Source organism: Streptomyces sp. NPDC014864, from assembly GCF_043081525.1.
In the GTDB taxonomy this organism is placed as follows: Bacteria; Actinomycetota; Actinomycetes; order Streptomycetales; family Streptomycetaceae; genus Streptomyces.
Genome location: NZ_JBIBWT010000023.1, coordinates 1 through 57,671 on the forward strand (window position 1 = coordinate 1; position 57,671 = coordinate 57,671).

Consider the following 57,671-nt stretch of genomic DNA (forward strand, 5'->3'; position numbering starts at 1 on the left):
ATGGTACTGCAGGGGGGACCCTGTGGGAGAGTAGGACACCGCCGAACAAATTTTGAAGAAAACCCCGCACCTCACGGTGCGGGGTTTTCTGCGTTTCGGCCCAGATAACGGGAAACGGGAACCGGGCCGACGGCCGGAATTGCCCGGTCGTCGGCCGACCAACGGGGATCTCACAGCCGGCCCGCCGCTTTCAGCGCGAGGTAGGCGTCCGCGAGAGCCGGCGCCAGGTCGTCCGGTGTCGCGTCGACGACCGTGACGCCGTGGCGGCGGAGCTGCTCGGCGGTGCGATGGCGCTCGGTCTGGGCCTGGGCCGCCGCGGCGGCTTCGTACACGGCCTCGGCCTTGCCCCGGCCCGTGGCCATCCGGCCCACATGGGGATCCGCCACCGAAGCCACCAGCACCGTATGGCGCTGGGTGAGCTGCGGGAGGACCGGCAGCAGGCCCTCCTCGACCGGGGCGGCGTCCAGGCTGGTCAGCAGCACGATCAGCGAGCGGCGCGGAGCCGTGCGCAGTGTTGTGGCCGTGAGCCCCCGGGCGTCCGTCTCGACGAGCGCCGGCTCCAGTGTGGCCATGACGTTCACCAGGGACGGCAGGAGGTCGCCCGCCGCACGGCCCTGGACGAGGGCGCGCACCCGGCGGTCATAGGCGAGCAGGTCGACCCGGTCACCGGCGCGGGAGGCCAGCGCCGCGAGCAGCAGAGCGGCGTCCAGCGAGGCGTCCAGCCGTGGGGCGTCGCCCACCCGGCCCGCGGAGGTGCGGCCGGTGTCGAGGACGAGGAGGATGTGGCGGTCGCGTTCCGGACGCCAGGTGCGGACGGCCACCGAGGACTGGCGGGCCGTGGCGCGCCAGTCGATCGACCGGGTGTCGTCGCCGGGGACGTACTCGCGCAGGCTGTCGAACTCCGTGCCCTCGCCGCGGGTGAGCAGGCTGGTGCGGCCGTCGAGCTCCCGGAGTCGGGCGAGCTTGGCCGGCAGGTGCTTTCTGCTGGTGAACGGGGGCAGCACGCGGACGGTCCAGGGGACCTTGTGGGTGCCCTGGCGGGAGAACAGGCGGAGAGGACCGTAGGAGCGGATGGTGACGCGGTCGGCCTGGCGGTCGCCGCGCCGGGTGGGGCGCAGGTGGGTGGTGACGCGGCGGCGTTCGCCGGGCGGCACCGTGAGGCGGTGCCGGGACGCCTCGGTATCCGTGCCGGGCGGCCAGCTGCTGGGCGGCCAGGCGTCGCGCAGCTCGGCTCGAAGAGGTCGCCGGGACGGGTTGTCCACGGTGAGCGTGACGTCGGCTGACTCGCCCAGGCGCACAAAGGTGTCGCCGGAGCGGGTCAGGCCGAGGCGGCGTACCGGCGCGGCGAGGGCGTAGTCGCAGGCGCAGGCGACGGCCAGCGGCATGTTGACGGCGAGGATGCCCGCCCAGCCGGGACCCCAGACGCCGACCGGGAGCGAGCCGAGGGCCGCGAGGAGTGCGGCGCGTCCGGTGAGGGCCATCAGCGCGGAACCGGCACGTGGGCGAGGATCGCGTTGATGACGGAGTCGGCGGTCACGCCCTCCATCTCCGCCTCCGGGCGCAGCTGCACCCGGTGGCGGAGGGTGGGCAGGGCGAGGGCCTTCACGTCGTCGGGGGTGACGTAGTCGCGGCCGGTGAGCCAGGCCCACGCGCGGGACGTCGACAGCAGGGCCGTGGCCCCGCGCGGGGAGACGCCGAGGGTGAGGGACGGCGATTCGCGGGTGGCCCGGCAGATGTCGACCACGTAGGCGGTGAGCTCGGGGGAGACGGTGGTCTTGGCGATCGCGGCGCGGGCGGCGTCGAGGTCGGCGGGCCCGGCGACGGGGCGTACGCCGGCGGCGCGCAGGTCGCGCGGGTTGAAGCCTCCGGCATGCCGGGCGACGACGTCGATCTCGTCCTGGCGGGACGGCAGAGGGATCGTCAGTTTGACGAGGAAGCGGTCCAGTTGGGCCTCGGGCAGCGGGTAGGTGCCCTCGTACTCGACCGGGTTCTGGGTGGCGATGACCAGGAACGGCTCGGGGAGCGGGCGCGGGGTTCCGTCGACGGTGACCTGGCGCTCCTCCATGGCCTCCAGCAGCGACGACTGGGTCTTCGGCGGGGTGCGGTTGATCTCGTCCGCGAGGAGGAGGTTGGTGAAGACCGGGCCGGGCTGGAAGGAGAACTCGGCGGTGCGCGCGTCGTAGACGAGCGAGCCGGTCACGTCGCTCGGCATGAGGTCGGGGGTGAACTGGACGCGCTTGGTGTCGAGTTCGAGCGCGGCGGCGAGGGTGCGGACGAGCAGAGTCTTGGCGACTCCGGGGACGCCTTCGAGGAGGACGTGTCCGCGGCAGAGCAGGGCGACGACGAGGCCGGTCACGGCGGGATCCTGGCCGACCACGGCCTTGGCGATCTCGGCGCGCAGGGCCTCCAGGGAGGACCGCGCGGGGCCGGCGTCCCCGGGGTGCCCGGCGTTGTCAGTGGTCGGGTCCATCATGGACGGCGTACCTCTCTTTCGAGGGCGTCGAGTTGGTCGGCGAGGGAGACGAGGGCCGCGTCGTCGCCGGGCGGCGGGCCGAAGAGGAGGGAGTGCAGGGACTGTCCGTCGCCGTGGAGTTGGGCGGACAGCGCGGGGAGCAGGGCCTCGGACGCGTGCGCCTGGGCCACGGGCACGCCGACGAGGGGGGCCAGGCGGGTGCGGGTGGTGGAGCGCAGAGCGTCGGCCGCGCGGTCGCGGGCGTTCGCCTTGCGGTAGAGGCGGGCGCGGCCTTCGACGGCTTCGGAGGCCCGGATCGCCACGGGGAGTCTTTCGGGCACGAGGGGGCCGAGCCGGCGTGCCCGCCACAGGGCGGCCAGGGCAGCGGCGACGAAGAGCTGGAGTGTGCCCCACAGCCAGCCGGAGGGGAGCAGGTCGAAGAAGCTGCGGGCGCCCGTGTCGGGGGCCGGTTCGTCGGCGAGCGAGGGGAGGTACCAGACCAGATGGGGGCGGGAGCCGAGGAGTTGGAGGGCGAGCGAGGCGTTGCCCTGCTTGTCGAGGCGGGTGTTGTAGAGGATGTCGGGCGCGCCGAGGACGACGGTGTCGCCGCCCTTGGCGGACCGCGGCAGGAGCAGCAGGGTGGGCAGGCGGTCGCTCGGGTAGCAGGAACCGGCGCCGGGGACGGTGGTCGAGTAGCGAAGGCCGCCGCCGGTATCGGCGCTGCCCGCGCGCCGGGCGGCGGGCAGCGAGCAGCCGGGGGAGAGGGTGGTGTCGAAGCTGGGGGCACCGTCGGCGACGACACCGGGGGCCAGTCTGCCGACGGACGGGGTGTCGGGGGCGACCAGGACGGTGCGTCCGCCGGAGGCGGCGGTGGCGGTGTGGAGCCGGGTCTGCTGATTCTTGGTCAGCAGGTCGGGGACGGCGACCAGAAGAGTGGTGTCGGGGCCGGCCGCGGCGCGCGCCTGGCCGAGGGTGGTGACCGTGCGCGTGGACACGCCGTGGTCGGCGAGCAGCGCGGTGACGGCGTGACTGCCGTAGGGGTCGGCGGAGCGCGGGTCGAGACGGCCGTGCTCGGTGCCCGAGTGGAGCAGGGCGAGGGCGACGGCGCCCGCCAGCAGGAGCACGAGCGCGAGCAGGATGCCCCGCGTGCGGGTCCACATCTGGCGGGTGGTGGGCGAGGCCGAGGTGGACGGGAGCGTGGCCTCGGTGGTCATCCGGCGGCTCCCTGGCGGGCGTTGTGGGCGGTGCTCGGGTCGCTGCTCGCGGCCTGCGGCCTGGTGCGCTCCAGGTCGCGGTCGAGTTCGGCGACGCGGTGGTACGACTGCTCGCTCGCCCTGCGCCCGCCGTATGTGACGTCGTCGAAGTGCCGGGCGGCCGCGCGCAGTCGGTCCGTGTGGGCGGGCAGGGAGCGGCCGGCCTCGGCGGCCGCCTCGTCGGCGGTGCGGCCGGGGCGGACGTCGAGGAGGGCGCGTTCCTCCAGGGAGCGGACGATGGCGCGCATCCGTTCCTGGACGGCCTGGCTCCAGTGGCCCTGGGCGGCGTGCGCCTCGGCGGCCGCGCGGTGCTCGGCGGCGCTGCGGGGCCGGTCGCCGAACAGTGCGGCGGCGGAGGCGGCCTCGCGGCGCGGTGTGCCGAGCCGCCACCACAGGGCGGCCACCACCAGCAGTACGGCCACGAGGAGGACGACGAGGCCGAGGGTGCCCCCGGGTGCCGCGGCCGAGGCGGTGTCGAAGAGCTTGGCGACCCAGTCCCAGAAGGCGTTGAGGGCCCGTTGCAGCAGGCCGGGGTCGTTCTCGTGGTACATGCGCTTGGACAGCTCGCGCCGGGCCGCCTCCCGCGCGGGATCACGCGGGAGGGTCACCGGCGGCTCGTCGCCGCCGACGCGCGCCAGTGCCAGGACGGCTGTGCCGCGAGCGCGCTCCAGCGCTCGTACGGCCGTGTCGGCCGCCCCGGTCTGCGTCGGCAGCGCCGTGAGCACTCCCCCCGTCAGGCTCACGCCATCAGCTCCCCGAGGCGGTGCTGTCGCCGCCGTAGCCCTGGACACCGGCGGCGCGGGCCAGTTCGAGGTCGAGGGCCTCACGGCGGATGCGCTGGTCGATGTAGAGGAGCACGGTGACGCCGGCCGAGATGGGAAGCGTGATCGTCGATCCGATCACTGCTCCGACCCCGCTGATCAGGAGGTACGTCCAGCCGAACTCGACGGTGCCGTTGAGGAGGCCGCCGACGCCGTCGCCGCCGAACGCGGAGGCGATGAGGGTGAAGGGGATGACGACGATCGCCGAGATGATGCTCGCGATGAGCACGGCCAGCGACTGGATGCCGCAGACCCGCCACCAGGAGCCGCGGACCAGCTTGGCGGAGCGGCTCATGGCCTTCACGATGCCCTGCTTCTCCAGCATGAGCGCCGGGGAGGCGAGGGCGAAGCGGACGGCCAGCCACAGCGCGACGACCGCGGCGCCGAGTGTGCCCAGGACGGCGAGCGCCAAACCGCCGGCGGGCGAGCCCGCGACGGCCACCAGGATGCCGGGCAGCGCGCCGACACCGATCACGGTGGCGCCGATGAGCAGCAGCAGGAGGATCAGGCCGAACAGCCGGGGCACCTGCGGCCGGGCGTCCCGCCAGGCCTCGCCCGCGGTGACCGGCTTGCCGAGCACCGCGCGGCTGGTGACGGTCGTGAGCAGCGCGGTGGCGAGGACGGTGCCGATCATGGAGACGACGAAGAGCAGGCCGGAGCCGAGCATGGTGTCGCGCATGGCGCCGAGCAGTTCGTGGGGGGTGGCGTTCGGGTCGTTGAGGACCTGGGTGCCGGCGCTCTGGTCGAGGGCGAAGCGCTGCAGCAGGATGACGAGGATCTCGGTGACGACCGCGACGACCAGGGAGATGCCCAGGACCGTGCGCCAGTAGGTGCGCATGGTGGACACCGCGCCGTCGAGGATCTCGCCGACGCCGAGCGGGCGCAGCGGGATCACGCCGGGCTTGGCCGCGGGCGGCGGACCGCCCCAGCCGCCTCCCCAGGCGGCGTATCCGCCGGGACCGCCGTAGCCGCCCGGTGCCGGGCCGCCGTGGCCGTACCCGCCCGGGCCGCCGTGGCCGCCCTGGCCGCCGCCCGCCGGGGGCGTGCCGCCCCAGCCGGGGCCGGGGGGCGGGGGCGGTGGGGCCGCGCCGGGGGCCGGGGCTCCGGTGGGGGCGGACCACTGGCCGGGGGGCGGCTGCTCCTTCGACCACTTCGTGCCGGGGCCCTGCGGCTGCGCGCCCGGCTGCGTGCCCTGCTGGTCCGCGGGCTGTGCGGGGCCGGGACGGCCGGCGGCGTCGGCAGGACCGGACGCACCGGGTTCCTGCCCGTCGGACGGGGCGGATCCGGGCGAGGCCCAGCCCGGAGTGTCGTTCATCGTCGCTCCTTCACGGTGCCCGTCCGCGGTCGCGGCGGCAGGTTGGCAGCCATCGTGCCATGGGGTGGTCTTCGGCGGATCGGCCGCGGTGGGGGCCGCACACCTTCAATTGTCCGCCCGGTACGGGGCAGACTGACGGCATGGCTGATCAGTACGCGCAGACCCGCGAGGACAACCGGCCGGCCGGGACACCGGCGATCCGCTGGGAGGAGCCGCCCGAGGGCCCGGTCGTGGTCCTCCTCGATCAGACGAGGCTGCCGACCGAGGAGGTCGAGCTGGTGTGCACGGACGCGCCCGCGCTGGTGGAGGCGATCCGGTCGCTCACCGTGCGGGGGGCGCCGCTGCTCGGCGTCGCGGGGGCGTACGGCGTCGCGCTCGCCGCCGCGCGCGGCTTCGACGTGGACGATGCCTCGGCCGCGCTGGCGGCCGCCCGGCCCACGGCGGTGAACCTGTCCGTCGGCGTGCGCCGGGCGCAGTCCGCGCACCGGGCCGCGCTCGCCAGGACGGGTGATCCGCGGCCGGCCGCCGCGGCGGCGCTGGCCGCGGCGCGCCAGCTGCACCAGGAGGACGCGCGGGCCAGTGCGCGGATGGCCGAGCACGGGCTGACGCTGCTGGACGAGCTGGTGCCCGGCGGCGGGCACCGCCTGCTCACCCACTGCAACTCCGGGGCGCTGGTGTCGGGCGGGGAGGGCACGGCGTTCGCGGTGGCGCTCGCCGCGCACCGCGCGGGCCGGCTGCGGCGGCTGTGGGTGGACGAGACCCGGCCGCTGCTGCAGGGCGCCCGGCTCACGGCGTACGAGGCGGCGCGCAACGACATGGCGTACACGCTGCTCACCGACAGCGCGGCGGGTTCGCTGTTCGCGGCCGGCGAGGTGGACGCCGTGCTGGTCGGCGCGGACCGCATCGCGGCCGACGGCTCGGTGGCCAACAAGGTCGGCAGCTACCCGCTCGCGGTGCTGGCGCGCTATCACCACGTGCCGTTCATCGTGGTCGCGCCGGTGACGACGGTCGACCTGGAAACGCCGGACGGGGCGTCCATCGAGGTCGAGCAGCGCCCCGGGTACGAGGTCACGGAGATCATCGCGCCCCAGGTCCCGGTGATGGGCACCGGCGGCGGCATCCCGGTCGCGCCGCTCGGCACGCAGGCGTACAACCCGGCGTTCGACGTGACCCCGCCGGAGCTGGTGACCGCGATCGTCACGGAGGAGGGCGCCGTGTCGCCGGTGACCGCCAAGGCTCTCGCCGAGCTCTGTGACCGCTCGCGGCACGCGACGGCCGGCTAGCACGGACGTCGTACGGATCGCGCGCACGGCCCTGCCACCGGGGGCGTCCCACCCCCGGTGGGCGCCTCCCGCGCCCCGCCGGCATCCCCGGCCCCGGACCGAGGGCAGACAGTAGCGGCTCCATACGACTATCGTCACGGGCCAGTGACGTGCCTCACCAGTAGCTTCGCCACTGTTACGAGAATGGGATGATGTCGTTTATGAAGGGACGAGTCCTTGTCGTCGACGACGACACCGCACTGGCCGAGATGCTCGGCATTGTGCTGCGTGGTGAAGGTTTCGAGCCGTCTTTCGTAGCCGACGGCGACAAGGCGCTGGCCGCTTTCCGGGAGACCAAGCCCGATCTGGTGCTGCTGGACCTGATGCTGCCCGGCCGGGACGGCATCGAGGTGTGCCGCCTGATCAGGGCGGAGTCCGGAGTGCCGATCGTGATGCTGACGGCCAAGAGCGACACGGTCGACGTGGTCGTCGGCCTGGAGTCCGGCGCCGACGACTACATCGTGAAGCCGTTCAAGCCCAAGGAGCTGGTCGCCCGCATCCGGGCGCGGCTGCGCCGGTCGGAGGAGCCCGCCCCCGAGCAGCTCGCCATCGGTGACCTCGTCATCGACGTGGCCGGGCACTCGGTGAAGCGGGACGGGCAGTCGATCGCGCTGACGCCTCTGGAGTTCGACCTGCTGGTCGCCCTGGCCCGCAAGCCGTGGCAGGTGTTCACCCGTGAGGTGCTCCTCGAGCAGGTCTGGGGCTACCGCCACGCGGCCGACACCCGTCTGGTCAACGTGCATGTCCAGCGGCTGCGTTCCAAGGTCGAGAAGGACCCGGAGAAGCCGGAGATCGTGGTGACCGTCCGCGGTGTCGGTTACAAGGCCGGGCCGAGCTGACGTGTCCGGGGACAGTGCCGCTTCGCCGCCCGGGCGGACCGGGGCCGGCGCGCGGCGGCCTGTCGGCCGGACCGGCGGCTCCCGCTGGGCGCGCCTGCTGGAGGGCGGACTGCTGAACGGCGGCGTACAGGGCAGTCCGGTCCTGCGGCTGTTCATGCGCTGGGTGCGCCGTCCGCTGCTGCCGGTGATGCGGCTGTGGCGGCGCAACATCCAGCTCAAGGTCGTCGCCACCACGCTGCTGATGTCGCTGGGCGTCGTGCTGCTGCTGGGCTTCGTCGTCATCGGCCAGGTGCGCAACGGCCTGCTGGACGCCAAGGTGAAGGCGTCGCAGAGCCAGGCCACCGGCGGATTCGCGGTGGCCAAGCAGAGGGCCGACGAGGCGGCGAGCGGCACCGGCGACAGCGGCTCGGCCGCCGACGGCCACGCCTCGCAGAACGTCATCCAGTGGATGAGCGACCTGGTGTCGTCCCTCTCCAGCGGCGGCCAGGGCGCGTTCGACGTGGTCACGCTCCCCGCGGGCGACGACAGCGGCGGCGGGCGCGGCCCGCGCTCCTCCGGCGACGTGGACCCCACCGCGAGCGTGCCCGAGGACCTGCGCGCGCGGATCAACAGCAGCACGGTGGCCGCCCAGAGCTACACCCGGATCCTCTACAAGGACGGCGACAAGGACTCCCAGCCCGCGCTCGTCATCGGCAAGCAGGTCAACGACCCCAACGGCGACCCGTACCAGCTCTACTACCTCTTCCCGCTCACGCAGGAGGAGAAGTCGCTGAGCCTGGTCAAGGGAACCCTCGCGACGGCCGGCCTCTTCGTCGTCGTCCTCCTCGGGGCCATCGCGTGGCTGGTGGTGCGGCAGGTCGTCACACCGGTGCGGATGGCCGCCGGGATCGCGGAGCGGCTGTCCGCGGGGCGGCTGCAGGAACGGATGAAGGTCACCGGCGAGGACGACATCGCGCGGCTCGGCGAGGCCTTCAACAAGATGGCGCAGAATCTGCAGCTGAAGATCCAGCAGCTGGAGGATCTGTCGCGGATGCAGCGCCGGTTCGTCTCCGACGTCTCCCACGAACTGCGCACGCCCCTGACGACCGTGCGGATGGCGGCCGACGTCATCCATGAGGCACGCGTGGACTTCGATCCCGTGACCGCGAGGTCGGCGGAACTGCTCGCCGACCAGCTCGACCGGTTCGAGTCGCTGCTCGCGGACCTGCTGGAGATCAGCCGCTTCGACGCGGGCGCGGCGGCGCTGGAGGCCGAGCCGATCGACCTGAGGGAGGTCGTGCGCCGCGTCGTCAGCGGGGCCGAGCCGCTCGCCGAGCGCAAGGGCACGCGGATACGCGTGGCCGGCGACCAGCAGCCCGTGGTCGCCGAGGCCGACGCGCGGCGCGTGGAGCGCGTCCTGCGCAACCTCGTCGTCAACGCCGTGGAGCACGGCGAGGGCCGGGACGTCGTCGTGAAGCTCGCTGCGGCCGGCGGCGCGGTCGCGGTCGCGGTGCGCGACTACGGCGTCGGGCTCAAGCCGGGCGAGGCGACCCGCGTCTTCAGCCGTTTCTGGCGGGCCGACCCGGCACGCGCGCGGACCACCGGTGGCACCGGCCTCGGGCTGTCGATCGCCCTGGAGGACGCCCGGCTGCACGGCGGCTGGCTGCAGGCCTGGGGCGAGCCGGGCGGCGGCTCGCAGTTCCGGCTGACGCTGCCGCGGACCGCGGACGAGCCGCTGCGGGGCTCGCCGATCCCGCTGGAACCCAAGGACTCGCGGCGCAACCGCGGCCTCGACGACGCCGGTCTGCCGCGCGGCGGCGACAAGCGCGCCACGGTGCCGGCGCAGGCGTCGGGCGAGCAGAGGGCGCTGCCGGCACGGGACCCGCTCGCGTCCCGGTCGGCCGCGGTGGCCCCCACGGCCGACCCGACGGCGCTGCCCGGCAACGGCGCGCGCGTGGTGCCCCGTCCCGCTTCGGGCGTACGACGACCGGAGGCCCTGCCCGCCGCGGACAGGGCGGCCAACGACAGCACGAGCCCCACGGAACCGGAGGGAGCCGGGCCGCGGGGCGCACAGAAGCAAGGGGAGGCATTTCGTGGGCGCTGACCGCGAGGGGGGCGCGCGGCGGCGGCCGATACGCGCGGTGGCGTACGCCGTTTGCGGAGTCGTACTGCTGGCGGGATGCGCCTCGATGCCCGACAACGGTGATCTGCGGGACGTCGAGTCCACCCCGCGCCAGGACGCCCAGGTGCGGGTGTTCGCCATGCCGCCCCGGGAGGACGCCCCGCCCGTGGAGATCGTCCAGGGCTTCCTTGAGGCACTGACCAGCGACGATCCGCAGTACGCGACGGCCCGGCAGTATCTGACGCCGACGGCCGCGCAGCAGTGGAGGCCGGAGCGGGCCACGACCGTGCTGGCGGGTGGGCCGGACATCCAGGTCGACCACAGCATCGGGCGGGACGACACGGACGACTACGCGTTCACGCTGACCGGCAGCAAGGTCGCGCGGGTCGACGCGCAGCAGGCGTACACCCCGCTCGGCGGCGACTACGGCGAGCCCGTGCACCTCAGGCGGGACCGCAAGACCAGGCAGTGGCGCATCGACGGGCTGCCCCAGGGCGTCGTCATGGGGCAGTCGGACTTCCAGCGCAACTACATGTCCGTCAACAAGTACTACTTCGCCTCGAACACCTCGAGTGCCGCCGGCGCTTCGGGTGCGGCGGACGCCCCGGCCGCGTCCGGGGAGCACGCGACGGCGGTCGCCGACCCGGTGTACGTGCGCCGGCGGGTGGACGCGATGACGCAGATGGTGCGCTCCCTCCTCAGCGGGCCGACACGCTGGCTGGGCCCCGCGGTCAGGTCGAGCTTCCCCACCGGTACGGCGTTGCGCAAGGGCGTGACCTCGCTGACCCCCGACGACCAGAACAAGCTGACCGTGCCGCTGAACGAGGAGGCCTCCCGGGTCGGGCACGAGAAGTGCGTGGAGATGGCGACGCAGTTGCTGTTCACGCTGCAGAACGTCACCCCGACCGTGGACACGGTGGCGCTGCAGCGCGCCGACGGGACGTCGCTGTGCACGATCGGCGAGGGCCGTGCCGAGACCGTCGCCACCCGCGGGTCGGTGAAGCGGCCCGACTTCCTGTACTTCGTCGACGACAAGGACCGGCTAGTCCGGATCGCCGGCGGCAGCGCCGGCACGGCCGCCGATCCGGTGCCGGGCGCGCTCGGCGAGGGCACGCGGAAGCTGCGGTCGGCGGCCGTGTCGTGGGACGAGCAGAGCGCGGCCGGGGTCGGCCTCGACGGCAGGTCGCTGTACGTCGGCTCGCTGGTGTCCGGCGGTTCGCTCGGAGAGCCCGTGCTGCAGAGCGGTGGCAGGACCGAGGACGACCGGCTGACGACGCCCAGCTGGGACGCGCGCGGTGACCTGTGGGTGGCCGACCGCGATCCGGCCCGGCCGCGGCTGCTCGTGCTGGAGCAGGGCGCGGGACAGCCGCTGGAGGTGCGGGTCCCCGGGCTGAGGGGGCGGGTCAACGCGGTGCGGGTGGCCGCCGACGGCGTGCGGATCGCGCTGGTCGTGGACAAGGGCGACAAGCGGTCCCTGCTGGTCGGGCGCATCGAGCGGCACCTGAGGAGCGGGGAGCGGCCCGCGGTGGCGGTCCTGGGGCTGCGTCCCGCCGCACCGGAGCTGGAGGACGTGACCGCCGTGTCCTGGGCCGGCGACAGCCGGCTCGTGGTGGCCGGGCGCGAGCAGGGGAGCGTCCAGACGATCCGGTACGTCCAGGTCGACGGCTCCGCTCCCGAGGGGCCCACGCCCGCCGCGCTGACCGGGGTGAAGTCGGTCGCCGCCTCCGAGGACGACCGGCTGCCGCTGGTGGCGTACTCGGAGGACGGCATCGTGCGGCTCCCGTCCGGTGCGCAGTGGCAGCAGGTGGTCAAGAACGGGTCGGCGCCGGTCTATCCGGGGTGACCGGAGCGGCGCTCACCCGGGCCCGCTCGTGCGGGTGAATCCCGGTCGGCGCGGTGGCGGTTGTCCACAGGGGTTTTCCACAGGGGTGGCCGCGAGGGGGTGGCCTTGGCACAGTGGAGGACATGCGCGGGTGGTGGCGGGACCTCACCGACCTGGTACTGCCGACCGAGTGCGGAGGCTGCGGCAGGCCGCGCACGGTGCTCTGCCGGGAGTGCCGGGCCGCGCTGAGCGGGACGGCGCCGTGCCGGGTGCGGCCGCTGCCGGAGCCGCCCGGCCTGCCCGCCGTGCACGCGGCGGCTCCGTACACGGACGAGGTGCGAGCCACGCTCCTGGCCCACAAGGAGCGCGGCGTGCTGGCCCTGTCCGGCCCGCTGGGAGCCGCCCTGGCCGGTGCGGTGCGGGCGGGGCTCCGGGCCGGGCTGACGGCGGACTGCGGGGTGCGGGTGGGGCCCGGGACACGGGCGGATCGCGGGGCGGGCGCGCCGGTGCTGCTCGTGCCCGTGCCGTCCGCGCGGAGTGCGGTGCGGGCCCGGGGGCACGATCCGGCGCGGCGGATCGCGCTCGCCGCGGCGGGGGAGCTCAGGCGGTCCGGGACGCCGGCCCGGGTCCTCGCGGTGCTGCGGCAGCGCCGCGCCGTGGCCGACCAGTCGGGGCTGAACTCCCGGCAGCGAATGAACAATCTCGCGGGTGCGCTGGAGGTGGCCGCCGGGAGTGCCCGGCTGCTGCTCGGCGGTCCGGTCGTGCTCGTCGACGACCTGATGACGACGGGGGCCTCGTTGAGGGAGGCGGCGCGTGCCCTGAACGCGGCCGTGTACGGCGCGGAGACCCGGGAAGAGATGGGGGAACGGAAGATCGGAACGGGGTGGAAGGGGGCGAACTCGGTGTATCGCGCACCGGAAGTGGCGAGTGTGCGCCACGCCCGTGAGGTGATCTGCGCGGCCGTCGTCGCGGCCCCGCCGGATTCTTTCGCAATAAACCGGAACTGGCAGTGAAGTTGCGTCGTTGCAGGCAATGAGGGGCCAATTCACTTGATCGGAGGTACGTCGCAGTAGAGGGTGACGTCATCCGTCCGGGCGAGATATGTTCGGTTGGTAGGGAAAGGCGCAGGCCATCCCCGTCATATCCGATTGCCGCGCCGCGGGTTTTCGCAATCACTCGCGCCGACGGGGTGGAGATCTCGCCCACGGGGGAGGAGGAGGTGGACGTCACCGAGTCCGAGGTTCCGGGCCTGACCGGAACCGGGTGCAAAAGGGAGATGCTCCGCCAGTGGAGCGGAGTGATCCGGGAACGGAGTTCTGCGTGGACATCGTCGTCAAGGGCCGCAAGACCGAGGTGCCCGAGCGGTTCCGCAAGCACGTGGCCGAGAAGCTGAAGCTGGAGAAGATCCAGAAGCTCGATGGCAAGGTGATCAGCCTCGACGTCGAGGTGTCCAAGGAGCCCAACCCCCGACAGGCCGACCGGTGCGACCGAGTGGAGATCACGCTCCGCTCCCGCGGTCCGGTGATCCGGGCGGAGGCAGCGGCCAGCGATCCGTACGCGGCACTCGACCTCGCCGCGGAGAAGCTGGACGCCCGGCTGCGCAAGCAGCACGACAAGCGGTTCTCGCGTCGCGGCGCGCGCCGGATCTCGGCCGCCGAGGTCCCCGACCACGTGCCGGACGCGGCGACGCTGAACGGGAACGGCGTCCCGGTCCGGGAGGAAGAGGAAGAGGGCCAGGTGCCCACCAAGAGGATCGGCTCCCTGGAAGTGCAGGGGGACGGGCCGATCGTCGTCCGCGAGAAGAACCACGTCGCCTCCCCGATGACCCTCGACCAGGCTCTCTACGAGATGGAACTGGTCGGGCACGACTTCTATCTGTTCGTCGACTCCGAGTCGAAGGAACCGAGCGTCGTCTACCGGCGCCACGCCTACGACTACGGCGTGATCCACCTCAGGACGGACACGATGGTCACGCAGGCGCCCCCTCCCGAGGCAGGCGGCACGCTGGGCGGCTGACCCGGCGGACTGACAGCTGAGACGGTGCCCCTGGAGCGCGCGTGCGCCCCCAGGGGCACCCGTGTGCGACCCCTTCGCGCACTGCTCTGTCACCGCGGCGCCGTCCGAGCATGAAATCATGGCCGCAACGGCTCAACCGATGGGCCGTTGCCTTGGGTTGGCGATGGCGTCGAACAGCAGGCCAAGCCTTCAGGGGGAGGAACGATGGCGGACAGCTTCGGACCGATGCGGGACGAGGGTGCCGGCGGCGGCGTCGTCGGCATGGGCCCGGAGGCGGGCACTCCACGCAAGGAGCCGATCAGAGTCCTTGTCGTGGACGACCATGCCCTCTTCCGCCGCGGCCTGGAGATCGTGCTGGCGGCCGAGGAGGACATCCAGGTCGTCGGCGAGGCGGGCGACGGCGCCGAGGCCGTGGACAAGGCCGCCGACCTGCTGCCGGACATCGTGCTGATGGACGTACGGATGCCGAAGCGGGGCGGGATCGAGGCGTGCACCTCCATCAAGGAGGTCGCGCCCAGCGCCAAGATCATCATGCTGACGATCAGCGACGAGGAGGCCGACCTCTACGACGCCATCAAGGCGGGCGCGACCGGCTACCTCCTCAAGGAGATCTCCACCGACGAGGTGGCCACGGCCATTCGCGCGGTGGCCGACGGCCAGTCGCAGATCAGCCCCTCGATGGCGTCGAAACTGCTCACCGAATTCAAGTCGATGATCCAGCGGACCGACGAGCGGCGTCTCGTCCCCGCTCCCCGGCTCACCGACCGTGAGCTGGAGGTCCTGAAACTCGTGGCCACCGGGATGAACAACCGGGACATCGCCAAGGAGTTGTTCATCTCCGAGAACACCGTGAAGAACCACGTGCGCAACATCCTGGAGAAGCTCCAACTGCACTCCCGGATGGAAGCCGTGGTCTACGCGATGCGGGAGAAGATCCTCGAGATCCGGTAGAGCCGTCGGCCCGCCAGCCGTCGCTCGCCGAGCCGCCGAGCCCCCGAGCCGCCCGGGACCGGGACCGGACGCCGGCAGCGATCAGGCGAGGGCCCGTGCGAGTTCCCGGACGAGAGGTTCGCGGAGTTCGGATGCGTCCACCCGCTCCACCCGTACGTCCGTGCAGTCCACCCAGCTCGCCGCCTCGACCAGCGCCTGCGCGACGGCGGGCACGGCCCGGACGCCGTCCAGGGTGACCTGCTTCGCCACCAGCGTGCGGCCCTCCCGCGCGGGGTCCACCCGGCCGACGAGGCGGCCACCGGCCAGTACCGGCATGGCGAAGTAGCCGTGCACCCGCTTCTGCTTCGGGACGTACGCCTCCAGACGGTGGGTGAAGCCGAAGATCCGCTCCGTGCGCGCCCGCTCCCAGATCAGGGAGTCGAAGGGGGACAGCAGCGTGGTGCGGTGGCGGCCGCGCGGGGGCGTGGCGAGCGCCGCCGGGTCCGCCCAGGCCGACTTGGACCAGCCCTCGACCGCGACCGGGACCAGACCGGAGTCCGCGATCACCGCGTCGACCTGCTCGCCCTTGAGCCGGTGGTAGTCGGCGATGTCCGCGCGGGTGCCGACGCCCAGTGACCGGCCGGCGAGTCCGACCAGGCGGCGCAGGCACTCGGTGTCGTCCAGCTCGTCGTGCAGGAGCGTCTGCGGCACCGCGCGCTCGGCCAGGTCGTACACCCGCTTCCAGCCGCGGCGCTCGACGCAGACCACCTCCCCGTACATCAGGGCGCGTTCGACGGCGACCTTGGTGCCGGACCAGTCCCACCACTCGCTGGTCCGCTTCGCGCCGCCCAACTCGGTCGCCGTCAGCGGGCCTTCGGCCCGGAGCTGCTTGACGACCTGCTCGTAGGCGCCGTCGGGCAGTTCGTGGTTCCAGTGCGGGCGGTTGCGGTAGGCGCGGCGGCGGAAGGCGAAGTGCGGCCACTCCTCGATGGGGAGGATGCACGCGGCGTGCGACCAGTACTCGAAGGCGTGCGTCCCCTTCCAGTAGGCGTCCTCGACCGTCCTGCGGCCGGCCGCGCCGAGGCGGGCGTAGGGGACCAGTTCGTGGGAGCGCGCGAGGACGGAGATGGTGTCGAGCTGGACCGCGCCCAGATGGCGCAGCACGCCGCGGACGCCGGACCTCCGGTCGGGGGCGCCCAGGAGGCCCTGGGCGCGCAGGGCGATGCGGCGGGCCTCGTCCGCGGAGAGGGCGGTGGTGGGACGCGGGACGGTCGTCATGGGCGGCACCTTAGGGGGTGGCACTGACAGCGCGGCCCGAGCTGCGCCTTCGCCGGCTACACCGGCCGGGTGGGGGCGGGCAGGTACGGCGCCGCCGACGCCAGTTCCAGGTCCGACGGCAGCAGGGAGCCCACCCAGCAGTCCCGCCGCACACCCCTGCTGTTGAGGGCCGAGCGCAGGGTGCCCTCCAGCGTGAACCCCGCCCGCTCGGCCACCGCGCGGGAGGCGGCGTTGCCGACCTCGGCGCGCCACTCCAGACGGTCGACCGACAGCGTCGTGAAGGCCCAGCGGGCCGCGGTGAGGACGGCCTCGGTGATGTAGCCGTGGCCGCGGTGCTCCTTAGTGGCCCAGAAACCGATCTCGCCCTCGCCCAGGGAACGCATGGTGATGCCGAGCGTCCCCGCCAGTTCGTCCCCGGGCAGGAAGACCCCGAAGATGAACATCGACCCGTCGGCCCAGCCCTCGGGGACCATCTCCTCCGTGAAGCCCCGCGCGTGCTCCGGCAGGTACGGGGAGGGGACCGTGGTCCAGCGCTGGATGTCGGGGTCCTGCGCGGCGGCGTACACCGCGTCGGTGTCCTGCGGGCCCGGGGCGCGCAGCAGGAGGCGGTCGGTGGTGAGCGTGACGGGTTCCATCGGCCGATTCTGCTCGGGGGGCCCGACGAACGCCATTCCTTTTGCACCCGGTGAGCGGGCGATCACAATTCGCGCAATTCGCGGCCCCGACGCGGCACCATCCGCGACCCCCGGCCGTTGTCCCCTGTGAAGGCGCCGCGAAGCCGCCGAGAACCGCCGTCACGGCAGGCCCTCCCGGCTTGGCGGGGTCCTCGCATACGATGGCCGTTGCTCAGTACGTCCAATGGAAACCGACCGTCCCAGGCCCGACCGGCAAGGAGACCAACCCCCGTGTCCGTCCTCTCGAAGATCATGCGTGCAGGCGAAGGCAAGATCCTGCGCAAGCTGCACCGCATCGCGGGCCAGGTCAACTCCATCGAAGAGGACTTCGTCGGCCTCTCCGACGCCGAGCTGCGGGCCCTCACCGACGAGTACCGCCAGCGGTACGCGGACGGGGAGAGTCTGGACGACCTGCTGCCCGAGGCCTTCGCCACCGTGCGCGAGGCGGCCAAGCGCGTCCTCGGACAGCGCCACTACGACGTCCAGCTGATGGGCGGCGCCGCGCTCCACCTCGGCTACGTCGCCGAGATGAAGACCGGTGAGGGCAAGACGCTGGTCGGCACCCTGCCCGCCTATCTGAACGCCCTGTCGGGCGACGGCGTCCACATCGTCACGGTCAACGACTACCTGGCCGAGCGCGACTCCGAGATGATGGGCCGCGTCCACCGGTTCCTCGGCCTGAGCGTCGGCTGCATCCTCGCCAACATGACGCCGGCCCAGCGCCGCGAGCAGTACGCGTGCGACATCACCTACGGCACGAACAACGAGTTCGGCTTCGACTACCTGCGCGACAACATGGCCTGGTCGCAGGACGAGCTCGTCCAGCGCGGGCACAACTTCGCCGTCGTCGACGAGGTCGACTCCATCCTGGTCGACGAGGCCCGTACGCCGCTGATCATCTCCGGCCCGGCCGACCAGGCCACCAAGTGGTACGGCGACTTCGCCAAGCTGGTCACCCGTCTGAAGAAGGGCGAGGCCGGCAACCCGCTCAAGGGCGTCGAGGAGACCGGCGACTACGACGTCGACGAGAAGAAGCGCACGGTCGCCATCCACGAGGCCGGTGTCAGCAAGGTCGAGGACTGGCTGGGCATCGACAACCTCTACGAGTCGGTGAACACCCCGCTGGTGGGCTACCTGAACAACGCCATCAAGGCCAAGGAGCTCTTCAAGCGCGACAAGGACTACGTCGTGATCGACGGCGAGGTCATGATCGTCGACGAGCACACCGGCCGTATCCTCGCCGGCCGCCGCTACAACGAGGGCATGCACCAGGCGATCGAGGCGAAGGAAGGGGTGGACATCAAGGACGAGAACCAGACGCTCGCCACGATCACCCTGCAGAACTTCTTCCGTCTCTACAACAAGCTCTCCGGCATGACCGGTACGGCGATGACCGAGGCGGCCGAGTTCCACCAGATCTACAAGCTCGGCGTCGTCCCCATCCCGACCAACAAGCCGATGGTCCGCAAGGACCAGTCGGACCTGATCTACCGCACCGAGGTCGCCAAGTTCGAGGCGGTCGTCGACGACATCGCCGAGAAGCACGAGAAGGGCCAGCCGATCCTGGTCGGCACCACCTCGGTCGAGAAGTCCGAGTACCTCTCGCAGCAGCTCAGCAAGCGCGGCATCCAGCACGAGGTGCTCAACGCCAAGCACCACGAGCGCGAGGCCCAGATCGTCGCGCAGGCCGGCCGCAAGGGCGCCGTGACGGTGGCGACGAACATGGCGGGCCGCGGTACGGACATCAAGCTCGGCGGCAACCCCGAGGACCTCGCCGAGGCGGAGCTGCGCCAGCGGGGCCTGGACCCCGAGGAGCACATCGAGGAGTGGGCCGGGGCGCTGCCCGAGGCGCTCCAGCGCGCCGAGCAGGCGGTCAAGGCCGAGAAGGACGAGGTCGAGCGCCTCGGCGGCCTCTACGTCCTCGGCACCGAGCGCCACGAGTCGCGCCGGATCGACAACCAGCTGCGTGGTCGTTCCGGCCGCCAGGGCGACCCGGGCGAGTCCCGCTTCTACCTCTCGCTGGGCGACGACCTGATGCGCCTGTTCAAGGCCCAGATGGTCGAGCGCGTCATGTCGATGGCGAACGTGCCGGACGACGTGCCGATCGAGAACAAGATGGTCACCCGCGCGATCGCCTCCGCCCAGTCGCAGGTGGAGACGCAGAACTTCGAGACCCGTAAGAACGTCCTGAAGTACGACGAGGTCCTCAACCGCCAGCGCGAGGTCATCTACGGCGAGCGGCGCCGCGTCCTGGAGGGCGAGGACCTGCACGAGCAGGTCCAGCACTTCATGGACGACACCATCGACGCCTACATCCAGGCCGAGACCGCCGAGGGCTTCCCGGAGGACTGGGACCTCGACCGGCTGTGGGGCGCGTTCAAGCAGCTCTACCCGTGCAAGGTCACCATCGAGGAGCTGGAGGAGGCGGCCGGCGACCGGGCGGGCCTGACCGCGGAGTTCATCGCCGAGTCCATCAAGGACGACATCTACGAGCAGTACCAGGCCCGTGAGGCGCAGCTCGGCTCGGAGATCATGCGTGAGCTGGAGCGCCGGGTCGTGCTGTCGGTCCTCGACCGCAAGTGGCGCGAGCACCTCTACGAGATGGACTACCTCCAGGAGGGCATCGGCCTGCGCGCGATGGCGCAGAAGGACCCGCTGGTCGAGTACCAGCGCGAGGGCTTCGACATGTTCACCGCGATGATGGAGGGCATCAAGGAGGAGTCCGTCGGCTACCTGTTCAACCTGGAGGTCCAGGTCGAGCAGCAGGTCGAGGAGGTCCCGGTCGAGGAAGCCCAGATGGTGCCGGAGGGCGTCCAGGACGCGGTTCCGGCGCAGGCGGGTGCCCGCCCCGAGATCCGCGCGAAGGGCCTCGACGCCCCGCAGCGGCGGGACCTGCACTTCTCCGCGCCGACCGTGGACGGTGAGGGCGGCATCGTCGAGGGCGAGTTCGCCACCGACGACGAGCCGTACCGCTCCGAGTCCGACGGCCTCACCCGTGCGGAGCGCCGCAAGCAGGCCAAGGCGGGTCGTCGCCGCAGGAAGTGACGGCGGCTCCGTCAGGAGCAGCGACCGTCGAGGGCCGGGCATCCCCCAGGGATGCCCGGCTCTTCGCTTTCCGGTTCTCGACCTCCGCCGGTGGTTCTCAGTCGTCGTCCGGGCGGGGCATCCGGGGGCCGCCCAGTTCCACCGCCGTGCAGCGCCAGCGCAGATCGCGGCCCTGCTCCAGGCGGAAGGCCATGGCGCGCAGTTGGTCGCCCGCCCCGATGCGGGCGAAGGCCTCCAGGGCGCCCGGCCGGGCCTCGTAGTAGCCGATGTCGCGGACGACGGGCCGGGTGCCGCGGGCGCGCAGAGGGCCGCGGGCCGCGAGCCAGGCCAGTTCGTCGTAGGCGCGGCCCGCGGTGTGGCGGAGCATCCAGTGCACCGGCCGCTGCCCGCTGAGCACGGCCAGCAGTCGGTCGGCGAAGAGTTCGGCGGTGACCGGGTGGGGGCAGGCGCCGGGCCGGACGGGGGAGGTGCCGCTTCGGCCGGCGTCGGCGCTGCTCCGGCCGGGGAGGGCCGCACTCGGGCTCGGGGCAGTCGCGCTCGGGCCCGGGACGGCCGCACCGCGGCCCGGGACGTCCCCACACGGGCTTGGAGCAGCCGCGCTCGGGCCCGGGACGGCGGCGCTGATGCCCGGGGCGGACGAGGGGCGGGTGGCCGGGACGCGGGACGGGCCTGCCGGGGAGGTCGGCGGACGGGTGTCGGTGGGACGGGTGCGGGTGGCGGGTGTGGCGCGTGGTGGGCCCGGAGGGCGGCTGCCTCCTGTCGTACGCGTGGGGGTTCCGCCCGGTGTGCGGGGCGGGCCGCCGGGGCGGCGGGAGTCGTGACGGCCCGCGGGGCGGGTTCCGTGGCGGCGCTGGTTCCTGGTCATGACCTTGTTCATGGAGTCCCCGATCGAGGTCACCCGGGTTGTACCGGTCGGTAACTTGCTGGTGGGGATCTTGTACGGGGCCGGGGCCGGCGACGGCAAACGCGCCGTGGCCCGGAGCGGGCGGCGGACGAATTCACCTATCCGAGTGGTCGCGGTGGCTCGAAAGCCCGAGGGGACGGGGGCGTACCGGGTGACGGCGGAGGCGTGAGGTGGACGGGTCCGGGGGTGCGGCCGGGAACCCGAAAGGGGACGGCCGCACGTATCCTGAAGGGCGTCCGGGAGGCGGGTTCGCAGCCGCCCGGAGCCCCTGCGGAACCCACCGACCACGAAGGCGGCCAGCCATGCGCGTCTACGTCCCCCTGACCCTCCCCGGGCTCGCCGAGGCGTACAAGACGGGTGAGCTGGCCGCGGGACCGTTCGTCGCGTACGCGGTCACGCCCGCCCTGCGCGAGTGGTACGTCTCCGACGACATCGAGGAGCTGGAGTACGCGGCGCTCAGCCGGTCCGCACTGGCCTCGCTGCGGCTGCTCGCGGCGGACCCGGACGCCCCGCGGCGCCGGGTCGTGGTCGCGGTCGACGTGCCCGACGGCGCGGCCGCGGTCGACCCCGACCGGGGGCTCGACCCGGCGGCGCTCGGCGAGGTGCGGGTGGCCGGAAGCGTGCCGCTGGCCAAGGCGGCGGCGGTGCACGTCGACGCCGGCGACGCGGAGGCCGATGTGGCCGCCGCGGCCGGGGCGCTCCAGGCTGCGGACGGGGGCGACGACGACGCGCAGTTCGTCGTGGACGGCGCCGAGGACCACGAGCTGCTGTGGTACGCCACGCAGGAGATCCCCAACCTGGTGGGTCTCGGCGACTGAGCCGCCGGCCGTGCGCCGGGCCCGCCCCGGTGCGCTCGTCCGGCGTTCTCTTGCTTGTCGGGGGCGGGGGGTAGGTTCTTGGACATGGGGAAGTCAGGGGCGCACATCGTCTGGGACTGGAACGGCACGCTGTTCCACGACAACGAGGCGATCATCGGGGCGACGAACGCGGCCTTCGCCGAGCTGGGCCTGGAACCGATCACGCTGGAGCAGTACCGGGCGCTGTACTGCGTGCCGGTGCCGAAGTTCTACGAGCGGCTGTTGGGGCGGCTGCCGACCGACGCCGAGTGGCTGATCATGGACGAGGTCTTCCACCGGTACTACACCGAGCACCGGGTCCGCTGCGCGCTGACCGACGGCGCGGTGGAGCTGATCACGGGCTGGGTCTCGGCAGGCCACAGCCAGTCGATCCTCAGCATGTACGGGCACGACGACCTCGTGCCCCTGGTCCGGGGCTTCGGCATAGAGGCGCACTTCCTGCGCGTCGACGGGCGTACGGGGCCGTCCGGCGGCAGCAAGGCCGAGCACATGGTGCGCCACCTCGGCGCCCTGGCCGGGGCGGTGCGGGCCGAGCGCACGGTGGTGATCGGCGACGCGGCCGACGACGCGGTGGCCGCGCGGCACGCGGGGGCCCGGGCGGTGCTGTACACCGGCGGTTCGCACAGCCGGGCCAGCCTGGAGGAGGCGGGGGTGCCGGTGGTGGACACCCTGGCGGAGGCCGTCGCCGAGGCGCAACGCCTCGCCGCCTGAGCGCGCGACCGGCCCGCGCCCGGACCTGCACAGGCCCGGGCATCAGGCCCGCACGACCAGGCCTGCGTCGCAAGGCGCGACCGGCCCGCGCCTGGCCGCGCACCAGGCCCGTACGACCGGCCTGCGTCTGAGCGCGCGACCGGCCCGCGCCCGACCGCGTACCAGGCCCGTACCGGCTCGCACGACGCGCCTGCCCGTAGGACCGGCTCGCACGACGCGCCCGGCCGCATGACCGGTTCGCGCGACGCGCCTGCCCGCATGACCGGTTCGCACGACGCGCCCGGCCGCATGACCGGTTCGCACGACGCGCCTGCCCGCATGACCGGTTCGCACGACGCGCCTGCCCGCATGACCGGTTCGCGCGACGCGCCTGCCCGCATGACCGGTTCGCACGACGCGCCCGGCCGCATGACCGGTTCGCGCGACGCGCCTGCCCGCATGACCGGTTCGCACGACGCGCCCGCCCGCATGACCGGCTCGCGCGACGCGCCCGGCCGCATGACCGGCTCGCGCGACGCGCCCGGCCGCATGACCGGCTCGCGCCCGCGAACCGCCCGCGCCCGGCCGCGCGCCCCACCGCACCTGACCGGCCGCCCCACCGCACCTGACCGGGCGCGCCGCCGCGCCCCGCCGGGACGCCCCGCCGGGACGCGCCCGGCCCGGATACGACGCCTGCGCTTCCGCCGCCCCTGTGCAGATCGTCAAAGTTCGACCCCTGTATTTGTACACATACGGCTCATGACGGGTCCCCCGTCGGGAGCGATAGCCTTGTGGCGTGATCAGCGCGATAGCTCGCGGAGGCACCGGCGCCTCCGCTCCGCGCCCGGCATGCACGGACGACATCCGTGACCGGGCGGCACTCGCTGGTCCGCGCGGGCGGGACGGGTCCTCGACGGCCCCCAGGACGCCGCACGAGGGCCAGATGCCAACGCCGCCGAGAGCAGCGTCACACGCATCGGTCGGGTCGAAAATGGCCGACAACCCCCCGCTCATCTCACCTTGCGGCATAGCGTCGGAACGGACCGGACACCCCGGGCCGAGGCGTCACGCCGAAGGGGAAGAGACCGTACTTCCTTCTACGTCACGCAACGGCGCGCGACAGGAGCCAGAGGACAATGCAGACCAAGCTGGACGAAGCCAAGGCCGAGCTGCTCGAGAGGGCCGCCCGGGTAGCTGAGAACAGTCCGGTGGGGGGGAACCTACCGACCGGTACGACGGGCGAGGGCACCCCGGACCGGGATTCCGTGCTCGCGTTCCTCCAGCGCTACTACCTGCACACCGCCCCGGAGGACCTCGCCGACCGCGACCCGGTCGACGTCTTCGGAGCCGCTTTCTCCCACTACCGTCTCGCTGAGAACCGCCCGCAGGGCACGGCCAACGTCCGGGTGCACACCCCGACCGTCGAGGAGAACGGCTGGACGTGCAGCCACTCCGTGGTCGAGGTCGTCACCGACGACATGCCGTTCCTCGTCGACTCCGTCACCAACGAGCTGACCCGGCAGGGCCGGGGCATCCACGTCGTCGTCCACCCGCAGTTCGTCGTCCGCCGCGACGTCACCGGCAAGCTCCTGGAGGTGCTGCCGAAGCCGCCCACGGGCGAGTTGCTGCCGCACGACGCGCACATCGAGTCCTGGATCCACGTCGAGATCGACCGCGAGACCGACCGCGCCGACCTCAAGCAGATCACCGCCGACCTGCTGCGTGTCCTGTCCGACGTCCGCGAGGCCGTCGAGGACTGGGAGAAGATGCGCGACGCGTCGATCCGCCTCGCAGAGGCGCTGCCCGGCGAGCCCAGGCCCGGCGACCTGCGCGCGCAGGACGTCGAGGAGGCCCGCGAGCTGCTGCGCTGGCTCTCCGACGACCACTTCACCTTCCTCGGCTACCGCGAGTACCAGCTGCGCGGGGACGACTGCCTGGCCGCCGTGCCCGGCACCGGGCTCGGCATACTGCGCGCGGACCCGCACCACGCCGGTGACGACGCCCACCCGGTCAGCCCGTCCTTCGAGCGGCTGCCCGCCGACGCCCGCGCCAAGGCCCGCGAGCACAAGCTGCTCGTGCTGACGAAGGCCAACAGCCGCGCCACCGTGCACCGGCCCTCGTACCTGGACTACATCGGCGTCAAGAAGTTCGACGAGCAGGGCGAGGTCATCGGCGAGCGCCGCTTCCTCGGCCTGTTCTCGTCCGCCGCGTACACCGAATCGGTGAGGCGGGTTCCGGTCATCCGGCGCAAGGTCGAGGAGGTCCTGGAGCGCGCCGGCTTCTCGCCCCACAGCCACGACGGTCGCGACCTGCTGCAGATCCTCGAGACCTACCCGCGCGACGAGCTCTTCCAGACCCCGGCCGACGAGCTGCAGGCCATCGTCACCTCCGTGCTGTACCTGCAGGAGCGCCGGCGGCTGCGCCTGTACCTGCGCCAGGACGAGTACGGCCGCTACTACTCGGCACTGGTCTACCTCCCGCGCGACCGCTACACCACCGGTGTCCGGCTGCGGATCATCGACATCCTCAAGGAGGAACTCGGTGGCATCAGCGTCGACTTCACGGCCTGGAACACCGAGTCGATCCTGTCCCGGCTGCACTTCGTGGTCCGGGTCCCGCAGGGCACCGAGCTGCCGCAGCTGTCCGACAGCGACAAGGAGCGCATCGAGGCCCGTCTGGTGGAGGCCGCCCGCTCCTGGGCCGACGCCTTCTCCGAGGCCCTGACCGCCGAGCTCGGCGAGGAGCACGCGGCCGAGCTGCTGCGCCGCTACCACAATGCCTTCCCCGAGGGCTACAAGGCCGACCACTCCCCGCGCGCCGCGGTGGCCGACCTGGTGCACCTGGAGCGGCTGAACGCCGACCGGACGTTCGCCCTGAGCCTGTACGAGCCGGTGGGCGCCGCGCCCGAGGAGCGCCGCTTCAAGATCTTCCAGAAGGGCGGCTCGGTCTCCCTGTCCGCCGTCCTGCCGGTGCTCAGCCGGCTCGGCGTCGAGGTCACCGACGAGCGGCCGTACGAACTGCGCTGCGCCGACCGTACGACCGCGTGGATCTACGACTTCGGCCTGCGGATGCCCGCCTCGGGCACCGGCGACTACCTCGGTGACGACGCCCGCGAGCGGTTCCAGGAGGCCTTCGCGGCCGCCTGGACCGGCCGGGCGGAGAACGACGGGTTCAACGCCCTGGTGCTGAGCGCCGGGCTGACCTGGCGGCAGGCGATGGTGCTGCGCGCGTACGCCAAGTACCTGCGCCAGGCGGGCTCCACCTTCAGCCAGGACTACATGGAGGACACCCTCCGCGACAACGTCCACACCACCCGCCTCCTGGTCTCCCTGTTCGAGGCGCGCATGGCGCCGGAGCGGCAGCGCGCCGGGCACGAGCTGGTGGACGCGCTGCTGGAGGAGGTCGACGCGGCGCTCGACCAGGTGGCCTCGCTCGACGAGGACCGGATCCTGCGGTCCTTCCTCACCGTCATCAAGGCGACCCTGCGCACCAACTTCTTCCAGGCGGCGGCGGACGGCGGCCCGCACGCGTACGTCTCCATGAAGTTCGACCCGCAGGCCATCCCGGACCTGCCGGCGCCGCGTCCGGCGTACGAGATCTGGGTGTACTCGCCGCGGGTCGAGGGCGTGCACCTGCGCTTCGGCAAGGTCGCCCGAGGCGGCCTGCGCTGGTCCGACCGGCGCGAGGACTTCCGTACCGAGATCCTCGGCCTGGTCAAGGCGCAGATGGTGAAGAACACCGTCATCGTGCCGGTCGGCGCCAAGGGCGGCTTCGTCGCCAAGCAGCTCCCGGACCCGAGCGTGGACCGGGACGCCTGGATGGCGGAGGGCGTCGCCAGCTACCGGACGTTCATCTCCGCGCTGCTCGACATCACCGACAACATGGTCGCGGGGGAGGTCGTCCCGCCCAAGGACGTGGTCCGGCACGACGGCGACGACACCTATCTCGTGGTGGCGGCCGACAAGGGCACGGCGACGTTCTCGGACATCGCCAACGAGGTCGCCGAGGCGTACGGCTTCTGGCTCGGCGACGCCTTCGCCTCCGGCGGCTCCGCGGGCTACGACCACAAGGGCATGGGGATCACGGCCCGCGGCGCCTGGGAGTCCGTGAAGCGGCACTTCCGGGAGCTGGGCGTGGACACCCAGACGGAGGACTTCACGGTCGTCGGCATCGGCGACATGTCCGGTGACGTGTTCGGCAACGGCATGCTGCTGTCGGAGCACATCCGCCTGGTGGCGGCCTTCGACCACCGGCACATCTTCATCGACCCGAACCCGGACGCGGCCACCTCCTACGCCGAGCGGCGCCGCCTGTTCGAGCTGCCCCGCTCCAGCTGGGCCGACTACGACACGGGGCTGTTGTCGGCGGGCGGCGGGGTGTTCCCGCGGAGCGCCAAGGCCATCCCGGTCAACGGGCACATCCGCGAGGCCCTCGGCATCGAGCCGGGCGTCACCAAGCTGACCCCGGCCGACCTGATGCGGGCGATCCTCAAGGCGCCGGTGGACCTGCTGTGGAACGGCGGCATCGGCACCTACGTCAAGGCCAGCACCGAGTCCCACGCGGACGTCGGCGACAAGGCCAACGACGCCATCCGCGTCGACGGCGCCGACCTGCGCGTCCGGGTCGTGGGCGAGGGCGGCAACCTGGGCCTGACCCAGCTCGGCCGGATCGAGTTCGCGCGCCACAACGGCAAGATCAACACGGACGCCATCGACAACAGCGCGGGCGTGGACACCTCCGACCACGAGGTGAACATCAAGATCCTGCTCAACGGCCTGGTCGCGGACGGCGACATGACCGTCAAGCAGCGCAACAGGCTGCTCGCGGAGATGACCGACGAGGTCGGCGCGCTGGTGCTGCGCAACAACTACGCGCAGAACACGGCGATCGCCAACGCGCTCGCCCAGTCCAAGGACATGCTCCACGCCCAGCAGCGCTTCATGAAGCACCTGGTGCGCGAGGGCCACCTGGACCGGGCACTGGAGTTCCTGCCCACCGACCGCCAGGTCCGTGAGCGGCTGAACTTCGGCCAGGGCCTGACCAGCCCGGAGACGGCCGTCCTGCTGGCGTACACGAAGATCACGGTGGCCGAGGAGCTGCTGCACACCTCGCTGCCGGACGACCCGTACCTGCGCGGACTGCTGCACGCCTACTTCCCGACGGCGCTGCGCGAGCGGTTCCCGGAAGGCATCGACGGCCACCCGCTGCGCCGTGAGATCACCACGACGGTGCTGGTCAACGACACGGTCAACACCGGCGGCACGACCTATCTGCACCGGCTGCGCGAGGAGACCGGCGCCTCGCTGGAGGAGATCGTCCGGGCGCAGACCGTGGCCCGCGCGATCTTCCGCTCCGGTCCGGTGTGGGACGCGGTCGAGGCCCTCGACAACAAGGTCGAGGCCGATGTGCAGACCCGGATCCGGCTGCACTCCCGCCGCCTGGTGGAGCGCGGCACGCGGTGGCTGCTCAACAACCGGCCGCAGCCGCTGGAGCTCACCGACACCGTCGCGTTCTTCGCCGACCGTGTCGAGCAGGTCTGGTCCGAGCTGCCCAAGCTGCTGCGCGGCGCGGACCTGGAGTGGTACGAGCAGGTCTACGACGAGCTGACCGGGGCCGGGGTCCCGGACGAGGTGGCCACGCGGGTGGCCGGCTTCTCGTCCGCCTTCCCGGCGCTGGACATCGTCTCGGTGGCCGACCGGATGGGCAAGGACCCGATGGACGTCGCCGAGGTGTACTACGACCTCGCCGACCGCCTCAGCATCACCCAGCTGATGGACCGCATCATCGAGCTGCCGCGCGCCGACCGCTGGCAGTCCATGGCCCGCGCGGCGATCCGCGAGGACCTGTACGCGGCGCACGCGGCGCTGACCGCGGACGTCCTGGCGGCCGGCAACGGCAGCTGCACGCCGGAGCAGCGCTTCAAGGTGTGGGAGCAGAAGAACGCGGCGCTGCTGTCCCGGGCGCGCACCACCCTGGAGGAGATCCGCGGCTCGGACGAGTTCGACCTCGCCAACCTGTCGGTGGCGATGCGGACGATGCGTACGCTGCTGCGCACCCACTCGTAGCCGCACCGCGTTCCGCGTCATCGAGGGCGCCCCGGCCGCACCGGCCCGGGGCGCCCTCATGGCGTCTCACGCCGTCTCCTGGCCGACCTCACACCGTTCTCATGCCGTCCTCCGGACGGGCCCCGCGCGGCGCCACACGGCACATTTACCTTTTCCTGCTAATCGGGATGATTCGGATAAAGTCGCCGGGTGCCTGTGAATCTCACCGATCGCCGTCCGGTCACGACCGCACCCGTGCGGATCACCGCGATCCCCCGGGCGCCGGCGCGGCGGCCGGTCGCGCGAGTCGTCCTCGAAGTCGTGAAATTCGCCGTCGTCGGCGGCAGTGGTGTCCTCGTCAACTTCCTGGTCTTCAACCTGCTGCTGCACGGCCTGGGCCGGCCCGCGATGGCCGCGACCGTGCTCGCCGGCGGTGTCGCCATGGGCACCAACTACCTGGGCTTCCGGTATTTCGCCTACCGTGACCGGTCCTCGCGCACCCCCCGGCAGATCGCGCTCTACTTCCTCTTCAGCGGACTTGGCGTCGTCATGGAGAGCGGCCTCTTCTACGCCGGGTACCACGGACTCGGCCTGGACGTCCCCTGGGTGTCGAACGCCGTGAAGGCGCTGTCCATCGTGCTGGCCTCCACATTTCGCTTCCTCGTCTACCGCACCTGGGTGTTCCCGCACGATGCGCGCCGCGCCGCCTGAGGCGGCCGCCGCCCGGGCCGTATCCCGGTCGGCGGCCCTCGCCGGCGGAGCCCGCGCGCCCATGGCGGCCGTCGCGCTCGTCGCCGTCCTGCTGCTCGTGGTGGTCGTGCGGCTGCCCTGGGCCGGCGACCTCGGCATGCACGCGGCGACCGTCGCGCGCCTGCGTCACGATCTCCTGCACCCCGGCAACCCGCTCGTCGCCGCCGACACGCCGAGCCCGTACTACTCGCCGTGGACGGTGCTGCTCGGCTGCGTCGCCGAGGTGACCGGCTGGTCGGTCTTCGACGTGTTGCGGCTCGCCGCCCTGGCCGGACTCGGGCTGCTGGCGACCGGGGTGTGGCGCTACGTCCGTACGCTGAGCGCCCACCGGGCCGCGCCCGCGCTGGCCGTCCTGAGCCTGGTCCTGCTGTGGGGCACGGAACTCATCAACTGGAGCGGCTTTCTCGCCCTCAACTCCCTGGCGCTGACGGTGTCCTACCCGAGCGTGCTCGCCCTCGGCCTCGCCTTCCACTTCTGGGCCTGGCTGGCCCGGGCGCTGCGCGGGCCCGCCGGGTGGGGGAGCTGGCTCGGGATCGGGGCGCTGTGGGCGCTGATCCTGCTCTGCCACCAGTTCACCGGGGTCGTCGCCACGCTGGGCGGAGTCGCGGCGGTGCTCGCGGTCCGGCCCGCGCGGGCGCTGTGGCCGCGGCTCGCCGGCGCGGCGGCGCTCGGGGTGCTGACGCTGTGGCTGTGGCCGTACTACGACTTCTTCGCCCTGTTCTCGGCCGGCGGCGACCTGGAGGAGGTGCACCGGGCGCTCTACGAGCACTTCCTCGCCCGGTACTGGCTGGCGCTGCTCGGGGTGGCGGCCCTGGCCCTGCGGGCGCGCCGGACGCGGCGCGACCCGCTGGTGCTCTTCTTCCTGCTCGGCGCCCTGGTGTGCGCGGCGGGCTGGGCGAGCGGTCACTACTCATGGGGGCGTGCCCTGCCGGCCGCGCTGATCCCCGCCCAGCTCGCCGCCGCCCTGGAGGTCGCCGAGGGCGGACGGCGGGCAGTCCGGATCCGGTGGGCCGCGGCCTTCGCCGCCGCGCTCGCGGTGGGGGCGTGGACCCAGGCCGGCGTGCTCGGTTACGTCGTGGGGCGCGCGGCGCTGCCGAAGGAGCTGGCGGAGCGGTACACCACGCCGTGGACCGGATACCAGTGGATCACGCCGTACGTGCGCTACGGGCAGGTCGTCATGGCCCGTTCCTGGCCCAGCCGCGTGATCCCGGCCTACGGCGCCTACACGGTCGCCCCCGGCTATCCGGACTTCTTCCTGCCGGACGAGGCCCGGCGGCAGGCGGCCGTGGAACGCTACTTCGCGCCGGCGACGCCGAGCGGGGTGCGCCGGGACATCCTGCGCATGTACGGGGTGCGCTGGGTCCTGGACCGCGGCCGGACCGCCGGGGAGGGCGGACTGCGCGCGGTGGCGTACGGGCCGGGCGGCGAGGTGCTGTACGCCGTGCTGCGCTGACCGGCCCGTACGAAAAGGCCGGTGGCTAGCCCTTCTTCGCCTTGTCGCCACCGCCGGTGAAGGCCTCGTAGGCCTGGAGGACCTCCTCGGTCGGCCCGTCCATGCGCAGCTCCCCGCGCTCCAGCCACAGCACCCGCTCGCAGGTGTCGCGGATCGACTTGTTGTTGTGGCTGACCAGGAACACCGTGCCCGCGTGCCGGCGCAGCTCGCGGATCCGCTCCTCGGAACGCTTCTGGAAGCTGCGGTCGCCGGTGGCCAGCGCCTCGTCGATGAGCAGCACGTCGTGGTCCTTGGCCGCGGCGATCGAGAACCGCAGCCGGGCCCCCATGCCGGAGGAGTACGTCCGCATCGGCAGGGTGATGAAGTCGCCCTTCTCGTTGATGCCGGAGAAGTCGACGATGTCCTGGTAGCGCTCCCTGATCTGCTCGCGGGACATGCCCATGGCCAGGCCGCCCAGGTGGACGTTGCGCTCGCCGGTCAGGTCGTTCATCAGGGCCGCGTTCACGCCGAGGAGGGAGGGCTGGCCGTCGGTGTAGATGGCGCCGTTCTCCACCGGGAGCAGGCCGGCGACGGCCTTCAGCAGGGTGGACTTGCCCGAGCCGTTGGTGCCGATCAGCCCGATCGCCTCGCCCTTGTAGGCGACGAACGAGACCTTCTTCACCGCGTGCACCCGGCGCACGCCGGCCGCCTTCTCCGCCTGCTTGGGCCGCAGGATGCGGTTGAGCGCGGCGGTCGCGGAACCGCGGCCGGCGCCGGTGCCGAACACCCGGTAGACGATGTCCACCCCGTCGGCGATGACGGTGGGGATCCTGCCGGCGGCGTCCGCGGGTACGGGTCCGCCGTTGTGTGCGATGGTCTGCTCAGCCACGGCCGTACGTCTCCTCAGCCTTCCAGAAATAGATGAACCCGCCGACGCCGGCCAGAAGCGCCCAGCCCGTCGCGTACGCCCACACGTGGTGCGGGAGCTGGTGGGCCTTGAAGCTGTCGATCAGCGCGAACCGCATCAGGTCGATGTAGACGGCGGCCGGGTTCGACTCCAGCAGCACCTTCGCGGAGTTCGGCATGCCGCTGTGCTTCAGCGTGTTGTCGATGCTGAACATCACGCCGGAGACGTACATCCAGGTGCGCAGGATGAACGGCATCAGCTGCGCGATGTCCGGCGTCTTCGCGCCCATCCGGGCCATGATCATCGAGACGCCCGAGTTGAAGACGAACTGCAGGAACAGCACGGGCGCGATCAGCAGCCAGGAGACGCTCACCGGGATGCCGAAGCAGAGCAGGATGACCACCAAGGCGGCCATGGAGAACAGCAGCTGCTGGAGCTGCTGGAGCGCGAACGAGATCGGGAGCGCGGCCCGGGGGAAGTGCAGGGCCCGCACCAGGCCCAGGTTCCCGGAGATCGCCCGGGTGCCCGCCATGATCGAGTTCTGGGTGAACGTCCAGATGAAAACGCCGGTCACCAGGAACGGGATGTAGTCCGAGACGCCCCGGCTGGTGCCGAGGAGCACGCCGAAGATGAAGTAGTAGACCGCCGCGTTCAGCAGGGGGGTCGCCACCTGCCAGATCTGGCCGAGCTTCGCCTGGCTGTACTGGGCGGTGAGCTTGGCGGTGGCGAAGGCGGTGATGAAGTGCCGCCGCGCCCACAGCTGGCGGACGTACTGGCGCAGGGAGGGGCGGGCGCCGCTGACGGACAGGCCGTGGCGTGCGGCGAGCGCCGCGAGGTCGTCCTCGGCCTGGGCCGGGGCGGGCGGTGTGTGGAGGACCTGGCTCACATCCGTTGCTTTCGCTCGGAGGGTGGGGGTGCGGGCGCGTCCGGTTCCGTGGCGTCGCCCGTTTCCTTACGGTTCTCTTCACGTTTTCTTACGTCGGGACGGGACCGTATCGTCGCAACGTGAGCGTAGGACGGATCGACGTCGGAACGCAACCGTTTCGTCGTAACGCCCTATGCTGGAGTGCATGACGACGAACGCCGATCAGCCCCGGACGCCCGCGCGCCGCCGGACCCCCGCAGGGGCGGCCGTGCTCCGCGAGGACGTGACCGAGGCCATCCGGGCCGCCGTCTTCGAGGAGCTCGCGGCCGTCGGCTACGCGCGCATGTCCATCGAGGGGATCGCGCGGCGCGCGGGCGTGGGCAAGACCGCGGTGTACCGGCGGTGGCGTTCCAAGCTGCACCTGGTGCTCGACATCGTCTCGGCGCTCGCGGTGCAGGGCCTGCCCGCACCGGACACCGGCTCCCTGGAGGCCGACCTGCGGCTGCTGTACGAGGTCACGTCCCGGGCGCTGCGCCACCCGGTGGCCTCACAGATCATCCCCGACCTCCAGGCGGAGGCGGCCCGCAACCCCGACATCGCGGAGGCCATGCAGAAGGCCCTGCGGGACGGGCAGGAGAGCGTGGCCAGCAGCATCCTCGCGGCGGCCGAGCGCCGCGGCGAGATCCGTCCCGGCCCGGACCAGGACCTGGCGCTCGACCTGATCTCGGGCCCCCTGTACTGGCGCGCGGTCGTCATCCGCAGCCCGAAGCTTCCCAAGGGCTACCTGGACGCCCTGGCCCGCGGCACGGCGGAGGCCATCAAGGCGCTCTGACGCCGTGCCGGGCCCGGTGACCCCTCGTCGGGGCCGTCACCGGCGGGCTGCCTCCGGGTGGTGGTGGGTCCAGCCGTCCCAGGCCGAGGTGATCATGTCCTGGACGTCGCGCTTGGCGTGCCAGCCGAGCTCGGTGGCGATGCGGTCGGCGGAGGCGACGACGCGGGCCGGGTCGCCGGGGCGGCGCGGGGTGACCGTCGGGGGGCGGTCGTAGCCGGTGACGGCGTTGATCGTGTCGATCATCTCGCGGACGGAGACCCCCTCGCCGCGGCCGATGTTCAGGGTCAGGTCGAGGCCGGGGTTGGCCTGGAGGGCGCGGGCCGTGGCCACGTGGGCCTCGGCCAGGTCCACCACGTGGATGTAGTCCCGGATGCAGGTGCCGTCGGGCGTGGGGTAGTCGTCGCCGAAGATGCGCGGGGCGGCGTCCTCGGTCAGCTTCTCGAAGACCATCGGGACCAGGTTGAAGACGCCGGCGTCCGCCAGTTCGGGGCTCGCCGCGCCCGCCACGTTGAAGTAGCGCAGCGACGCCGTGGACATGCCGGTCGCGCGGCCCGTCGCCCGGACCAGCCACTCGCCCGCGAGCTTGGTCTCGCCGTACGGGGACATGGGCGCGCACGGAGTCTCCTCCGTGACCAGGTCCACGTCCGGCATCCCGTACACGGCCGCCGAGGAGGAGAACACGAACGACGGGACATCGGCCGCCGTGACCGCCTCCAGCAGGACGCGCAGCCCCTCGACGTTCTCCCGGTAGTAGTGCAGCGGCCGGTCCACCGACTCGCCCACCTGCTTCTTCGCGGCGAGGTGGACCACGCCGGTGACCTCGTGCTCGGCGAGGGCGCGCGCCACCCGGTCCCCGTCCAGCGTGGAGCCCACCACCAGCGGGACCCCGTCCGGGACGCGTTCGGCGATGCCGGTGGACAGGTCGTCGTACACCACCGCCCGCTCGCCCGCTTCCGTCATCGCGCGGACGACGTGCGCTCCGATGTAACCGGCGCCGCCGGTGATCAGCCAGGTCATGTGCGGCCGTCTCCTCCTCGGTTGACCCGCGGGGATCCGTTCGGGAGATCCGCGGGTCGGTTTCTCGGTCAGCTGGTCGGGTCGCTCCCCGTGGTCGGGCTCAGCGCAGCAGGCGCCGCAGCCGGTTGCGGAGCACGTCGGCGACCCCGCGCACTCCGGCCGCCACCCGCACGGAGAGCGAGCCGGAGTGGGTGGCGTAGGGCTGGACCAGGAGAACGCCGTACCGCAGGCACGCCACGGCGCTGCGCCGCAGCCGGCCGTCGCCCGTGCGCGCGTGCGCCGTCGTCTCGCGGGCCGTGCCGTCGGCGAGGCGGACGCGCAGCCGCAGGTCCCAGGTGCCGGCGCCCAGCGCGGCCAGGTCCACGGGCGTCTCGGCGGACCAGGTCCCGTCCGCGCCGGGCGTCAGGGGGAGCGTGGCGCGCTGGGCCGTACGTCCCTTCTCGCGGTGCCGCCACTCCACCTCCAGCGCCTCGGGACCGGCCTCGGCCAGCCGCCCGTACATCTCGTGCAGGCGCAGCCGCAGCCGGGTGTCCCCGGTCCGCGGGCGCAGCTCCCCGTCAACGGCGAGCGGCAGCAGCTCCACCGCGCGGGTCAGATACGGCTCCAGGGTGAGCTGCGGCAGGTCCCGCGACCAGATCGGCGTGCCGTCCTCGGCGCGCACGTAGGGAGGGCAGAGGCGGGCCGGGCGGGCGGCCAGCTCCCGCAGGCGGGGCAGGTCGCGCGGTTCGGGGGAGGCCAGCACGACACGGGCCAGCAGACGGCCGGGAGCAGCGGGGTTGAGCGCCCAATCAGCGGCGTCGTACTCCGTGAGGTACTCCCGGGTGAGGGTCCACCAGGCGCTCCGGTACTCCGCGTCGCGCAGGTCCAACTCCCGTGCGTACATGCGCAGCTCGTGGTCGAGGAACTTGGCCCGGGCGGCCCGCGCCAGCTCCTTCTGCCCGGCGTTCAGCAGGATTTCGTACGCCGTCCGGCACGCCTCGATGCGCGCCCGCCAGTTGTCGATGCCCGCCCGGTCCAGGGAGATGGACAACTGTTCCGCGGACCGGCGCACGTGCCACACGTACACCTGCTCGGGGACGAGGGCCAGGCGCGGGCCGGCGGCCAGCACGCGCGCGGTGAAGACGAAGTCCTCGTAGGGGAAGCGGCCTTCGGGGAAGCGGATGTCGTGCTCGCGCAGGAAGTCGCTGCGGTACAGCTTGTTGACGCACAGGGTGTCGTGCACCAGGCGCGGCAGTTCCGCCGGGCGGGCGAGCACGGTGTTCTCGGTGTACAGGCGGTCCTGCCAGGGCACTTCGCGCCCGGAGGGCAGTTCGCGGCGCACGCACAGGCCGCCGGCCACCTCCGCGTGCTCCTTCACGGCCGCCGCGAGCAGCGCGTCCACCGCGCCGGGCGGCAGTACGTCGTCGCTGTCGAGGAACATCACGTACGGCGACGTCACCGCGTCGATGCCGGTGTTGCGGGGGCTGCCGCAGCCGCCGCTGTTGCTCTCGCGCCGGATCACCCGCAGCTTCGGCTCCGTCCCGGCGAGGCGGGTGAGCAGCTCGAAGGTGCCGTCCGACGAACAGTCGTCCACGGCGACGACCTCGCGGACCGCTGGGCCCTGCGCGAGCGCCGAACGCACAGCGTCGGCGATGTGGGCGACGTCGTCATATCCGATGACGACGACGCTGACGTGTGGTGCCTGCTGGGGGTGCGGGTGCATGGAGTCCACGGGCCGGAAGGGTAGGTGTGGTAGGTAATTTCCCGTTAAGAGGGGCTTAGTGCCCCGTGCGGAAGACGGTTGGATTCCCTCTCGGGTTCCCCCGGCAGCGGCACCAGTTTCGTCGATCGCCACAACCGGACGAAAGAGGTTACCGCGGCGGAGGCCAGCAGTCCGTTGCGCGTCAGCATCAGCGCGCAGCCGGTCCAAGTGCAGCTTGCCACCTCGTGGTAAAGGGTCGGGTAGGCGACGACGCTGACCGCGCTCGCCAGGGCGACCAGCGCGGCCACCGGGCGTTGCGTGGTCGCCCGCGAGGTCAGGCAGACCGCGGCCAGGCCCAGCAGCCAGACCATGTACTGCGGGCTGATCACCCGGCTGGTGACGGTGAAGAGCAGCACCGCGCTCAGCGCGGCGTCGTACGGCGTCGCGGGCGTCCGGCGCCGGGCCCGCAGCCGCCACAGCACCAGCAGCGCGAGGGCCGCCGCCGTCAGGGCGAGTGAGAGATGTGCCACGGCGGCGACGTGCGGTCCGGTGAACTCCAGGGCCCCGTACCGGTACCGGACCCGGCCCGGCCAGCCCGCGTGCGTGGCGAGGGCCAGCGCCGTGCCGCCGAACGACTCGATCTGCACGCCCCGGCCGCCCTGCTGCCGCGCGAAGGCGAACGGGTTGCGGAAGAGGGCGGCGAACGCCGCGAAGGAGACGGCCCCGGTGACGGCCGCCCACAGCCACGCCGACCGGGTGGCGCGGCCCGGCGGCGCCCCCAGCAGCACCAGGGCCGGCCACACCTTCACCAGCGCGCCCAGCGCGGCCAGCGCGGCGCCCGCCCGCGGGAAGCGCGTCAGGGCCAGCAGGGACAGCACGGCCAGGGCGGTGACCTGCACGTCGTACCGGGCCAGCGGGACGTGCAGCAGGAGCGGCAGCCCCAGCGTCCAGTAGCCGGCCCCGCGCAGGCTGCGGCCGGGGCGCGTGCCCGCGCGGGCCAGGGCCACCGCGACCACCGCGTCGGTGACGAGGGTGAGTGCGACGAACGCCTGGAAGTACGTCAGGCCCGGCAGCAGCGCGGGCGACAGCAGCACCGCCCCGGCGCCGGGCGGGTACTGCCACACCGTGTCGTGCGCCGGGAAGGCGCCGTGCGACAGCACGACGTACCAGTGCTGGTACAGCTTCCAGACCTCGCGGGCCACCGCGCCCCGGCCCAGCAGGGGCAGGGTGTTGTGGGCGAGCAGCGCCAGCATGGCGGTACGGGTGACGAGCCAGACGGCCGCCAGGGCGGGGAGGCGGTGTCTCGTCGGCACGCGGGTGCGGGCCGGCGTCACGCTCTGGAAGGGACTCATCACCGCGGATGATAAGCGGTATGAATGACGCAATCCGGTTCATACACGGAGCTGGCGGGGGTTCACGGCCGGCCCGGGGTCTCCTCCAGTGCCGCCGCGTCGAGTGCCGCCGCGTCCAGTGCCGAGGTGAGCCGGTCGAGGCGGGTGCGCAGGTCGCGGATCTCGTCGAGGGTGAAGCCGGTCGCCGAGACGATCCGGCGCGGCACCTCGCTCGCGCGCTCCCGCAGGGCGGCGCCCTCCGCCGTCAGGCGCACCTGGACCGACCGCTCGTCCCGCGCGCTGCGCTCGCGTCGCACCAGTCCGGCCGCCTCCAGCCGCTTGAGCAGCGGGGACAGGGTGCCGGAGTCCAGGCGCAGGTGCTCGCCCAGCCTCTTCACAGGCGTCTCGCCGTGCTCCCACAGCACCAGCATCACCAGGTACTGCGGATAGGTGAGGCCCAGCTCCTTGAGCAGGACGCGGTAGACCCCGTTGAAGGCGCGTGAGGCGGCGTGCAGGGAGAAGCAGATCTGGCCGTCCAGGCGCAGCCAGTCCTCCTCGGGCGCGGACCGGGGGACCTCGGTGTTCATGGCTCCAGAGTAGCTCGGGCGAGCAATTTGGTTGTGCACAACTTAATTGTGTGCTCTACTCGTGGTCGTAGGGCGGCGGCCCGGCCGTGAGACCGCGGACCCGCCGCCCGGACACGCACCCGACGCATCGAGAGGGATGGTTTTCCATGGACGCGCTCTACACCGCCGTCGCCACCGCCACCCACGGCCGCGAGGGCCGCGCCTTCACCTCCGACGGCAAGCTGGACGTGCAGCTGGCCCCTCCGGTGGAGCTCGGCGGCAACGGGCAGGGCACCAACCCCGAGCAGCTCTTCGCCGCCGGGTACGCCGCCTGCTTCGCCAGCGCCCTCGGCCTGGTCGGCCGGCAGGCGAAGGTGGACGTGAGCGACGCCGCCGTCACCGGCGAGGTCGGCATCGGCAAGCAGGGCGAGGGCTTCGGGCTCGCCGTCACCCTCCGCATCGAGCTGCCCGGCTCCGTGGACGAGGCCACCGGCCGCAAGCTGGTCGAGCAGGCCCACCAGGTCTGCCCCTACTCCAACGCCACCCGCGGCAACATCCCGGTCGAGCTCGTCGTCGAGTGACACCCCCACGGCCCGGCGGCATCGCGGCCCACGGCCCGACGCCGCCGGGCCGCGCCCGCTCCCGGTGTCACCTCATCGAGGGGCATCGCACGACGGCCGGTTCACCTCATCGTGTGCCCATCCGGCACCAGGAGTTCCCACCAGCCTGGCCCCGCCGCTCGATCAGGCGGTGGTCGAAGTCGACGTCGTCGACCAGCTACCTGGAGCAGGCCGGCGCCGTCCAGCAGGCGGCCGTGTTCGGGGTGATGGGGCGGGTGCCGGCCGGGATCGTGCGGTGGTGCTCGGGGCGGGCGACCCACGCCGTGCGGACGTGCGGCGCGAACGCGGCCTCCAGCGCGCCCGGTTGCAACGGTGCCCGCGCCCCCAGTGCACGCCGAACACGGCCCGGTCGGCGCGCCGCGGAAGGCACAGTCGGACGCGGTGGTGCAGCTGGAGGAGGGCGGCCCGCAGCGCGCGCAGCGACTTGGCGGTGACCTTCGCCGCCCTGCGGCGGAGCGCCATCGCCCGCTGCAGCCCGCGGAACGTGCGGTGCGGACCCAGCCGCACCAGCGCGTGGCGCAGCCGCGAACGGGGCGGCACGGGGACGCCGCCGGTGCGGTAGCGGCGGTAGTAGGCACGGGCCCGGCGCAACCCGGCGCGGCAGCCGCGGGGCAGCCGGCCGGGCCGGGTGAACACGGTCGTGAAGTGGTCGACCATGCGGCGGAACAGCACCGGCCACCACCGCGCCAGGCCGGGGCGCCGGTCGAGACGGGCGAGGACACCCAAGCCCTGGTTCCCGGGCAGGTGGACGGGCCGGACGCGCGGGTCGCGGGCCGCGAACTCCTCGATGATCGCGCCGCAGGCGTCGGGCGAGCAGTCGTCGACGGCGATCAGTTCCAGGTCCATGAACGACTGGGACAGCACCGACTCCAGGCACGCGTGCAGGTACGCCTGAACCTGATACACGGGAACGATGACACTGAACCTGGGCAAGGGACATCCAAGGGGCGGCGCGCTGACGTCTTGCCCGGAAACGGCCGATGGAGTGAATTGGTTACGGTCTCTCCGGCATGTGGGGGGTGCCCGGGTGAACGGCGAGGGGCGAGCCGGTGCCGGCCCGCCCCTCCACCGTCTCCCGCCCGCTCGACCGCCGTCCCGCCTACCTGTCCGCCGGTCCGGTCACTTGCCCGCTGTCCCGCTCACTTGACCGCGCCCGCCATCACGCCGGACACGAACTGCCGCTGGAACGCGAAGAACACGGCCAGCGGGATGACCATCGAGATGAAGGCGCCCGGCGCCAGCACGTCGATGTTGTTGCCGAACTGGCGTACCTGCGTCTGCAGGGCGACCGTGATCGGCTGTGTGCCGGACTTGGTGAACACCAGCGCCACCAGCATGTCGTTCCACACCCACAGGAACTGGAAGATGGCGAGACTCGCGATCGCGGGACCGCCGAGCGGCAGCACCACCCGGGCGAACAGGCGCAGTTCGCCGGCCCCGTCGAGCCGGGCCGCCTCCAGCAGCTCCCGGGGGATCTCCGCGAAGAAGTTCCGCAGCAGGAACACCGCGAAGGGCAGGCCGAAGCCGGTGTGGAAGAGGACCACTCCGAAGATCGTGCCGAACAGGCCGATGTTCCCGAACAGTTCGGCGATCGGGATGAGCGCCACCTGCACCGGCACCACCAGCAGACCGACCACGGCGAGGAACCACCAGTCGCGGCCCGGGAACTCCATCCACGCGAACGCGTAGCCCGCGAGCGCGCCGACCACGACCACCAGGACCGTCGCCGGGACCGTGATCAGCACGGTGTTCACCAGGGAGCCGGTGATGTCGCCGTTCTCCAGCAGCTTCTGGTAGCTGTCGAAGGTGAGTTGGGAGGGCTTGGTGAAGACGGTCCACCAGCCGCTGCCGCTCATGTCCTCCGGCGAGCGCAGTGACGACAGCAGCAGCCCGATCGTCGGCACCAGCCAGAACAGGCCCACCACGATCAGGAACGCCCGGACCGCGCCGCCGCTGACGGCGTCCGCCAGCCGCGACCCCAGAGACTCCTTCGCCCGCACCGCCGCCGGCGCGGCGGTCGCCGCGGAGCGGCCCTCGGCCTCGGCCGTCATCGCCGCACCTCCCGCCTCAACCTGCGCATGTTGAACAGCATCACCGGGATCACCAGCAGCAGCAGGAACACCGCGATGGCGCTGGCGATGCCCGGCCGGCCCTCCGAGAAGCCCTTGCGGTACAGCTCCAGCGCCAGCACGTTGGCGTCGTCCTGGGAGGAGCCCGGGGCGATGATGAAGACCAGGTCGAAGACCTTCAGCACGTTGATCATCAGCGTGACGGCGACGACCGCGAGCACCGGCGCCAGCAGGGGCACCGTGACCCTGCGGAACACCTGCCACTCGTTGGCGCCGTCCACCCGGGCCGCCTCCAGCAGTTCCCGGGGCACGCCCGCGAGCCCGGCCGCGATCAGCACCATCGCGAAACCGGCCCACATCCACACGTACGACCCGATGATGGCCGGCGTGACCAGGGACGGGCCCAGCCAGTCCACCCCGTTGTACGGCGCCCTGAAGTTGGCCGCCGGGAGCCGCAGCCGGGCCCCGTCGGCCGCCGCGGGCAGGGTGAACGTGCCGTCGGCGGCGGCCTTCGCCGACGCCACCACCGTGCCGTCCCTGACCGCCTCGATCCGCATCCCGGCGTAGCCCAGCTCGGACGGGTCGACCGCGCCGAGCGTCCCGACCCCCTTGCCGCGCGTGAAGTCCTGCCAGGTGGTGCCGGTGATCTTCCCCGGTTCGGGGCGGGCCCGCGCGGCCTTCCGGGCGCTGTCGGGCATCTGGTCGGGCGCGACGCCGACGAGCGGCAGGGCGACCGACTCGCCCGTGTGCACCGGGCCGGTGGTGACGAAGCCGCCCCCCTCGGGCGTGAGCGGGGACTTCCGGCCGGGGTGGGCCTTGGGGAACGCAGAGGACTGGGCGAAGGTGTCGTGGACGCCGACCCACACCGCGTTCGCCACGCCCTTGTCGGGATCCTGGTCGTACACCAGCCGGAAGATGATCCCGGCCGCCAGCATCGAGATCGCCATCGGCATGAAGACGACCAGCTTGAACGCCGTGCCCCAGCGCACCCGTTCGGTGAGCACCGCGAAGATCAGGCCGAGCGCGGTGGAGACGGCCGGCGCGAACACCACCCAGATGATGTTGTTCTTCAGTGCGGTGCGGATGCCGTCGTCGGTGAACAGGGCCTTGTAGTTGTCGAACCCGGCGAAGCCGCCGCCGGAGGAGTCGTAGAAGCTGCGGACGATCGAGTACCCGATCGGGTAGACCACGAGCGCGCCGAGCAGCACCAGGGCGGGCAGCAGGAAGAGCGCCGCCACGGTCCTGCGGGTGCCGGTCACGCTCTTGCGCCGCCGGGGGGCGGAGGGCGTCGCCGGTGTCCTGGCCACGCCCTCCGCCGCTGCCGACGTCATCACCGCACCGTCCCGTGTCCGTCGTGGAGCCGGGTCATCGCGGGATCAGCTCCCGCTCCCGTACGCGGCCGCGGCGTCCTTCTCCAGCTTCGCCTGGGTGCCCGCGACGTCCTTCGGGTTCTTCAGGAAGTCCTGGAGGTCCTTCCACTCGCCCTTGCCGGGCGTGCCGCCGAAGGCCTGCGGGGCCTGGTCGGACATGTCGAAGCGGAAGGAGTCGCCCGACGCGATCAGCGCCTTGGCGATCCTCTGCTGGACCGCGTTCGGGTACGCCGAGTCCGGCACGTTCTTGTTCGGGGAGAGGTAGCCGCCGAGCTTCGCCTGGATCGTCGCGGCGTCCGGCGAGGCGAGGAAGGTGACCAGAGCCTGCGCCGCCTTGGAGTCCTTCAGGACCACGGCCGCGTCGCCGCCGGAGACCACCGGTGCGGTGCCGCCCACGGCAGGGAACGGGAACACCTTCGCGCCCGTGCCCACCTTCGCCTTGGTCTCACCGATGTTGACCTGCACGAAGTCGCCCTCGTAGACCATGCCGGCCTTCGGCTGGTCGCCGCCGGTGAAGGTCTGGGTGACGGACGCGGGGAACTCGGTCTGCAGCGCGCCGTCCGGGCCGCCCGCGAGATAGTCCTTCCTGCCCCAGATCTGCGCCAGCGTGGTCAGCGCGTCCTTCACGGACGGGTCCGTCCACTTGATCTTGTGCTGGGCGAGCTGGTCGTACTTCTCCGGGCCCGCCTGGGAGAGGTAGACGTTCTCGAACCAGTCGGTGAGCGTCCAGCCGTCGGCGCCGCCCACCGAGAACGGGGTGACACCGGAGTCGTAGACCTTCTGCGCGGTGGACAGCAGGTCCTTCCAGGTCTTGGGCTCCTGGGCGCCCGCGTTCTCGAAGACCTGCGCGTTGTACCAGATCAGCGACTTGTTGGCGGCCTTGTAGTAGACGCCGTACTGCTTGCCGCCCACCGTGCCGATGTCCTGCCAGCCCTGCGAGTAGTTCTTGGCGAGCTGGGCCCGCGCCTCGGCGCCGAGGGGCTTGGCCCACTTCTTGTCGACCGCCTGCTTGATCGCTCCGGGCTGCGGGAGCAGCGCGACGTCCGGCGGCTGGCCGCCCGCGATCTTCGAGCCGAGGAAGTTGATGATCGGGTCCTGGGCGGGGACGAAGGTGACCTTGGCGCCCGTGCGCTTCTCGAACTCCGCGAGGACCTTCTTGAAGTTGGCCTGCTCGGCGCCGGTCCAGACGGCGGCGACCTCCAGGGTCGTGCCGTTCAGCTTCGGGAGGGTGACCGTGGCGCCGGTCTCCGTGCCCTTGCTGCTCCCGTCGCCGTCGCTCTTCTTGTCGCCGCTTCCGCCGCACGCGGCCAGCGAGAACGCCAGCGCTCCCGCCGCGACGGCCGACGCTGTCCTGGCGGCCCTGTGTGTCCGGATGGTGCTGCTCGTGCTGCGCATCACTGCCCCGTTCTTCGTCCTCGTCGAACGTCCGAGCGCTGTCCCGTGCGATCTGGTCTACGCCCGGGCTCCGGCGGTCTGCAAGAGCGCCCACACTGTCAAGTGGACGATCGTGACCACGTCGTGACGGTACGTTCGGTCCCCGGCCGGAGCGGGGAGCGGCGCACGGAGGCGAGCCGGGAAGCGGGACGGGAAGCGGGGACGGGAACGGGAACAGGGACAGGGACGGGAACAGGCGGGGGAGTATGGGGAGCGGGGGTCAGAGCAGGGAGGGGACCTCCGCCGCCGACACCTGCCGCGCCGCCCGCTCCAGGGCACTGGCCAGCAGGGCCAGGTCCGTGGGCCCGTTGCCCAGCTCGCGGACGGAGCGGCGGGCGGGCGGGTCGCCCATCCGGTGCCACTCCAGGGCCACCACCGTGGGGCGCTGGGTCGCCGTCCGCGGGATACGGCCCGTGACCCGGCCGCCCTGGAACGGTGTCACCCGCCCGTCCTCCGCGGTCAGCCGGCCGCGTCCGGGCGCCGGTTCCTCCGGGCCCGTGGCCGGGGCGTCCAGCGTGACGCGCAGCGTGGCCCGGCGCGCCGGTTCCGACTCCGCCGTACGGCCGTCCGGCGCGGCCGCCGCCACCAGGTGCACGCCGAGCCGCTCGCCCTCCCGGGCCACCGCCTCCAGCGCGCGTATGACGGATCCGGCCGCCGGCCGGCCGGGTGAGCCGAGCGCGGGGGAGACCAAACCGTCCAGGTCGTCGACGACCACGACCAGCCGGGGCAGCGGCGGGGCGGCCTCGGTCCGCGCGGCGGCGGCCGAGGGGCGCAGTCGCAGCGTCGCGCTGGGCGGACTGTCCAGGTCGGCGGCCCCCGGTCCGGCGTGCGCGCCACGGCCCGGCGCCGTGCGCTGGGCGACGATACGGCCGGACACCGCGCGGCCGGTGTGCCACTCGGCGAAGTCGGCCCGCCCGAGCAACTCGGCCCGCCGCTTCAGCTCGGCACTCAGCGACTGTGCGAACTCCCGCATCCGGACCGGGTCGTTGGCGGTGAGGTGGGTGGTGACGTGCGGCACGTCCGTACAGACCCGCAGGCCGTCGCCGTGGCCGCCGCCCGTGCCGGTGTCGTCCCGGCCGTCGACCAGGACGACGCCGAGGCGGTCGGGGCGCTCGGCGGCGGCGAGCGAGGCGACGACGGACCGCAGCAGCTCCGTACGGCCGCTGCCCGCCGGGCCCTCGATCAGCAGATGCGGGCCGTCGGCCACCAGGTCCGCGCAGACCGGTCCGCGCGGCCCGGCCCCGAGCACGGCCCGCGCCCGACCGCCGAGTGCGGCGTCGTCGTCGGCCGCGTCCGCCCAGCGGGCCAGCAGCGACGCGGGGGTGGCCCGGGCCAGGCCCAGCTCGTCCAGCAGCCGCGCCGACAGCGGCAGCGGCGCCGACACCCGCGCCGGCCGGTCCCCGGTGGCCCCGTCCGTCCGCAGTGGGGCCAGGGCCCGCGCGAACCGCTCGGCCCAGGCGAGGGACACGGCGTCCACGACGGCGACGGTGCCGGGGGGTATGGGGGCGGGGGCTATGGAGGTGAGGGCGGGTGTCGCGTCGGGAGCGGGGTGCGGGTCGCCTGGGCCCGGGGGTGTCGCGGGGGCCGGTGTGGCCGATGTGGTTTCCGTGGTCGCGCGGGGGCCGCCGGTGGGTGCGGAGGCGGCCGTGCCGGCGGTCGCGGCGGGGTGGCCGGCGGTACCGCCGAAGGCCGGGCGGTCCGCCCTGGTCCCCGAGGGCACCGGGGCGTGCGCCGCGACGCGCATCAGCCGCAGTGCCGTCGCCACGTCACCGCTGAGCAGCGCCACCGCCCCGCACGCGCGGAACACCGGGGACAGAGCACACGCGGCGTCGTACGTCTCCGTCACCGGGGACGCCGGTGAGGCGGGTGGCGTCTCGGCGAGGCACATGAGGTGGATGCCGGCCCGCGGTCCTTCCTGGGCCAGCCGCGCCAGCGCCTCCCGCGCGGCGGCCTCTCCGGGGTCGCCGTCCACGACGACCACGGTGTACGGCCCCGCGAAGCCCTGCTCGTCCGCCGCGTCGTCGGTTCGGGCCCAGGAGGGACGGCGCACGGCGCTTCGGGCGCCGCCGTCGGCCGGACCGGCCCGCCCGGCGAGGGGCGCGCGCGGGCCGGCCGTCCCCGGGTCCGTGCCCGGAGCGGTCGGTGCCGGGTCCGCGACGGGGCCCCGGGTGTCCGCCAGGTGGTCCTCCAGCCGGCGGAGGAGTTCGCCCGTACGGGCCTCGGCCTGCTCGTCGTCGTAGGCGAGGAGGAGCCGGCAGTCCTGGCCGTGGCCGGGCCGCACATGGGGGAGCCAGCCGAGCCAGGACCATTCGGCGGTGCGCTCCTCCAGGGAGCGCGCGCGGTCCGTGCTGAGCAGGACGATCTCGAGCGTGTCGGGGGAGTGCAGGGTGGCGAGCTGGGCCAGCACCGCGCGTGCGAGGCCGGACAGACGGGCGCGCGGTCCGGCCAGGCCCAGCGCCCCCACCTCGCGCAGACCGGCGGTCACCGGGACCGCGGGCAGCAGCCCCGAGCCGTCGAGGGCCGCCCGGTCGGTGGTGCCGAGCCGCACGGTGAGCGCCTCGGGGTGCCCCGGCCCGCGCTCCCACAGGCGCCGGCCCGGTCCCAGCGCGGTCAGCAGCAGCGCGGCGGGGTCCGGCCAGGTCTCGGGCAGCTGCGGTCCGGTGGGGGCGGGGGACGTGCTGTACGCCGTCGTCTCGGGCGCCGGTCCGGCGTCGTACGCCCCGGCCCGGTCCGTCGTCTGCTCCCCGCGTCCCCCGGTCAGCCGCCGCGCCCACGCGCCGAGTCCGCCGCGCCTGCGCACGCCCTGCGGCACGTCGGTGCCCCTCAGCGGGGTCCCCTTGCGCCCGCTCGAACCGGCCCCGCCGTCCGTCCGGCTGTGGGGCGCGGCCGCAGCGCCGTAGTCGTAGATCTCGGAAGAGCCGTAGGTGTCGTGGGTGATGCCCGAGGGCGCGGGTGTCCCCTGAGCCCCCGGAGTCCCGCCGACCGCAGAGGTGGCCCCGGCGCCGTGGGATCCATGGGGCCCTGAGTCTCCGGAGCGGGCGGGTCCTGCGGGTCCGGTGGCTCCGCCCGTGGAGCCGGTCGCTCCGGCCGCGAAGGGAGCCACGGCGTATCCGGTAGTGCCCAGAGGACCGCCGTGCGTGTCCCCGGGGTCGGCCGGCCCGGCACCCCGGTCGTCCGTGCCCCGGGCGCGGCCCTGGTCCTCGATCCGGGGCGCGCGGCTCTGCGCCGGGAAGACGGGAGGTTCGACGGCCCCGTGCTCCTGCGCGCCCGGGGCGGTGTCCCCCGAAGCGCCCCAGCCGGCCGAGCCGTACGCGAGCCGCTGCCGCCCCTCCGGACCGGTCGCCGGGTGTCCCACCGGGCCCGTACCGCTGCCCGCTCCCGGGCCGCCGTCGGCACCAGGGCGGCCGTCCGCGTCCCACCGGCCACCTGTTCCAGGCCCGCTGCCCGCGCCCTGCCCGTCGCCGGTGCCACGCCCGCGGTCCGTGTCCCAGTCGCCGCCGGTGCCGCGCCCACCGTCCGCGCCAGGGCTGCCGTCCGCGCGCCACCGGCCGACGGTGGCGGGCACGCCCTCCGTGCGCCGCCCACCGTCCGCCCCAGGGCCGCCGCCCGCCACGCGCGCAGGGGCCGCCGGAGCCGAGGCGTCGCCCGTCGTCGCGGCGGGGGCGGCCGGTCCCCGCTCGCCGTCGGCGGGGACGCGTACGTGCCCCTCGCCGTCGGGTGCGGTCCGGGCCCGGGCCCCGGGGCCCGCGGCCGGCGTCAGCCGGAGGGCCGACTCGCCGATCCGCAGCAGGGCGCCCGGCGCGAACCGGACCGGGCGAGTGCCCACGGGCCTGCCGTCCAGCACCGTGCCGTTGGTGGAGCCGAGGTCGGCCACCGAGACGCGGCCGTCGGAGCCGACCGTGACCGCGCAGTGCACCCGCGAGACGTCGGGGTCGTCGAGCGGGACATCGGCGTCGGCGGAGCGGCCGACGGTGATCTGCCCGCCGTGCAGCAGGTGCACCCCGCCCGCGTCCGGCCCGGCGACCACGTGCAGCTGGGTCGGGGCCTCGTCGAGCTCGGGGTGCGACTCGGGGTCGGCGGGGGCGCCCAGGGACAGCACCGCGCCGTCGAGCAGTGGGGGCTCGCCCAGCGTGCAGCGCTGGACGTCGAGCCGCTCCGCGCCCGCGTACAGCACGACCGGCCCCGCGCCCGGTTCGCGGCCGCGCTCGCCCGTACCCCGCTCCCGGCCGCGCTCGGACGCACCGCGCTGGCCGCGCTCGGACCCGGAGCCGTCGCCGGCCACCGCGGCGGCGAGCGCCGACGCCACCGCGGCCAGGGCCGTGCCCGCGGGCGCCGTCACCAGCACGTCGCAGCTCGCGGCGGGGCCCGCCGCCGCGGAGGACGGGCCCAGCGGGTCTACGACGGTCAGCCGGATCTGCATCGCCGTCTGCGATCCCTTCTGCGCGGGCGCCCGCGCGCCGGGGACGAAGCCCTGCCGCAGTCCCCCACCACCGCGGACTTCCCCCACCGCCGCACGAGCACGTCGGCCAGTAACTGGAGGCATCCTTGCACCTGGCACCGACACCGCGCCCGCCGCCCACCGCCAAGTGATCTTGATTGGTCGGCTCTGCGCGCAAAAGTGCCTGACCAGTGCCCCGCGGGTGTCCTCTTGGTGCCCGCTTGAGATCGGTCACGTCCGCACCGGGCAACCAACCGACCCGAGTCGAGCGTCTTTCCGTCGAACATGTACGGCGTCCGGTGCGTACTCGCCCGAAGGGGCCGGTGCCGCGCACACGGACCACCAGGCGCACTAACACGACAGCCCGGCACCGCGGGTGGCGGCACTACAGTGGGTCGGAACACCCTGTCCCCCCTCTCGACTCCGTTCGAACGGGGGGACCCCACCGGGCCGGACGCGGCGCGGGGACCAGGCAAGCAAGCAGCAGGGAGCGCGACGTGCGGCCGGTAGGCAGCAAGTACCTGCTCGAGGAGCCGCTCGGACGCGGCGCCACGGGCACCGTCTGGCGAGCCCGCCAGCGGGAGACCGCGGGCGCCGAGGCCGCCGTGCCCGGCCAGCCCGGCGAGACCGTCGCGATCAAGGTCCTGAAGGAGGAGCTGGCCAACGACGCGGACGTCGTGATGCGGTTCCTGCGGGAGCGTTCCGTGCTGCTCCGGCTGACCCACCCGAACATCGTCCGGGTCCGCGACCTGGTGGTCGAGGGCGATCTGCTGGCGCTGGTCATGGACCTCGTCGACGGCCCCGACCTGCACCGCTACCTGCGGGAGAACGGCCCGTTCTCGCCCGTGGCCGCCGCGCTGCTCACCGCCCAGATCGCAGACGCGCTGGCCGCGAGCCACGCCGACGGGGTCGTCCACCGCGACCTGAAGCCCGCGAACGTCCTGCTCCAGCAGGGCGGCGGCCAGATGCACCCGATGCTGACCGACTTCGGCATCGCGCGCCTCGCCGACTCGCCCGGTCTCACCCGCACCCACGAGTTCGTCGGCACGCCCGCCTACATCGCGCCCGAGTCCGCCGAGGGCCGCCCGCAGACCTCCGCCGTCGACATCTACGGCGCCGGCATCCTGCTGTACGAGCTGGTCACCGGCCGTCCCCCGTTCTCCGGCAGCTCGGCCCTCGAGGTCCTGCACCAGCACCTGAGCGCCGAGCCCCGCCGCCCGTCCACGGTCCCCGACCCGCTGTGGACGGTCATAGAGCGCTGCCTGCGCAAGAACCCGTCGGAGCGGCCCAGCGCCGAGAACCTCGCCCGCGGCCTGCGCGTCGTCGCCGAGGGCGTCGGGGTGCACGCGGGAGCCGCGCAGATCGCCGCCGCTGAGGGCGTCGGCGCGCTGCTGGCCCCCGACCCGGAGCCCGCCACCGTGCCGGGGGGCATGCCCGGCGCCGCCGACGCCACGCAGGTGCTCCAGCACGGCGCGGGGGCCTACGACCCCAACGCCGCCACCAGCGTCCTGCCGCACACCGGCGGCCCCCGGGGCGCGGCCGACCCCACCACCGTCCTGCCGAACCACGGCGCGGCCGACCCGACGCGCATGATGCCGCCGATGCCGCAGAACCAGCCCGGCGCCGGCCCGCAGGGACAGCAGCCCGACCAGCCGCACCCCTGGCAGACCCAGTTGCGCGCCGCCCGCGACCGCAACGAGCAGACGCAGGTCCAGTACCTGGACCCGAACGAGGACCCGCTGCGCCGCCGCCCCCAACGGCAGGTCGCCCGGCCGCAGCAGCAGCGGCCCCAGTCGGGCTATGGACATCCGCAGCGGCAGCCCCAGCAGTACGCCCCGCCGCAGCACCGCCAGCCGCAGCGGTACGCCCCGCCCCCGGCGCCGGAGCCCCGGCGGCCCGCGCGGGAGCCCAGGCAGCGCAGCGCCAACCCGATGAAGATCCCCGGTCTCGGCTGCCTGAAGGGGTGCCTGTTCACGATCGTCATCCTGTTCGTGGCGGGCTGGCTGATCTGGGAGCTGAGCCCGCTGCAGGACTGGATCGGGACCGGCAAGAGCTACTGGGGCGAGATCAGCCACCTGTTCGACAAGGTGACCGGCTGGGCCAAGGACCTGGGCGGGAGCACCTCGCAGGGCAGCTGACGGCCGGACGCGTACGGGCGGGCGGTCCGGACGTACGGGCAGGCGATCCGGGCGGACCGGAGGGACCTCCGGACAGGCGGGGCACGTCGTGCTCCTCCACCGCGGTCCTGGGGATTTGTCGACATCCGATGGTCGATTTCCGTCTCCGCGGTGAAGGTTGGTTCGTCGGACGCGTAGCTTTGTCGGCAACACGCGTCTGTAGGAGCAGTCTTGGCACGGAAGATCGGCAGCCGGTACACCGCCCACCAGATCCTGGGACGGGGCAGCGCCGGCACGGTGTGGCTGGGCGAGGGGCCGGAAGGGCCCGTGGCCATCAAGCTGCTGCGCGAGGATCTCGCGTCCGACCAGGAGCTCGTGGGCCGCTTCGTGCAGGAGCGGACGGCCCTGCTGGGCCTGGAGCACCCGCACGTGGTCTCCGTACGGGACCTGGTGGTCGACGGCAATGACCTGGCCCTGGTGATGGACCTCGTCCGCGGCACGGACCTGCGCACCCGCCTGGAGCGGGAGCGGCGGATGGCGCCCGAGGCGGCGGTGGCCGTCGTCGCGGACGTCGCCGACGGGCTGGCGGCCGCCCACGCGGCCGGGGTCGTCCACCGGGACGTCAAGCCGGAGAACGTGCTGCTGGACATGCAGGGCCCGCTCGGTCCGGGCGGGTCGCACCCGGCGCTGCTGACCGACTTCGGGGTGGCCAAGCTCATCGACTCGCCGAAGCGGACCCGCGCGACGAAGATCATCGGCACGCCGGACTATCTGGCGCCGGAGATCGTCGAGGGCCTGCCCCCGCGCGCCGCGGTCGACATCTACGCCCTGGCCACGGTCCTGTACGAGCTGCTGGCGGGCTTCACCCCGTTCGGTGGCGGGCACCCCGGCGCGGTGCTGCGGCGGCACGTCACGGAGACGGTGGCGCCGCTGCCCGGCATCCCGGACGAGCTGTGGCAGCTGCTCGTGCAGTGCCTGGCGAAGGCCCCCGCGTCCCGGCTGCGCGCCTCCGAGCTGGGGGCGCGGCTGCGGGAGCTGCTGCCGATGCTCGCGGGGATGCCGCCGCTGGACGTGGACGAGCCGGACACGGAGCCGGAGCGGGAGCCGTCCGAGGACGCCGTGGAACCGGCCGGCGAGCGGGTGCGGCGGCGGGGCGCGGTTCCGCTGGTCCCGGGGGCCAGGCCGGACTCCAACCGGGACACCCACACCTCGATGCGGGTGCCGGGCCCGGACGAACTGGCCGGCGGCGCCCGCGGCACGGCCCGCGTTCCGCGCGCCGCGGGTTCCCCGCGCCCCGGCTCGGCCCGGCACCGGGCGGTCGCGCGACGCCGCCGGATCACCCTCGGCGTGGCCGGAACCCTGCTGGCTGCGGCGGTCGGCGTCGGAGCGTGGCTGGCCTCCTCGGACGACGACCCGGCCCCGCCACCCCAGGACAAGGGCCACTCGGCCCCGGCCTCCCCCTGACCCGCCCCCGTCGCCACGCGCGACGGGCACAGCAGGGGCTGAGAGGCCGCAGGGGGGCCAGAAACCGGCAGGGGCCGGAGAGGCCGCAGGCGGCAGAACCGGCAGGGACCGGAGCGCCGCCGGGGGAGGGGGGTACGGAGAGTCCGCCGAGGCTTCGGAGGCCTGGAGGGCCGCCCCGGGACGTAAGGGGCGCAGGCCCGCAGCGGCGCTCGGGGCAAGGTCTTCCGCCTCGGCGGCCCGGGGGCTTCCTGATCCGGGTCTCGCCGTGGTCTCGACGGCCCGGCCACCCACTGGCGGCCCGGTGCCCCCGCTCCGGGGCCTGGTGACCCGATGACCCCAGCCTGGGGTCCTGACGGCCCCGGGACTTCCCCCGATTCGGGTCCGGACGGCTGGGGCCCTGGTCAGGGGTCCGGGTGGCCCGGGGACCCCCTGTTCCGGGCCCCCGGCGGACCCGGCACCTCCGTTCCGGGCCCTGCCGGCCTGGGGTCCCTGCCCGGGGTCCTGGCGCCCCCGGGGACGCCCAGCTCCGGGTTCCCGGCGGCCCCGGGACCTCTGCTCAGGGCTCTGGTGGCCTGGGTGCCCCGCGCTGGGTGGCCTGGCCCCCCTGCTCGGGGTCCGGGTGGCCCGGGGTCCCGGCTGCGGCTCCGGGTTCCCGGCGCCCCTGGGACCTCTGTTCCGGGCTCTGGTGGCCTGGGTGCCCCGCTCCGGGTGGCCGGGGCCCCTACTCGGGGTCCTGGTGGTCCCGGGACGCCCAGCTCCGGGTCCCCGAGGCTGGGGGCCCCAGCTCCGGGCCCCGGCAGCCGCAGGCGCCCCCGGCTCCGGCCCCGCCACCGGCCGACCGTCCGCGCTCGGCGTTCCTCACTTGGCGGAGCCGTTACGCTGGAGGCGTGGCAGTCGTCGATGTATCCGAAGAGCTCAAGTCCCTCTCCTCGACCATGGAGTCGATCGAGGCCGTTCTGGACCTCGCCAAGCTGAGGGCAGACATCGCCGTGCTCGAGGAGCAGGCAGCCGCGCCGTCCCTGTGGGACAACCCGGACGAGGCGCAGAAGATCACCAGCAAGCTCTCCCACCTCCAGGCGGAGGTCAGGAAGGCCGAGGCCCTGCGCGGACGGATCGACGATCTCGCCGTGCTCTTCGAGATGGCCGAGGAAGAGGACGACCCGGACACCCGTGCCGAGGCCGACGCGGAGCTCGCCGCCGTCAGGAAGGCGCTCGACGAGATGGAGGTCCGCACCCTCCTCTCCGGCGAGTACGACTCCCGCGAGGCGCTCGTCAACATCCGTGCCGAGGCCGGCGGCGTCGACGCGGCCGACTTCGCCGAGCGGCTCCAGCGCATGTACCTGCGCTGGGCCGAGCAGCACGGCTACAAGACCGAGATCTACGAGACGTCGTACGCCGAAGAGGCCGGCATCAAGTCGACCACCTTCGCCGTGCAGGTGCCGTACGCCTACGGCACCCTCTCCGTCGAGCAGGGCACGCACCGGCTGGTGCGGATCTCCCCGTTCGACAACCAGGGCCGCCGCCAGACCTCCTTCGCGGGCGTCGAGGTGCTCCCCGTCGTCGAGCAGTCCGACCACGTCGAGATCGACGAGTCCGAGCTGCGCATCGACGTCTACCGCTCCTCCGGCCCCGGCGGCCAGGGCGTGAACACCACCGACTCCGCGGTGCGCATCACACACCTGCCCACCGGCATCGTGGTCTCCTGCCAGAACGAGCGGTCCCAGATCCAGAACAAGGCCACCGCGATGAACGTCCTCCAGGCCAAGCTGCTGGAGCGGCGGCGCCAGGAGGAGCAGGCCAAGATGGACGCTCTCAAGGGCGACGGCGGCAACTCCTGGGGCAACCAGATGCGCTCGTACGTCCTGCACCCGTACCAGATGGTCAAGGACCTGCGTACGGAGTTCGAGGTCGGCAACCCCGAGGCCGTCTTCAACGGCGAGATCGACGGGTTCCTGGAGGCCGGGATTCGCTGGCGCAAGCAGCAGGAACAGCAGAGCTGAGCGCTTTGTCGACAAGGCAACTGCCGCCCGCGGGGCGGCAGTTGCCTTTTGTGTGCCCCGATGTCCGGGATTCGCGTCACACTCACATGATTCACTCCCCGGCAAAGGACGCGAACCCGGACATCGCCCGCGCAACGGCCTTGACGCTGCTGTGAATTGTGGGAAGGGTAATGGGCGGCATGCGTATCTCTGGGGCGCATGTGAACCGGGGGGCTTCATCGTTCTGCACCTCCGTCGATCACGGCCCCGTGCGCGGCCTCATTGACGATCGGCTACTGGGGGTAGCAACCACATGACCAAGAAGACACGGATCCGTGTCGCGCGTATAGCCGCGGGTGCCGTGATCGCCGCGGGCGCCTCGCTGACCGCCGCGGGTGCCGCTTCCGCGCTCGACCTCGGCGTGACGCTGGACACCGGCGTCGGCGTCGCCGCCGACGGCGGTACGTCCACAGGGACCAGTGACGGCGGCACCGACAGCGGCGGCGCCTCGGTCGGTGTGACCGAGGGCACCACTGGCGGGTCCTCCTCGGACGGCGGCACGTCCAGCGACGGTGGCACGTCCTCTGACGGTGGCACGTCCTCCGACGGCGGCACCACGGTCGGCGGCGACGCGTCCATCGGCGGCGTCATCGCCGGCTCCACGGGCGGCGACACGACCGGTGGCGACACCACCACCGGCGGTGACACGACCACCACCGGCGGATCGACGACCGGCGAGACCACGGGCGGCAGCACCACCGGCGGTGGCAGCACCACCGGCGGCGGCTCCTCGAACGGCGGTACCACCGGCGGTGGTTCGACCACCGGCGGTTCGACCACCGGCGGGTCCGCCGACGGCGGCTCGGGCAACACCGGCGGCTCCGGTGGCAACGGCACCTCCGGCGGCAACGGCGGCTCGGGTAGCGACGGCGGTTCCGCCACCGGTGGTGGCTCCACCACCGGCGGCCCCGACGTCAACGGTGGCGGCAACGACAACACCGCCCAGGAGGAGGGCTCCTCGGCCCTCACCGACACCGGCTCGGACGCGCCCAACACCTCGGCCCAGGGCAACGGCAAGCAGCTCGCCGAGACGGGTGCCGGCCAGACCGCGTTCCTGCTGATCGGTGCCGCCACGATGATCGCCGGCGGTATCGGCTTCCGCGTCCTGCCGCGCGTCATGGCCGGCCGCGGCGGCGCTGCCGCCTGAGCGTAGCCGAAGCCTTACGAGGCGTATGCGGCTCGATCATGCGTAAGGGCCCGGAGCTTCCCGCTCCGGGCCCTTCGTCCGTCCTTCGGCAGCCGCTCGGCCGCTCAGGCCGTCTGGTGCGCCAGCAGCGCCACCGCGGCGATCAGCACCGCGAGCAGCGCGATCAGCGCCATGGGGTTCAGCCCCGAGAAGAAGTTCTCCTGCTGCAGCCGCTCGCGGTTCGCGCGGCACACCGGGCACCGGCCCTCGCTCACGGGCGCCGCGCAGTTCGCGCACACCAACCGGTCGTACGTCATGCGCTCGCCCTCCTTGCACGTCTCCACCTACACAACGCTCGCGGACACACGAACGTTCCCCACACCACTGTGCCAGGTTCCATGGATTTCAGCGCGGGTTCCCCAGGAGGCCCACCTCCGCGACAAAGCCCCGTACAAAAACGCACAAGCCGCGCGCAACCGCGACCGGCGACTGCGCTCGCCCACCCGGGTCGCGTATGGTCACGCTCATCTACCCCCGGCGACCCGTGGTGCATCCGTGATCCGATTCGACAATGTCTCCAAGGTCTACCCCAAGCAGACCCGCCCCGCCCTCAGGGATGTCTCCCTCGAGGTGGAGAAGGGCGAGTTCGTGTTCCTCGTGGGGTCCTCCGGCTCCGGAAAGTCCACCTTCCTGCGGCTGATCCTCCGCGAGGAGCGGTGCAGTCACGGTCAGGTGCACGTCCTGGGCAAGGACCTCGCGCGCCTGTCCAACTGGAAGGTGCCGCAGATGCGCCGCCAGTTGGGAACGGTCTTCCAGGACTTCCGCCTGCTGCCCAACAAGACGGTCGCCGAGAACGTGGCCTTCGCGCAGGAGGTCATCGGCAAGTCCCGCGGCGAGATCCGCAAGTCCGTGCCGCAGGTGCTCGACCTCGTCGGGCTCGGCGGCAAGGAGGACCGAATGCCGGGCGAGCTGTCCGGCGGTGAGCAGCAGCGCGTCGCCATCGCGCGGGCCTTCGTCAACCGGCCCAAGCTGCTGATCGCCGACGAGCCCACCGGCAACCTCGACCCGCAGACCTCCGTCGGCATCATGAAGCTGCTCGACCGGATCAACCGGACGGGCACGACCGTGGTGATGGCAACCCACGACCAGAACATCGTGGACCAGATGCGCAAGCGCGTCATCGAGCTGGAGAAGGGCCGCCTCGTCCGCGACCAGGCGCGCGGCGTCTACGGCTACCAGCACTGAAGAGTTCACGTCGGAAAGGCTTGACCAGACGCCATGCGCGCCCAGTTCGTCCTGTCGGAGATCGGTGTGGGTCTCCGCCGCAACCTGACGATGACGTTCGCCGTCATCGTCTCCGTCGCCCTGTCCCTGGCCCTGTTCGGCGGTTCGCTGCTGATGAGCGACCAGGTGAGCACCATGAAGGGCTACTGGTACGACAAGGTCAACGTCTCGATCTTCCTCTGCAACAAGAGTGACGCCGAGAACGACGCCAACTGCGCCAAGGGCGCGGTGACCACGGACCAGAAGAAGCAGATCCTCGCCGACCTGGACAAGATGTCGGTGGTGCAGAAGGTCACGTACGAATCGCAGGACGATGCGTACAAGCACTACAAGGAGCAGTTCGGCGACTCCCCGCTGGCGGCCTCCCTCACGCCGGACCAGATGCAGGAGTCGTACCGGATCAAACTGAAGAACCCGGAGCAGTACAAGGTCATCGCGAGCGCCTTCAACGGGCGTGACGGCGTGCAGTCCGTGCAGGACCAGAAGGGCATCCTCGACAACCTCTTCGGGCTGCTGAACCTGATGAACAACGCGGCGCTCGGCGTGATGGCGCTGATGCTCGTCGTCGCGCTGCTGCTGATCGTCAACACGGTGCGCGTCTCCGCGTTCAGCCGCCGGCGCGAGACCGGGATCATGCGGCTGGTCGGCGCGTCCGGCTTCTACATCCAGGCGCCGTTCATCATGGAGGCCGCGGTCGCCGGGCTCATCGGCGGTGGCCTGGCGTGCGTCTTCCTGGTCGTCGGGCGGTACTTCACGATCGACCACGGCATGGCCCTGTCCACGAAGCTGAACCTGATCAACTTCGTGGGCTGGGACGCGGTGCTCACCAAGCTCCCGCTGATCCTCGCCGCGAGTGTGCTGATGCCCGCGCTGGCCGCGTTCTTCGCACTGCGCAAGTACCTGAAGGTGTGACACATGCCAAGGGGGTCGTACGGTCAAGCGGCCGTACGGCCCTCTTGCGTTGTCTAGACTCACCGCCATGTCAGGCCGTGACCTGTTCTGCCCGCCCCGCCGCCTCCGCCGCGGGGCCGCCCTGACATTGGTGTTCGCGAGCGTGCTCGTGGCCGGTGCGGCGACGGGCTCCCTGCCGGGCCCCGACGCGGAGCCGCCGGCCCGGGGGGCCGGTTCGCCCGTCACCGTCAGCCGCCACCAGGAGGTGGCGAGGGCGGCCGCCCAGGCCATGGCCGACGGCACCTCCCCGATGGAGGCCGCCGAACGCGCCGTGAGCCGCAGCGGGGACCGCTGGGACGCCGTCTACTCCCAGGGGGAGTACAAGGAGTTCGAGCAGGCCCTCGACGGCCGCTACACCGGCGTCGGCCTGTGGGCGCGGCGCGAGCGGGACGGCCGGATCGAGGTGACCCGGGTGAGCGGCGGTTCGCCCGCGGCCGTCGCCGGGATCCGCGGCGGCGACCGGCTGCGCACCGTCGACGGCCACAAGGTCGACGGGCGGCCCGTCACCGAGGTGGTCTCGCTGCTGCGCGGGGACGCCGACGACGCTCCCGCCGGGACCTCCGTCACCCTCGGCCTGGAGCGCGGCACGCGCGCGTGGAGCCTCACCCTGCGCCGGGCCCGCCTGTCCACCGACTCGGTCACCGTCCACCGGCTCCCCGACGGCGCCACCGTCATCAAGGTCGCCGCCTTCACCCGGGGCGTCGGCGGCACCGTCCGCACCGCCGTGCGCAACGCCCCGGCCGACGCCGGGATCATCCTCGACCTGCGCGGCAACTCCGGCGGGCTGGTCACCGAGGCCGTCACCGCCGCCTCCGCCTTCCTCGACGGCGGCCTGGTCGCCACCTACGACGTCGACGGCCGGCAGCGCGCCCTGCACGCCGACCCCGGCGGCGACACCGCGCGCCCCCTGGTCACGCTGGTCGACGGCGGCACGATGAGCGCGGCCGAGCTGCTCACCGGCGCACTGCAGGACCGCGGCCGCGCGGTCGTCGTGGGCTCGCGCACCTTCGGCAAG

The 57,671-nt window shown here is 73.0% G+C and carries 42 protein-coding genes and 1 pseudogene (1 of these 43 running past the window's edge); 23 read left to right on the forward strand and 20 right to left on the reverse strand.

Translation table 11 applies throughout. From position 1 onward, the window contains the following. Nucleotides 1–170: 170 nt before the first annotated feature. Genes ACF1A5_RS30160 through ACF1A5_RS30180 form a run of 5 tightly spaced genes read right to left on the reverse strand, consistent with a single transcriptional unit; the run spans nt 171 to nt 5,841 of the window. Nucleotides 171–1,481: a DUF58 domain-containing protein gene (locus tag ACF1A5_RS30160; protein ID WP_392196047.1), complete on the reverse strand. Its 1,311-nt coding sequence runs from the start codon at nt 1,479–1,481 to the stop codon at nt 171–173. Then, a complete protein-coding gene (locus ACF1A5_RS30165; RefSeq protein WP_392196048.1) occupies nt 1,481–2,470 on the reverse strand; it encodes an AAA family ATPase in 990 nt (329 codons plus the stop codon). The genes ACF1A5_RS30160 and ACF1A5_RS30165 overlap by 1 nt, the downstream gene beginning before the upstream one ends. Next, nucleotides 2,470–3,666 (reverse strand): DUF4350 domain-containing protein, encoded by a 1,197-nt coding sequence (locus ACF1A5_RS30170; RefSeq protein ID WP_392196049.1) that lies wholly within the window; start codon nt 3,664–3,666, stop codon nt 2,470–2,472. The genes ACF1A5_RS30165 and ACF1A5_RS30170 overlap by 1 nt, the downstream gene beginning before the upstream one ends. Beyond that, the gene (locus tag ACF1A5_RS30175; protein WP_392196050.1) at nt 3,663–4,448 is read right to left on the reverse strand and encodes a DUF4129 domain-containing protein; all 786 of its coding nucleotides are present in this window, start codon (nt 4,446–4,448) and stop codon (nt 3,663–3,665) included. Before ACF1A5_RS30175 ends, ACF1A5_RS30170 begins: the two co-directional genes overlap by 4 nt. 4 nt (nt 4,449–4,452) lie before the next feature. Next, nucleotides 4,453–5,841 (reverse strand): glycerophosphoryl diester phosphodiesterase membrane domain-containing protein, encoded by a 1,389-nt coding sequence (locus ACF1A5_RS30180; RefSeq protein WP_392196051.1) that lies wholly within the window; start codon nt 5,839–5,841, stop codon nt 4,453–4,455. Nucleotides 5,842–5,981: 140 nt separating this feature from the next. Here ACF1A5_RS30180 and mtnA point away from each other — a divergent pair, with 140 nt between their 5' ends. The 7 genes from mtnA to ACF1A5_RS30215 all read left to right on the forward strand — a co-directional run bounded on the left by mtnA (nt 5,982) and on the right by ACF1A5_RS30215 (nt 14,892). Continuing rightward, nucleotides 5,982–7,124, forward strand: a complete 1,143-nt coding sequence (mtnA, locus tag ACF1A5_RS30185) for an S-methyl-5-thioribose-1-phosphate isomerase (protein ID WP_392196052.1) — start codon at nt 5,982–5,984, stop codon at nt 7,122–7,124. Nucleotides 7,125–7,312: 188 nt separating this feature from the next. Then, nucleotides 7,313–8,002 (forward strand): two-component system response regulator MtrA, encoded by a 690-nt coding sequence (gene mtrA, locus ACF1A5_RS30190; protein WP_003975799.1) that lies wholly within the window; start codon nt 7,313–7,315, stop codon nt 8,000–8,002. A 1-nt stretch (nt 8,003) separates the two neighbouring features. Beyond that, on the forward strand, nt 8,004–10,085 hold the full coding sequence (mtrB, locus tag ACF1A5_RS30195; protein ID WP_392196053.1) for an MtrAB system histidine kinase MtrB: 2,082 nt from the start codon (nt 8,004–8,006) through the stop codon (nt 10,083–10,085). Continuing rightward, a complete protein-coding gene (locus ACF1A5_RS30200) occupies nt 10,075–11,946 on the forward strand; it encodes an LpqB family beta-propeller domain-containing protein (RefSeq protein ID WP_392196054.1) in 1,872 nt (623 codons plus the stop codon). Before mtrB ends, ACF1A5_RS30200 begins: the two co-directional genes overlap by 11 nt. A 122-nt stretch (nt 11,947–12,068) precedes the next feature. Further along, nucleotides 12,069–12,938 (forward strand): ComF family protein, encoded by an 870-nt coding sequence (locus ACF1A5_RS30205; RefSeq protein ID WP_392196055.1) that lies wholly within the window; start codon nt 12,069–12,071, stop codon nt 12,936–12,938. Between the two features lie 307 nt (nt 12,939–13,245). Continuing rightward, nucleotides 13,246–13,941: a ribosome hibernation-promoting factor, HPF/YfiA family gene (gene hpf, locus ACF1A5_RS30210; protein ID WP_392196056.1), complete on the forward strand. Its 696-nt coding sequence runs from the start codon at nt 13,246–13,248 to the stop codon at nt 13,939–13,941. A gap of 204 nt (nt 13,942–14,145) precedes the next feature. Next, nucleotides 14,146–14,892, forward strand: coding sequence for a response regulator (locus tag ACF1A5_RS30215; protein WP_392196057.1), 747 nt, complete (start codon nt 14,146–14,148; stop codon nt 14,890–14,892). A gap of 81 nt (nt 14,893–14,973) precedes the next feature. Here the strand turns inward: ACF1A5_RS30215 and ACF1A5_RS30220 are convergent, their stop codons facing one another. Beyond that, nucleotides 14,974–16,149: a winged helix-turn-helix domain-containing protein gene (locus ACF1A5_RS30220; protein ID WP_392196058.1), complete on the reverse strand. Its 1,176-nt coding sequence runs from the start codon at nt 16,147–16,149 to the stop codon at nt 14,974–14,976. A gap of 56 nt (nt 16,150–16,205) precedes the next feature. Further along, on the reverse strand, nt 16,206–16,784 hold the full coding sequence (locus tag ACF1A5_RS30225) for a GNAT family N-acetyltransferase (protein WP_392196059.1): 579 nt from the start codon (nt 16,782–16,784) through the stop codon (nt 16,206–16,208). Nucleotides 16,785–17,054: 270 nt separating this feature from the next. On the opposite strand from ACF1A5_RS30225, the gene secA reads away from it, so the two are divergent. After that, entirely contained in the window at nt 17,055–19,868 is a 2,814-nt protein-coding gene (secA, locus tag ACF1A5_RS30230; protein ID WP_392196060.1) for a preprotein translocase subunit SecA, read from the forward strand. 97 nt (nt 19,869–19,965) lie between these two features. Here secA and ACF1A5_RS30235 read toward each other — a convergent pair whose 3' ends face one another. Next, nucleotides 19,966–20,745 carry an Rv3235 family protein gene (locus ACF1A5_RS30235; protein ID WP_392196061.1) on the reverse strand — a complete coding sequence of 260 codons (780 nt, stop codon included), beginning with the start codon at nt 20,743–20,745 and terminating at the stop codon, nt 19,966–19,968. Nucleotides 20,746–21,074: 329 nt separating this feature from the next. Here ACF1A5_RS30235 and ACF1A5_RS30240 point away from each other — a divergent pair, with 329 nt between their 5' ends. The 5 genes from ACF1A5_RS30240 (at nt 21,075) to ACF1A5_RS30260 (ending at nt 30,566) form a co-directional block, all read left to right on the forward strand. Then, nucleotides 21,075–21,590: a DUF6912 family protein gene (locus tag ACF1A5_RS30240; protein ID WP_392196062.1), complete on the forward strand. Its 516-nt coding sequence runs from the start codon at nt 21,075–21,077 to the stop codon at nt 21,588–21,590. Nucleotides 21,591–21,674: 84 nt separating this feature from the next. Further along, nucleotides 21,675–22,340: an HAD family hydrolase gene (locus tag ACF1A5_RS30245; protein ID WP_392196063.1), complete on the forward strand. Its 666-nt coding sequence runs from the start codon at nt 21,675–21,677 to the stop codon at nt 22,338–22,340. A 1,115-nt stretch (nt 22,341–23,455) separates the two neighbouring features. Next, on the forward strand, nt 23,456–28,384 hold the full coding sequence (locus tag ACF1A5_RS30250; protein WP_392196064.1) for an NAD-glutamate dehydrogenase: 4,929 nt from the start codon (nt 23,456–23,458) through the stop codon (nt 28,382–28,384). Between the two features lie 189 nt (nt 28,385–28,573). Beyond that, nucleotides 28,574–29,074 carry a GtrA family protein gene (locus ACF1A5_RS30255; RefSeq protein WP_392196065.1) on the forward strand — a complete coding sequence of 167 codons (501 nt, stop codon included), beginning with the start codon at nt 28,574–28,576 and terminating at the stop codon, nt 29,072–29,074. 61 nt (nt 29,075–29,135) lie between these two features. Then, complete coding sequence (locus ACF1A5_RS30260; RefSeq protein ID WP_392196066.1) at nt 29,136–30,566, forward strand: hypothetical protein; 1,431 nt, start codon at nt 29,136–29,138, stop codon at nt 30,564–30,566. 25 nt (nt 30,567–30,591) lie between these two features. Here ACF1A5_RS30260 and ACF1A5_RS30265 read toward each other — a convergent pair whose 3' ends face one another. Next, nucleotides 30,592–31,434 (reverse strand): ABC transporter ATP-binding protein, encoded by an 843-nt coding sequence (locus ACF1A5_RS30265; RefSeq protein ID WP_392196067.1) that lies wholly within the window; start codon nt 31,432–31,434, stop codon nt 30,592–30,594. Beyond that, entirely contained in the window at nt 31,427–32,338 is a 912-nt protein-coding gene (locus tag ACF1A5_RS30270; RefSeq protein ID WP_392196068.1) for an ABC transporter permease, read from the reverse strand. Before ACF1A5_RS30270 ends, ACF1A5_RS30265 begins: the two co-directional genes overlap by 8 nt. Before the next feature lie 172 nt (nt 32,339–32,510). Here ACF1A5_RS30270 and ACF1A5_RS30275 point away from each other — a divergent pair, with 172 nt between their 5' ends. Then, nucleotides 32,511–33,149 (forward strand): TetR/AcrR family transcriptional regulator, encoded by a 639-nt coding sequence (locus ACF1A5_RS30275; protein ID WP_392196069.1) that lies wholly within the window; start codon nt 32,511–32,513, stop codon nt 33,147–33,149. A 36-nt stretch (nt 33,150–33,185) separates the two neighbouring features. Here the strand turns inward: ACF1A5_RS30275 and galE are convergent, their stop codons facing one another. From galE to ACF1A5_RS30295, 4 genes are all read right to left on the reverse strand, one after another. Next, nucleotides 33,186–34,166, reverse strand: coding sequence for a UDP-glucose 4-epimerase GalE (gene galE, locus ACF1A5_RS30280; protein ID WP_392196070.1), 981 nt, complete (start codon nt 34,164–34,166; stop codon nt 33,186–33,188). Between the two features lie 100 nt (nt 34,167–34,266). Continuing rightward, a complete protein-coding gene (locus ACF1A5_RS30285) occupies nt 34,267–35,868 on the reverse strand; it encodes a glycosyltransferase family 2 protein (protein WP_392196107.1) in 1,602 nt (533 codons plus the stop codon). 44 nt (nt 35,869–35,912) lie between these two features. Beyond that, nucleotides 35,913–37,199 (reverse strand): glycosyltransferase 87 family protein, encoded by a 1,287-nt coding sequence (locus ACF1A5_RS30290; protein ID WP_392196071.1) that lies wholly within the window; start codon nt 37,197–37,199, stop codon nt 35,913–35,915. Between the two features lie 62 nt (nt 37,200–37,261). Next, a complete protein-coding gene (locus ACF1A5_RS30295) occupies nt 37,262–37,765 on the reverse strand; it encodes a MarR family winged helix-turn-helix transcriptional regulator (RefSeq protein WP_392196072.1) in 504 nt (167 codons plus the stop codon). 146 nt (nt 37,766–37,911) lie between these two features. On the opposite strand from ACF1A5_RS30295, the gene ACF1A5_RS30300 reads away from it, so the two are divergent. Then, nucleotides 37,912–38,325 (forward strand): organic hydroperoxide resistance protein, encoded by a 414-nt coding sequence (locus ACF1A5_RS30300; RefSeq protein WP_356189642.1) that lies wholly within the window; start codon nt 37,912–37,914, stop codon nt 38,323–38,325. A 199-nt stretch (nt 38,326–38,524) separates the two neighbouring features. Here ACF1A5_RS30300 and ACF1A5_RS30305 read toward each other — a convergent pair. From ACF1A5_RS30305 to ACF1A5_RS30320, 4 genes and pseudogenes are all read right to left on the reverse strand, one after another. Then, nucleotides 38,525–39,297 (reverse strand): annotated as a pseudogene (locus ACF1A5_RS30305) (glycosyltransferase); the annotation flags it as partial. A gap of 206 nt (nt 39,298–39,503) precedes the next feature. Then, the gene (locus ACF1A5_RS30310) at nt 39,504–40,415 is read right to left on the reverse strand and encodes a carbohydrate ABC transporter permease (protein WP_392196073.1); all 912 of its coding nucleotides are present in this window, start codon (nt 40,413–40,415) and stop codon (nt 39,504–39,506) included. Further along, on the reverse strand, nt 40,412–41,764 hold the full coding sequence (locus ACF1A5_RS30315; protein WP_392196074.1) for a carbohydrate ABC transporter permease: 1,353 nt from the start codon (nt 41,762–41,764) through the stop codon (nt 40,412–40,414). Before ACF1A5_RS30315 ends, ACF1A5_RS30310 begins: the two co-directional genes overlap by 4 nt. Before the next feature lie 45 nt (nt 41,765–41,809). After that, complete coding sequence (locus ACF1A5_RS30320) at nt 41,810–43,198, reverse strand: ABC transporter substrate-binding protein (RefSeq protein WP_392196075.1); 1,389 nt, start codon at nt 43,196–43,198, stop codon at nt 41,810–41,812. On the opposite strand from ACF1A5_RS30320, the gene ACF1A5_RS30325 reads away from it, so the two are divergent. Further along, on the forward strand, nt 43,188–43,325 hold the full coding sequence (locus ACF1A5_RS30325; protein WP_392196076.1) for a hypothetical protein: 138 nt from the start codon (nt 43,188–43,190) through the stop codon (nt 43,323–43,325). The genes ACF1A5_RS30320 and ACF1A5_RS30325 overlap by 11 nt on opposite strands. A 132-nt stretch (nt 43,326–43,457) precedes the next feature. Here ACF1A5_RS30325 and ACF1A5_RS30330 read toward each other — a convergent pair whose 3' ends face one another. Beyond that, nucleotides 43,458–47,657 (reverse strand): FHA domain-containing protein, encoded by a 4,200-nt coding sequence (locus ACF1A5_RS30330; protein WP_392196108.1) that lies wholly within the window; start codon nt 47,655–47,657, stop codon nt 43,458–43,460. Nucleotides 47,658–48,172: 515 nt separating this feature from the next. Here ACF1A5_RS30330 and ACF1A5_RS30335 point away from each other — a divergent pair. From ACF1A5_RS30335 to ACF1A5_RS30350, 4 genes are all read left to right on the forward strand, one after another. After that, nucleotides 48,173–49,813 carry a protein kinase gene (locus ACF1A5_RS30335; protein ID WP_392196077.1) on the forward strand — a complete coding sequence of 547 codons (1,641 nt, stop codon included), beginning with the start codon at nt 48,173–48,175 and terminating at the stop codon, nt 49,811–49,813. 210 nt (nt 49,814–50,023) lie between these two features. Then, entirely contained in the window at nt 50,024–51,256 is a 1,233-nt protein-coding gene (locus tag ACF1A5_RS30340; protein WP_392196078.1) for a serine/threonine-protein kinase, read from the forward strand. An 887-nt stretch (nt 51,257–52,143) separates the two neighbouring features. Beyond that, nucleotides 52,144–53,256: a peptide chain release factor 2 gene (gene prfB, locus ACF1A5_RS30345; protein ID WP_392196079.1), complete on the forward strand. Its 1,113-nt coding sequence runs from the start codon at nt 52,144–52,146 to the stop codon at nt 53,254–53,256. A 292-nt stretch (nt 53,257–53,548) separates the two neighbouring features. Then, nucleotides 53,549–54,442, forward strand: coding sequence for a hypothetical protein (locus tag ACF1A5_RS30350; protein WP_392196080.1), 894 nt, complete (start codon nt 53,549–53,551; stop codon nt 54,440–54,442). A 104-nt stretch (nt 54,443–54,546) separates the two neighbouring features. Here ACF1A5_RS30350 and ACF1A5_RS30355 read toward each other — a convergent pair whose 3' ends face one another. Then, nucleotides 54,547–54,738, reverse strand: coding sequence for a hypothetical protein (locus ACF1A5_RS30355; RefSeq protein WP_356189733.1), 192 nt, complete (start codon nt 54,736–54,738; stop codon nt 54,547–54,549). A 238-nt stretch (nt 54,739–54,976) separates the two neighbouring features. Here ACF1A5_RS30355 and ftsE point away from each other — a divergent pair, with 238 nt between their 5' ends. The 3 genes from ftsE to ACF1A5_RS30370 form a co-directional block, all read left to right on the forward strand. Beyond that, entirely contained in the window at nt 54,977–55,666 is a 690-nt protein-coding gene (gene ftsE, locus ACF1A5_RS30360; RefSeq protein WP_004000799.1) for a cell division ATP-binding protein FtsE, read from the forward strand. 33 nt (nt 55,667–55,699) lie between these two features. After that, a complete protein-coding gene (ftsX, locus tag ACF1A5_RS30365; protein ID WP_392196081.1) occupies nt 55,700–56,617 on the forward strand; it encodes a permease-like cell division protein FtsX in 918 nt (305 codons plus the stop codon). A 67-nt stretch (nt 56,618–56,684) separates the two neighbouring features. Beyond that, a protein-coding gene (locus ACF1A5_RS30370) for a S41 family peptidase (protein WP_392196082.1) crosses the window boundary here: on the forward strand, nt 56,685–57,671 show its 5' portion. It continues 183 nt past the right edge of the window; 987 of the gene's 1,170 nt are visible here — the first part of the coding sequence; the start codon lies at nt 56,685–56,687; the stop codon falls past the right edge of the window.

Coding starts and splice junctions, on each gene's coding strand:
- ACF1A5_RS30160 (WP_392196047.1), bottom strand. CDS start 1,481: ATGGCCCTCACCGGACGCGCCGCACTCCTCGCGGCCCTCGGCTCGCTC.
- ACF1A5_RS30165 (WP_392196048.1), bottom strand. CDS start 2,470: ATGGACCCGACCACTGACAACGCCGGGCACCCCGGGGACGCCGGCCCC.
- ACF1A5_RS30170 (WP_392196049.1), bottom strand. CDS start 3,666: ATGACCACCGAGGCCACGCTCCCGTCCACCTCGGCCTCGCCCACCACC.
- ACF1A5_RS30180 (WP_392196051.1), bottom strand. CDS start 5,841: ATGAACGACACTCCGGGCTGGGCCTCGCCCGGATCCGCCCCGTCCGAC.
- mtnA (WP_392196052.1), top strand. CDS start 5,982: ATGGCTGATCAGTACGCGCAGACCCGCGAGGACAACCGGCCGGCCGGG.
- mtrA (WP_003975799.1), top strand. CDS start 7,313: ATGATGTCGTTTATGAAGGGACGAGTCCTTGTCGTCGACGACGACACC.
- ACF1A5_RS30205 (WP_392196055.1), top strand. CDS start 12,069: ATGCGCGGGTGGTGGCGGGACCTCACCGACCTGGTACTGCCGACCGAG.
- ACF1A5_RS30215 (WP_392196057.1), top strand. CDS start 14,146: ATGGCGGACAGCTTCGGACCGATGCGGGACGAGGGTGCCGGCGGCGGC.
- ACF1A5_RS30220 (WP_392196058.1), bottom strand. CDS start 16,149: ATGACGACCGTCCCGCGTCCCACCACCGCCCTCTCCGCGGACGAGGCC.
- ACF1A5_RS30225 (WP_392196059.1), bottom strand. CDS start 16,784: ATGGAACCCGTCACGCTCACCACCGACCGCCTCCTGCTGCGCGCCCCG.
- ACF1A5_RS30235 (WP_392196061.1), bottom strand. CDS start 20,745: ATGAACAAGGTCATGACCAGGAACCAGCGCCGCCACGGAACCCGCCCC.
- ACF1A5_RS30240 (WP_392196062.1), top strand. CDS start 21,075: ATGCGCGTCTACGTCCCCCTGACCCTCCCCGGGCTCGCCGAGGCGTAC.
- ACF1A5_RS30245 (WP_392196063.1), top strand. CDS start 21,675: ATGGGGAAGTCAGGGGCGCACATCGTCTGGGACTGGAACGGCACGCTG.
- ACF1A5_RS30250 (WP_392196064.1), top strand. CDS start 23,456: ATGCAGACCAAGCTGGACGAAGCCAAGGCCGAGCTGCTCGAGAGGGCC.
- ACF1A5_RS30260 (WP_392196066.1), top strand. CDS start 29,136: ATGGCGGCCGTCGCGCTCGTCGCCGTCCTGCTGCTCGTGGTGGTCGTG.
- ACF1A5_RS30275 (WP_392196069.1), top strand. CDS start 32,511: ATGCTGGAGTGCATGACGACGAACGCCGATCAGCCCCGGACGCCCGCG.
- galE (WP_392196070.1), bottom strand. CDS start 34,166: ATGACCTGGCTGATCACCGGCGGCGCCGGTTACATCGGAGCGCACGTC.
- ACF1A5_RS30285 (WP_392196107.1), bottom strand. CDS start 35,868: ATGCACCCGCACCCCCAGCAGGCACCACACGTCAGCGTCGTCGTCATC.
- ACF1A5_RS30290 (WP_392196071.1), bottom strand. CDS start 37,199: ATGAGTCCCTTCCAGAGCGTGACGCCGGCCCGCACCCGCGTGCCGACG.
- ACF1A5_RS30295 (WP_392196072.1), bottom strand. CDS start 37,765: ATGAACACCGAGGTCCCCCGGTCCGCGCCCGAGGAGGACTGGCTGCGC.
- ACF1A5_RS30300 (WP_356189642.1), top strand. CDS start 37,912: ATGGACGCGCTCTACACCGCCGTCGCCACCGCCACCCACGGCCGCGAG.
- ACF1A5_RS30310 (WP_392196073.1), bottom strand. CDS start 40,415: ATGACGGCCGAGGCCGAGGGCCGCTCCGCGGCGACCGCCGCGCCGGCG.
- ACF1A5_RS30315 (WP_392196074.1), bottom strand. CDS start 41,764: ATGACGTCGGCAGCGGCGGAGGGCGTGGCCAGGACACCGGCGACGCCC.
- ACF1A5_RS30320 (WP_392196075.1), bottom strand. CDS start 43,198: ATGCGCAGCACGAGCAGCACCATCCGGACACACAGGGCCGCCAGGACA.
- ACF1A5_RS30330 (WP_392196108.1), bottom strand. CDS start 47,657: ATGCAGATCCGGCTGACCGTCGTAGACCCGCTGGGCCCGTCCTCCGCG.
- ACF1A5_RS30350 (WP_392196080.1), top strand. CDS start 53,549: ATGACCAAGAAGACACGGATCCGTGTCGCGCGTATAGCCGCGGGTGCC.
- ACF1A5_RS30355 (WP_356189733.1), bottom strand. CDS start 54,738: ATGACGTACGACCGGTTGGTGTGCGCGAACTGCGCGGCGCCCGTGAGC.
- ftsX (WP_392196081.1), top strand. CDS start 55,700: ATGCGCGCCCAGTTCGTCCTGTCGGAGATCGGTGTGGGTCTCCGCCGC.